Genomic DNA, 57671 nt, shown 5'->3' on the forward strand with positions numbered 1-57671 from the left:
GCCATTTTCAGAATTGGATGAAAAAGCCAAGGATATTGTGTTATACGGGAGCAAAGGCACGTCACTGAAGTTTAAATATATTAATGACCGTGGCGACATTATGGAGCGAAAACATCCATTTGAAGGAATTATTCCCAACATGGAGCGACGCTACAAAGAAACTGAGTCTAATGCTGTAAGGGACGAGCTTTCGAAATATCTCAGCCAACAACCTTGTTCTAGTTGTTCTGGTACTCGTTTGAGATTAGAAGCTAGAAACGTATTTGTAGGCGAAACACCACTCAATATTATTACCGATATGTCCATCGCCGAAGCGTTGGAGTTTTTCGCTAACCTTACGCTAACCGGCAAACGACTCAAAATTGCAGAAAAAATATTCAAAGAAATTAATGACAGATTGTCCTTTTTAGTCAATGTAGGCCTTAATTACCTGTCTCTGTCCCGCAGTGCCGATACATTGTCTGGCGGTGAGGCCCAAAGAATTAGGTTAGCCAGTCAAATAGGAGCTGGCTTAGTTGGCGTGATGTATGTACTCGATGAACCTTCAATTGGGTTGCATCAACGGGATAACGAGAGGTTGCTTGATACACTGATTCATTTGCGAGACTTAGGCAACACAGTCATTGTGGTTGAACACGACGAAGATGCTATCAGAACCGCCGACTTTGTTTTGGATATTGGCCCAGGTGCAGGCGTACACGGTGGTGAAATAGTCGCTCAAGGGACGATTGAAGATATTAAAAATAGTGAGCATTCGCTTACTGGTAAATACCTTTCTGGTAGAGAGAAAATTGCAGTCCCTGCTAAACGAACCGAAATCGACCAAGATAAGTGGGTGGAGTTGACGGGCGCCACTGGCAATAATCTTCAAGACGTCACTTTTAGAGCGCCTATAGGTTTAATGACCTGTGTTACAGGTGTGTCTGGTTCAGGCAAATCTACTTTGATAAACGATACCTTTTATCGAATTGCTCATAGAGAATTGAATGGTGCGACTACCGGAGAGCCAGCACCCTATAAAAGTATTTCTGGTATGGAGTTTATGGACAAGGTCGTGGATATTGACCAAAGCCCTATTGGCAGAACTCCACGATCCAATCCTGCTACTTACGCCGGAATTTTTACACCCGTACGTGAATTATTTGCCGGCACTCAAGAAGCTAGATCTCGAGGTTATAAACCAGGACGCTTTAGTTTTAATGTCAAAGGAGGGCGTTGTGAAGCCTGTCAAGGAGATGGGGTAATCAAAGTTGAGATGCACTTTTTACCAGATGTGTATGTGCCTTGTGATATATGCAAAGGCAAACGTTACAATCGAGAAACCTTGGAAATCCAGTACAAGGGCAAAAATATTCATCAAGTGTTAGATATGACTGTGGAAGAAGCCCGGCCTTTCTTTGATGTTATCCCTGCTATTGCCCGTAAGTTACAAACCTTGATGGACGTAGGTTTGTCTTATGTGCGTTTAGGGCAAGCGGCGACTACCTTATCCGGTGGAGAAGCGCAGCGTGTTAAGTTGGCTAAGGAGTTATCAAAGCGTGATACTGGACAAACATTGTATATCTTAGACGAACCTACCACTGGCTTGCATTTCCACGATATTAAACAGTTGTTGGAAGTGCTACATCGCTTACGTGATCACGGTAATACTGTTGTTGTAATTGAACATAATTTAGATGTGATAAAAACCGCAGATTGGGTAGTCGATCTTGGACCTGAAGGTGGAGCTGGTGGCGGTCAAATCGTGGCACAAGGTACTCCAGAAGATATTTGTAATACACAAATCTCACATACCGCGCGGTTCCTTAAACCTTTGCTGCAAAACTAAGGACCAAACAATATGTTTGTTGAAGAATTTAATGTACGTTTTTATGAGACCGATGCCCTAGCTCATGTGAGTAATACTGCTTTGGTGGGCTGGTTTGAAAGTGGACGCGATCCTATTTTTAAACTCTTTAATCCTGACCTGGATTTGCAAAACTGGCCACTAATTTTAGCGAGTTATAAAGTGGATTTTTTAGAGCAGATTTATTACGGTCACAAAGTACAAGTTAGAACTTACATTAGCCGCATTGGTACGAGTTCTTTTGATGTTTATCAAGAGTTATGGCAGAAGCAAATTAAATGTGCCACTGGTATAACAACATTAGTGCATTTTGATTTTAACACGAAACAGTCAGTCGCGATAAAAGACGAAATAAAAGCCACACTTTTGGCAAATTTTTATGCACTCGATTAAGCCATAAAAACCCGAATGTAGATTTTTATGGCGTAACTTTATACTTTAAATTGTTTAGCTATGCCTTCTAAATGTTGTGCTAGTTTAGCTAGCTCGGAACTTACCGATGCTAATTCTCTGGAACTGCTTGCTGTTTCTTCAGTGCGACTATGAATTTCATCAACACTGCTACTGATGGTTTTGGCTACGTTCTGCTGCTCGCCTGTAGACTGTGCTATTTGATCGTTCATGTTGGTGATACGACTAATAGTATCCGTAATAACCGATAAACTAGCACCAGCTTTATTTGCTGTTTCTACACTATTACTCGCCTGTTCTGTTCCTTTTGCCATAACACTTACTGCAGAACGTGCGGCGTTTTGAAGTTGTTCAATGGTTTCTTGAATTTGCTCAGTCGATTGTTGTGTTCTTGACGCTAAGGTACGTACCTCATCGGCTACTACTGCAAATCCGCGACCTTGCTCGCCAGCTCTAGCGGCTTCAATGGCTGCGTTAAGTGCTAACAGGTTGGTCTGTTCCGCAATGCCTTTAATGACATCAAGTACCACACCAACTTGGTTAGAATCAGCCTCTAATTTTCTGATAACTTCAGATGAATCTTCTACGTTGGCCGCCAACACTTGAATACTATGTACAGTGTCATTAACAACGGCTTGTCCATCGCTTGCAGCACTCGATGCATCACTGGCCGCGTTTGCTGCTTCGGCTGCGCTTTCGGCCACTGCGATCACGCTGTGCCTCATCGCGTCAACCGCATTTTTAGCTTGTCCTGCAGAGCGTTGTTGTACATCAATCGTTTTATTGGTGTCGTCTGTTAATTGATTTAAATTTTGTGCTAATTTTGATAAAGGCAATGAGGCATTAACAATGTCTTTAACCACTCCCTGAAGTTTTTCCATAAACTGATTAAACCAATGTACTAAATCACCAATTTCATCTTTATTTTTTGACTGGATCCTGACAGTCAGATCTCCATCTTCTTGGGCGATATCTTTTAGTGAATTGACCACTTGAACAATACTGCCTTTGATGCCATTGACAATTGGAATAGCCGTGGCAAATAACAAAATGATAGTTAATAATGCCATTACGCCACCAATGACAATAGTAGAGTGACCATTATCACTGGCTTCTTGTATATCGGTTTGAAACGCCTTAATTCGAGCCTCTTTAAAATTACTTAAGTTTGTAAAGGCATTGTCGTAGTTGTTATTCATGGTTGTGGATAATTCACCCAATTTTGAATAGTCCGCGGTACCATCTATCATGGATTTAGATACATCGAAAGCCAAGTTGTAGTAACTATTAAAGGATTGCAAAATGCTATTTATATCGGCACTTAGGTCGGGAGCAATTGACTTAATATTCTGTAGTAAATCTTGAGTTTCTTTGGCGTGGTTAAGGGCATTCTCTAAGGATTCTTCATCGCCCGTGGTAACGGCACTGCTTAGGGTTTCTTTGACCTTTTCCATTTTAACTAGCGCATTTTTGGTAACATCTAGAGCTGGATATTGTACTTCAATGACATTTTCTAATAAGTCGACATTTTTTAAAGCTGTGTAAGTAGTTATTCCTAAATATAATAAAAATCCTACCGTTCCAATAATTGGAATAAGAAACAATTTTTGTGCAATAGAGAGTTTCGCCAAAAAGTTCATCAAATCACCTTTCATCCATTTTTTTAATGTGTACAAGACTCTGCGTATAGAGTTTAACCGTTATCAAATATCAACTTATTCTAAATAACTCTAAAATCAGTATAGACAAAATATGCTTCAACAAAAGTTTCTTATGATTAGCTTCATTAGCAAAATTTTGTTATCCATCATAAGGACTTACGTTAATGCCTACCAGAGAATACCCTACGGTCGCAAGGTCACCTTCCCAGCCTCGAGTACTTAATGTACCTGTCACCCATACTGCATCGCTTAATTTGTCTATCGGCACGGCCTTAGAAAACTTCACATATACGATTTGGTTTGCTGGTGGTGGTGGCACATGAATACAGGCCCCGAAATAAGGCACCAACAAAAATTCACTAGTGTTTTTGTTGGTGCCCTCTAAAGGAACAACAAATCCCGGTATTTTTACCAATTTGCCATCGAGATTTTCGACTATGGGGGCATCAATCCCCAATTGCATCATGCTGCCGTCATGACCTAAAGGAGTGTCAGGGGCTTGATAATTGGGTGGTACCATATCTTCCCAATATAATTCTAGAGGCTCATTTGCAAATGTAGTTTGAATAAATAAAGCTAATATTAAGCAAGTAGCATGAACAATTTTAATCATGTGTTTTTGTTGGCCTGTATTTGATTTGCTCTAAAAAATGGATTTTTCACTACTTCATTACCTTGACTAGGGGTGTTCGGTATATTCAACGCTAACAACAAGGAACAAATGGCAAAACCTGCGCCGATATAGAACACTAAACTGGGTGAACTTAACCATACGATACCTAATAACGCTGGGATCACAACTGCTGCAATGTGATTGATAGTGAAACTGACACCAGCAGTGGAGGCAAAGTCTTTTTGGTCGGCGATCTTTTGGAAGTAAGTTTTCACAGCGATGGCCATCGCAAAAAATAGATGATCGATGATATATAAACCGGCAGCAATACGACCATCTGTCACTAACGCATAACTAATAAACACAATAAGTAATCCTAGATATTCAATTGTTAGTGCGCGGCGCTCTCCAATTTTACTAATCCATTTTCCGATTTTAGGTGCAAAAAGTAGATTGATAACATAGTTGATAATAAACAGTAGGCTAATATCACCAACAGAATAGCCGAATTTTTCAACCATCATAAAGGATGCAAATACCATAAATATTTGCCTTCTAGCGCCACTGAAAAAGACTAAGGCGTAATATAACCAATAACGCCTGCGCAAAAACATATGTTTATGTTGAGCTGTACCATGAGAGAAAGAGTCAAAATTTGCCCACATTAAACAAACAATTATTAGCCCAACTCCCCCAGCCAACATGTACATAGCGTTATACGAAATATCAAACCATTCCATCAATACCCATATTGACGCGTATGCCAACAAAGAAGCGAAGCTCTTAACCGCTAATTGTATACCCATAAAATGCGCCGTTTTGTCTTTGTGTATCCACTGTAATGTTAACGATTGATTGATGGTTTCGAAGTAGTGAAATCCAATCGACATAAGCACAGTAGTGCAATACAACCCTATTTCAAATGGTAACCACCCGGTGATCGCTACACCAATACACATTGCAGCCAGCGCAACTAACGCTAGGGTTTGTTCTTTTATAACTAATAATAAAAAGACAGCAGTAAAAGCTAAAAAACCGGGGACTTCTCGCAAGCTCTGCAATATACCAATTTCCGCACCGCTGAATTGAGCTTTTTCCACTACAAAATTGTTGAGTAATGCATTCCATACAGAAAATACCAGCGGCATTACGAAGGCCATCGCGAGCAATAGAAATTGTGGATTTTTGCGAATGTCAGATAATTGGGGCAAGGAATTAAAATGCAAAATAATGTGACCTAAAGTTTGCTGAGTTTTAATTGTCGCATAATAAATTTTATCCACACAAATAAAAAAGCCGACTAAAAAATCGGCTCAGTAACACTTTTATTTCCGGAGAAAATTAGAATGCTGGTTTTTCTTCGGATGCTTCGTACAACTTAACACTGTTGACTAATTCAGCTTTTGCTGCGGCTGCGTTTTCCCAACCTTCGATTTTTACCCATTTATTTGGCTCTAGGTCTTTGTAATGTTCAAAGAAATGCTGAATTTGGTGTTTAGTTAACTCTGGAATTTGATCGATATCAGTAACGCCCCGATAAATTGTTGATAACTTATCAGCTGGTACCGCTAGAATTTTTGCATCTATGCCTGATTCGTCTGTCATCTTTAATACGCCTACTGGACGACAACGAATAACCGAGCCCGCTAATAATGGGAAAGGAGTTAACACTAATACATCAGCTGGATCACCATCTTCAGACAAAGTATGTGGAACATAACCATAGTTAGTAGGATAGTGCATACAAGTTGCCATAAAGCGGTCAACAAAGATGGCACCTGAATCTTTGTCTACTTCATATTTGACTGGATCAGAGTGGGCAGGGATTTCGATGATTACATTGATTTCTTCTGGTAAATTTTTACCAGCGGGTACAGCGTTAAGGCTCATAGTATTACCTAAAGTGATTGAATTTTAATGGCCAAGATTATAGTGCCTACAGGTACAAGAAGAAACTCATCAAAGTGATTAAAATGCAGTCTAAGTACAATTAATGATTAAAACTTGAACTAAAGGTAAACATATCGTTATATTTGTTAATTAAGTGTAAATAAAACAATAAAATAGCCATTTACTCATGAATGATGTAGGCAATGAGGGATTGGCGTGAAAGTATCGCAAAGTAAAATCGGTTTGGTGGTTTGCTAAGAGCGTTTAACCAAAAACGGCTTGCTTTGTATCATAGCTACATTAACTCTGGGAACTTTTATGACTGAATTATTCTACATGCCACCCGTTCTAGGAATTGCTGGTTTAATCTGTGCCTTTATTATTTATCTGATGATTAAAAAATCACCGGTCTCAGATCCTGCTATATCTAAAATAGGTGATGCTATTCATTCCGGTGCCATGGTGTTTATGCATCGCGAGTATAAAATGTTATTTCTTTTTGCCCTAGTGGTGGGTATTGCTTTGTATTTTTCTTTAGGGCAATACACCACTATCGCTTTTGTTGCGGGCGCGGTGTGTTCTGCCTTTGCAGGTTATATGGGCATGTTTACTGCGACTAAAGCGAATGTGCGTACCACTCAGGCAGCTCATGATAAAGGGCCAGCGGCAGCGCTTACAATTGCTTTTATGGGTGGCTCTGTCATGGGGTTGTGTGTTGCCGCTATGGGGCTTTTAGGTTTAGGTTCACTTTATTGGTTTTTCGGTGGTGACCCAAGCACTGCCCACGTGATCCATGGGTTTGGAATGGGAGCCTCTATAGTCGCGTTGTTTTCTCGCGTAGGTGGAGGAATTTTCACTAAAAGCGCTGATGTGGGGGCTGACTTAGTGGGTAAAATTGAAGCCGGTGTTCCTGAAGACGACCCGCGAAACCCTGGTGTTATTGCAGATAATGTAGGGGATAATGTGGGTGATGTTGCTGGCATGGGGTCGGATATATTTGAATCATATTGTGGTTCTATGATTGCCACAATAGCTATTGCTTCTACTATGGCTTTAGGTGTTTTAGGTAGCAGAGAGTCCTTAATGTTTTTGCCTTTAGTTTTGGCGTCTACTGGTTTGTTATGTTCAGTTGCAGGCATTGTTTTAGTTAAATTTTTATCCGCTAGTAAACCAGAAGTGGCTTTGCGCGCTGGTACTATGTCAGCGGCGGTCATATTTATTATTGCGGCGTACTTTGTGGTTGCTGAGCTGGGAGTGAATGACCATGTATGGTGGGCAGTCGTTGCTGGCGCGGTTGGTGGTATTATTATTGGTCTCGTAACTGAATACTACACCGCATCCACACCGGTACGTAAAATAGCTGAAGCCGGCGAAACCGGCTCGGCTACGGTAATGATTACGGGGTTGGCTGTCGGTATGCAATCAGTGGTGATTCCCGTACTAACTATCTGTGCGATTATTTTTGCGTCAACTCAATTAGCGGGTTTATACGGTGTGGGTATTGCTGCAGTTGGTATGTTAGCGACTGTAGGTATCACTATGGCTATCGATGCTTATGGTCCAGTGGCTGACAACGCGGGCGGAATAGCTGAAATGGCAGGGTTAGGAAAGGAAACTCGCGATATTACCGATTCGTTAGATGAATTGGGTAATACCACTGCAGCTATTGGTAAAGGTTTCGCTATTGGCGCAGCGGCCCTCGCTGCGCTTGCTATTATTGCGGCTTTTATAGAAACCTTGGTGAATAAATACCCTGATTTTACCCTTAATTTGGGTAACCCCATGGTATTGATAGGTCTCTTTATTGGCGGATTATTACCCTTTCTAATCGCCTCAATCACAATGACTGCGGTTGGGGATGCAGCATTTGAAATGATCCATGAGATTCGTCGCCAGTTCAGAGAAATCGACGGTTTGATGGAAGGTACAGCCGAGCCTGATAATGCACGTTGTGTTGATATTGCTACGCAAGCAGCGTTGAAAAAAATGATATTGCCGGGGGTAATAGCAGTCGGCGTGCCTCCACTGGTTGGATTTGGCTTAGGTGCTTATGCGTTAGGCGGAATGTTAGGTGGTGCACTATTAGGTTGTGTGTTACTTGCGTTAATGATGGCCAATGCTGGTGGTGCTTGGGACAATGCTAAAAAGTATGTGGAAAAAGGTAACCTAGGTGGTAAAGGTTCTGATACTCATGCCGCAGTAGTAGTGGGAGATACTGTGGGCGACCCATTTAAAGATACATCAGGCCCATCGATGAATATCCTTATTAATGTAATGGCTATAGTGAGTTTGGTCATCGCCCCGTTATTATAATAAAAATAATAACCGGAAACGTAAAACGCCTCATCTGAGGCGTTTTACGTTTATTTATGATTATTAAAGTTTATTTGTTGTAGCTTAAACATGCCTCAACTTCATCCTTTGAGCCAATTAAAACAGGGACACGTTGATGAATTTCAGTCGGCATGACTTCCATGATTCGCCCTGAACCGGTCTCAGCTAAACCTCCAGCTTGCTCCACGAGGAAGGCCATAGGATTGGCTTCATATAACAAACGTAATTTACCCGCTTTACTGGGATCACGCTTGTCGTAGGGATACATAAAAATGCCACCTCGGCATAAAACTCTGTGGATATCTCCTACCATTGCAGCGACCCAACGCATGTTGTAGTCCTTCTCTCTAGGACCTTCAGTTCCAGCTAACAAATCGCTAACATAGTCTTGAATTGGTCCTTCCCAATGACGTTGATTGGATGCGTTAATTGAGAACTCTGATGTTTGCTCTGGCACTTTGACGTTAGGAGTCGTTAATAAGAAGCCGCCATGGGTTTTATCTAAGGTATATAGGTGTGTACCTCGACCTGTAGTTAAAGCGAGCATTGCTGATGGGCCGTATAATACGTAACCAGCTGCAACTATTTGTGTACCTGGTTGTAAAAAGGCTGATGGGTCATCAGGATCCATCCATTGCGGGGCATGGGTAATTGAAAAAATCGTACCGATAAGGCTATTAATATCGGTGTTGGATGAACCATCAAGGGGATCAAAGCTAACTAAGTAATTACCATTTGGATTGCAGGGTACGACTTCGTCTTCTTCTTCAGAAGAGATAGCTTTAACGTAACCAGACTCACTAAGAATATCTTTGAGAATTTGATTAGAAATAATATCTAACTTCTTTTGGGTTTCACCTTGAACATTTTCACTGAGTGTTGATCCTAATACACCAGCCAATGCCCCTTGACTGACCCTAAATGAAATTTCTTTGCAGCCTGCTAATAATGTTCTTAGTAGCAGTATTAGCTCCATAGGAGCGCCATCTTCTTGAAGTTGCGAGTTAAGTCTTTTCATTACGTGTAAATACCTTTTAGTTGTAGGGTGATGCAGCTAGATTGTTATTATTGTTAATACTGCTTCAATAATTATACCCACAAAAACCTATAAACTCAGTAACCTAAACGTATTCTTTATAACCAATACCGATACGTCACCAAAACCTAGCTGCAGCAACAATGTAAAATTTTTACATTGTTAATTGGGTTACGGATATTTGTTCTGGTAATCTACTCCCCTTAGACTTTTTAAATGGCAATCTATGCATCTACATATTTTAGGTATCTGTGGCACTTTTATGGGGGGAATTGCCGCTATTGCAAAAGAGTTAGGGCACAAAGTGACGGGTTCTGACGCTAATGTCTATCCGCCTATGAGCACACAGTTAGAGTCTTTAGGTATTGAGTTATTTGAAGGTTACGACACAAAACAATTTAAAAATGAACCGGATATAGTGGTAATAGGTAACGCGCTGTCTCGGGGTAATGAGGCCGTGGAGTATGTCTTAGAAAGAAACTTGCCTTACACCAGTGGCCCACAGTGGTTGCTAGAAAACGTACTCAAAGACCGTTGGGTAATAGCCGTTTCTGGTACCCATGGAAAAACCAGTACCTCTAGTATGGTGGCTTGGATATTAGAATACGCAGGGCTCAAACCTGGGTTCTTAATTGGTGGTATTCCACAAAACTTTGATGTTTCGGCGCGTTTGGGCGAAACCCCATTTTTTGTGATTGAAGCGGATGAATACGACAGTGCGTTTTTTGATAAACGTTCCAAATTTGTTCACTATCGCCCCCGTACATTAGTCATGAATAACCTTGAATTCGATCATGCAGATATTTTTTCAGACTTAGGTGATATCCAAAAGCAATTTAACCATTTGTTACGAATGGTACCCAATAACGGACTGGTCCTTTTACCGAAATCAGATAATAACTTACGTAAAGTGTTAGATATGGGATGTTGGACTCCAGTGCAATATACTGGCGGTGATTGGCAGGTACAAAATAATAATCCCGAATGCAGTGAATTTGATGTGTTGTTTAAAGGGCAAGATCAAGGAAAAGTGCATTGGGATTTAATGGGCGAACATAATCTCAATAACGGCTTGATGGCCATTGCCGCTGCTAAACATTGCGGTGTTAAAAGTGAACTGGCAGTCGCGGCTTTAGGTCAATTTGTCAATGTAAAACGCCGTATGGAAGTTAAAGCTAAGGTCAATGACATTACAATATATGATGACTTTGCCCATCATCCTACTGCCATTGCTTTCACTATCGACGGACTAAGGTCAAAAGTGGGAGACGGGCGTATTTTAGCTGTTTTGGAACCTCGCTCGAACACCATGAAAATGGGGATTCACAAAGATACACTTGCTGGGTCATGGTCAAAAGCTAATCAGGTGTTTATTCTTGAGCCTGCTAATTTAAGCTGGTCGATGGATGCTCTGCTGGCGCAGAGTGACGTCACCGCAATGTTATATAAAGACTTGCAACTGTTGGTCAAATCTATTGTTTCTTATGCTAAACCCGGAGATCACATTCTGGTAATGAGTAATGGTAGTTTTGGTGGTATCCATGATTTGTTAAAAGAACAATTAGCAACAATATAATTAATAAATACAAGAGCGTTAGCATGAAGTTTAAAAAATTAGTAATAGGTACCATTGCCGCGGCGATGAGTTTTCAAGCGTTAAGTTGGGGCCAAGTTGGTCATAGGGTAACCGGCGCAATAGCAGAGCAATATTTAACACCACAAGCACAACTAGCGATTAAGCAGTTGTTAGTGAATGAAGATCTAGCAGAAGCTTCGACTTATGCTGACGAAATGCGTGCTGACCCTAGTGAATTTTGGCAAAAAACAGCCAGCCCTTGGCACTATGTAGACGTGTATGATGGGAAAAAGTATTCAGATGTTGCCCCTCCGCCTGAAGGTAATGCGGTAACCGCATTGGAATTGTTTACAAAGCAACTAAAAAGTAAACAAACTAGCCTCGCAAAAAAACAGCTCGCCTTGAGGTTTATCGTGCATATTATTGGGGATTTACACCAACCTTTTCACGCAGGAAACGGACTCGATAGAGGCGGCAATGATGTAAAATTGAAATTCTTTTGGGAAGAGTCTAATTTACATCGAGTCTGGGATTCAGGTTTAATTGATAGGCAACAATTGTCTTATACAGAATGGTCGAACATATTGAGCCGTAAAATTACAAAAAAACAAGCGCAAAATTGGAAGGAACTGGATCCTAAGGTGTGGGTAGCTGAAAGTGCCAAGTTACGAGCTAATCTTTATCCAGACCAAGACGAGTTGTCTTGGGATTATCAATTTCAAAATTTGCCTATTGTGAAGCAACGCTTACAAATGGCCGGCGTTCGAATCGCAGCCTATCTCAATTCTGTGTTTGAATAACCACGCGTTCAAGTATTTTGTCTAAAATTACCGCTGCGTTATTGCCAAAAATACTCGCCGGCCCTATTGTTCGGCGAGCTAATGCTAATCAAGTTTGTTTTTGGCTGATAACTAGTCAAGCATTCGATTTTTCAGTGACCTTGTTCAATCACAAAGAGCAAAGAACTTGGTTTGATGCTCGGCTAAATGCGCAACAGTTGAGTCAAGTGCAAGTGGGTACTCACGCTTTTGTGAATTTAATCACCCTCGAACCGAATACTGAAATTCCATGTGGCAGTAGAGTAAGTTATGACATCAGCTTACAAGATCAGTATGGAGCCAGTAGTTTTTTATGCGAGTTGCTGCCCTCTTTGCTTTACTCAGGTGAGGCGTATCCTAGCTTTTTGGTCCGCAGACAAATCGGGCATATGTTGCATGGCTCTTGTCGTAAACCTCATCATGAAAGTGGAGATGGTTTAGTCATTGTCGACCAACAAATAGAAAAAGGTGTCACCGGACAAAGTGAGTTGCCAGACTTATTAATGATGTCCGGAGATCAGGTTTATACCGATGACGTTGCGGGGCCAACACTACTTGTTATTGAGCAAACAATAGACCTTTTGGGGCTTTTTCACGAAGAGCTTGAAGGTGCAACGATTAAAAACAGCCAAGAGTTATTTAAACACCCCAATTGTTTTTATCAACGGCCAGAACTATTACCTGACGACCCTAGTACTGAGAATACTTATAGCCAGTTTTTTGCTGCCAAACGCAAACCTATTTTTACTTCGGTCAATGCGAGTAACCACTTAATTTCTTTTGCTGAAGTTATGGCTATGTATATTCTTACTTGGTCCCCAGAAATGTGGCAATTGACAAAGATCAGTGACACATCAATCCCTGAACCCTTTAAACAAAAGTTTAGAGAAGAACAAGCCATAATCGAACACTTCGTTGCTGGATTAGATAAAGTCAGACGTGCCTTGGCTCATGTGCGGGTATATATGATTTTTGATGACCATGATATTACCGATGATTGGAATTTAACCCGAGGCTGGGAAGAGGCGGTATACGGTAATTTATTTGCGAAACGTATAGTCGGCAACGCGCTATTAGGGTATTGGTTGTGTCAAGGATGGGGCAATGATCCTACAAAACTGCAGCCCTTATTTGAGTCTTGTAGAGAATATTTTACTGAAAGTGGCATCCAACATCATGACAAACTTGTGCACATCATGCTTGAATGGGAACAATGGCATTATTGCTTGCAAACCTCTCCGAAATTGGTGGTATTAGATACACGCACTCAACGTTGGCGTTCAGAGTCTAGTTTAAGCAAACCATCTGGACTGATGGATTGGGAAGCCCTTTGCGAATTACAGCAGGAACTAATTGGTCAAGAATCTGTGATTATGGTATCTGCAGCACCAATTTTTGGTGTGAAACTCATTGAAACTATACAGCGTATTTTTACCTTTTTTGGCAAGGCACTAACTGTTGACGCTGAAAACTGGATGGCTCACAAAGGCACCGCTAGTGTGATGCTAAATATTTTTCGTAATCGCAAAACACCTCCTAATTTTGTGATTCTGTCGGGTGATGTGCATTATTCTTTTGTGTATGACGTAACCTTAAGATTCAGAAATAACAGTCCCAATATTACGCAAATCACCAGTAGCGGAATCAAAAATGAATTCCCGGATAAGTTGCTAAAGTGGTTCGACAAACTTAACCGTATTTTATACAGCAAATATTCGCCTCTTAATTGGTTTACACAGAGGCGTAATATGTTGGTTAGGCATCGCAAACCCAATGGCCATAAATTAACGACACTATCAAATGGCGCCGGTATAGGTTTACTTAAAATGGATCAAGCCTGCAGTAAAGTTGAGGCTCAGCAGCTTTGTGCTTCAGGTGAGGTAGTCACTTTTACTAAGCAAGAGTAGGCTTATTACCTAGTTCTATTCGAAATTAAAGGGCAGTTGATGAACCGCAGAAACTTTGTAAAAACAGCGTCTTCGCTGGTGGCTATGTCCGTTATGCCGCCTTTGTATGCTTCTCCACAAAAAGCTAACAGATTGTTTGATATAGCCTTAAGCCAATGGTCTTTTCATCGGGCTATTTTTGGTGATGGTCGTGATAATTATGAGTGGTTTATCAAAACATTACATTCAAATCCAGATGCAGTTTTAAAGGGGGATATGGATCCCCGAGACATTGTCATTATCGCTAGGAAGTTAGGCGTCGAAATGGTGGATTTAGCCAATGTACTTTGGTTTGGGCATGCGCAAGATAAACCTTGGCTTAGAAAATTTAAGGCAATGTCCAATGACCAAGATGTTGGCTTTACTTGTTTAATGTGTGACGAATTAGGTTATTTGGGAAGTTCATCAAAAAGTAAACGGGCCTTGGCAATAGAAAAACACAAACCTTGGATAGACGCTGCAACTGAGTTGGGGTGTTCACAACTTAGAGTCAATGCCTATGGAGATGGGACATACCTTGAACAGCTTGAACAAAACGCTGAAAGTTTGACTGAACTGGCGGCTTATACTCAACAGCTAGGTTTGGAATTATTGGTTGAAAATCATGGCCACCCTTCTAGCAACGGTGCTTGGTTGGCGATGTTAATGGAAAAAGTAGACCATCCTAATTTAGGTGTTTACGCTGATTTAGATAATTTTTTTATGGGCGGCTGGAATCACTCACCACAGAGACGTTATGACACTATTCAGGGGTTGGAAGATCTGGCGCCCTATACTCGGGGTGTCAGTGCCAAAACATATGGTTTTGAATCCAATGGTCAAGAGTCAAAAATCAATTATTTGCAATGTATGAAAATTCTCACCGACTCTGGGTTCACTGGATATGCATGTGCAGAATTTGAAGGTGAAGGGATGAGCGAAATGGCCGGCAGTATTGCGACCATTTCTTTACTGAAGAAAACTAGAGATATGCTTTCAAAAGTATAGCGTGCTCGTTTTTGTTATTGATGAAAAGGTTTACTTAATTTGTGAACCGCATCAATGAATATTTTGGCGTTCTCTGGTGGTACATCTAAGTGAATGCCATGGCCGAGGTTAAACACATGGCCATTACCTTTACCAAAACCGTCCAAAATTAGCTGCACTTCTTGTTCAATACGAGTGGCTGGTGCATATAACATAGAAGGGTCCATGTTACCCTGCAGCGCAACTTTGTCGCCAATACGTGCCTTGGCATCGGCCATATCAACCGTCCAGTCCAATCCAACCGCATCGCAACCTGTTGCCGCAATGGATTCTAACCATAACCCGGCATTTTTGGTGAACAAAGTAACAGGCACTTTTCGCCCATCATTTTCCCGTGTTAGGCCATCTACAATTTTATGCATATATTGTAGAGAAAACTCTTGATAGTCACGGCCAGAAAGTACGCCGCCCCAAGTGTCAAATACCATCACCGATTGAGCTCCGGCTGCAATCTGTGCATTAAGATACAAAATTACTGAATCAGCTAACTTATCCAGTAATAAATGCAGAGCTTGTGGATCACTAAAGGCCATTTTTTTGATTTTAGTGAAAGCTTTACTAGAACCACCTTCGATCATGTATGTAGCTAGTGTCCATGGGCTGCCGGAAAAACCAATTAATGGCACACTACCTTGCAGATTTTTGCGAATAGTGCGAACCGCATTCATTACATAACCCAGTTCGACTTCAGGATCTAACAGGGGTAATTTTTGAATATCAGCCATACAAGTCAAAGGATTTTGAAATTTTGGACCTTCACCAGTCTCAAAATATAGACCTAACCCCATGGCGTCTGGAATAGTTAAAATATCGGAGAATAAGATGGCGGCATCTAAGTCAAATCTACGTAACGGTTGAAGCGTTACCTCGCAGGCTAACTCGGCGTTTTTACATAGCGACATAAAATCGCCGGCTTGTGCTCTGGTGGCTTTATACTCTGGCAAATACCGACCTGCTTGGCGCATCATCCATACTGGTGTTGTGTCGACTGGTTGGCGGAGTAATGCTCGTAAATATCGGTCGTTCTGCAATGGCTGCATTGATTTCCTCAAACTGGAATGATTTACCTAAAATTTGGGTGATAGGCTTAAAGGGCTGTATTGTAGCGATTTTAGCCGCTGAAAAAAGGATAAACTGGACTATATTTAACAAAAACTTGCAATCACAGAGATTTGTCTGCTATAACACTGATGCGAAAGCAAACATAAAGCAAGAAGCTCGTTAACGAGACCAAGACGCTAAAATATTTAAACCCCACTTATGTGGGGTTTTTTATGTCTTGCGATAACTCTATCTCCAGTATTAAATCGTTATGCTTGATGTTGTTTAATTTCTTCAATAGTTTTTTGAATAAGTTGTCCCGCAATGGACAATTTGGGTGGGATATTGGGGAGTTCATCTGGGTCAAACCAGTGAGCCTCTAGAATTTCTTTACCATCTACTTTTATTTCCCCTGATTCGAAGTCAGCCAAAAAACCCACCATTAACGAATGAGGAAAAGGCCAAGGTTGGCTTGAAAAATAACGTAAATTTTTAACCTTAATACCAACTTCTTCAAATACTTCTCTGTGCACCGCTTGTTCGAGTTGTTCGCCACTTTCTACAAAGCCGGCTAAAGTTGAAAACATTTGTCGAGAACGTTGCGGTTTGCCTTGAGCTAGTAATATTTTGCCGTTATTACGAATAGATACAATTATGCAAGGCGAAATTCTTGGGTAACAGCGATGATGACAGCGTGAACACTGCATTGCCATTTCCCAATCAATTTGTTGCATCGTGCTACCACATTGTCCACAAAATCTATGAGTACGCATAAATAATGCAATTTGCCATGCTCGTGAAGCTACGCCAAAAAAGCTTGTTTGATTTTGCATTATCAATGCGCGCATACTGATTAGCGATAGCTCATCCTGCTCGATATGCTCATTACCCATATCGATTAAGAAACAAGGTAAATCATCATGACTGCCTATTTTGACGATTTGATCTTGGTAGGCATGGGCAAAGCTGAGTTTTTCCCAAGTGTCTATTATTAACCCTGAATTTTCGGTGAATTGAAAAATTTTTTCTCCGCTAAAAATTAACCAAATGGCTTTCGTATCCGCTTTTACCTGTATACCTTGTTCAATCATATAAATACCAAAATCACTCATTTTTCATAAGTTAACATAGTAAAACAGCTCGCTGAAATATACTTTTAAAATTGAATCGCTATTTATAGACCCGCTCAATTTGCTCATTGTTAACAAACAATAAAGGTTTAAAATACGCAACACATTAGAATTAGTGTTATTATCTAACGGTTTGTTTTGAAGGAATAAATACGAATTATATTGGCGAGTATTTAATTGATACTCGGATGTATAATGGGTGACAGTTTTGGGAAGCAAGGTTGCTAGGTCTACCTTGTTTGGGGGAAATTATGTGCTATTGCTTGAGTAACAACGATCGATAGTCGCTTAAGAATTCTTGATTGCACTCAAACTAACAGTATCTAGCGCGAAGCAAGCTATATTTATAGAACTTTAGATTTTCTCTTATAGATTGTTTTAATACCTAAAATTGAAATGACTAGTGCATTTTTATTTTCTATCACCATCACGATTGCAAACACCCTGATTAATTTTTGATTCCAGTGGTGATTTAAAAGTAACCCAATCAGTAGGTTATGACGTAATAAGCTAAATAATTAAAGCTCTTGGAACTTGTGAAGTTTGTCAATGAGCATACCTTAAGAAGGAAAAGTTAATCTAATGAATGCTGAGTTTATTAACCCTTTTATTGCCGCTTTACTGAATGTGATGAAAACCATGGCACAAATTCAGCTAGTACCAGGTAAACCTAAAAAGAAAAGTGATAATCAAGCCAGAGGAGACATATCTGGTCTGATTGGTATGGTGGGTGAAAATATTCAAGGCTCAATGTCAATTTCCTTAGACGAAGGACTAGTATTAGAAATAATGCAGAAAATGTTGGGAGAAAAGCCTGATAGTTTAGATTCGGACGTACAAGATATGGTGGGTGAAATTACTAACATGATTTGCGGTGGAGCCAAAAATGAACTTGGGGAGAAAGGTTATGATTTTGGTATGGCTACACCAATAGTTGTTTCAGGTGTCAATCATTCGATTAAACACCAAGTTGATGGGAAAAAAATGGTTATGCCGTTTTCTCACGAGTCTGGGAAGCTATATTTAGAAATGTGCTTTAATAAGTAATAGGTCTACAGAGATATGTGGTTGCAACAATCTATTATTTTATCCCCTAAGACCAGAGGATATCACTTAGTCACAGAAGAAGTCAGCGCGCAGCTAGAAGGCTTAAAAAACGTTAAAAAGGGGTTGCTGCACTTATTTATCCAACATACCAGTGCTAGTATAACGATTAATGAGAATGCCGACCCTACAGTACGCCAAGATTTAGAAACGCATATCAATAAGATGGTGCCCGATAATATGGCGTATTACGTGCATAACTATGAAGGTGCAGATGATATGCCTGCTCATATTAAAGCTAGCCTAATGGGTAACAGTTTGACTATTCCCATTGTCGATGGAGTATTAGGTTTGGGGACATGGCAAGGAATAATATTAGGAGAACATCGAGTACGAGCCGCAAATCGTCGCTTAATTGCGACTATTTGTGGGGAATGATCGTCTAATTATAATAAAGTAGTTGCGATAAAGGTATACATCTATATATGATCCTGTAAATAGTGTGCCAATTAAATTTGAAATGAACAATAAGGGACAAGTTAAGATGAAAAAATTATTAGTTGTAAGTGCAATAACTGCTGCGTTAAGTACGGGTGTATTTGCACAAGAGCAGCCAAAAGAAAACGACAAATGGGTTGCTGGGTTCGGCGAATTTTATTCGGGCAATGATGATAGCCCAGATTTCCTAGGAGACGGTTTTGGAGTAGGTGGTGAATTTGGTTTTAAATTTACTCCAGAGTGGGCAGTTAGGATTGAAGCATCTTACTTAGAACTTGACGTATCCAATGAGTTCCTTGACGACGACGGTACTCGCGTAGGTGTTGACCTTTTATACTTCTTCCCAGATAGCAATGATTTTTATCTTTTTGGTGGTCTTAAAAGAACACAAATTGCTGATAATGATTCAATGGTGAATATTGGTTTAGGTAAACACTGGAGTTTAGGTGAAAGCTGGGATTTAGGACAGCATTGGGATACAGCTAAGGACTGGGATTTAGGTAATCGCCTTAAAGTAATTACTGAAGTGGCTGCGTATCAAACTATCGCTAGTGGTAGTAGTGAAACCAGTGACAATGGTGATAAACACTTAAGCTTTAAATTAGGTTTAGCCTACGCTTTCGGTGGCTCAACTACTCCTTCAATGCCTAAAGACAGTGACAATGATGGTGTCGTTGATAGCCAAGACCAGTGTGCAAATACTCCAGCAGGTATTGCAGTAGATAGTATGGGTTGTGTTTTGGATCTAGATGGCGACGGTGTTATTAACCGTTTAGACAACTGTCCAGAAACACCAGCTGGCACTGTGGTAGATAGCTACGGTTGTAAAAACGACCTTGATGATGATGGTATTCCAAATAACATAGATATGTGCCCAAATACTGCACCTGGTACACAGGTTGGTGCTAAAGGCTGTAGTTTAGTATTAGATACTGACCAAGATGGCGTATTAGATGATGTTGATAATTGTGCTGATACACCTCTAACGGATAAAGTTGACGCTAAAGGGTGTAGCGTATTTACTGAAGAAGAAGTGTCTATCAATGTAAAAGTATTGTTCGCTAATAATAGCTCAGTTATTGGAAACTCAAGTGCTGCTCAGTTCCAAGAAGTTGCAGATTTCATGAACCGTTATCCTGCAACCGACGCAGTGATTGAAGGTCATGCTTCAGCTCCAGGTTCTGACGATTACAACCTAATGTTATCTCAAAAGCGTGCAAATGCAGTGAGAACTCTATTAATCCAGAAGTATGGTATTAATTCAGAGCGCTTAACCGCTATCGGTTTTGGTGAAACTCAGTTGTTAGATACGGCAAACACGGCTAAAGCAAATCAAGTTAACCGTCGTATTGTAGTGAAAGTATCGACTAGTACTAGAGTTAAAGTACAAAGATAACCCTAGTTGTTTAAAAAAAAGAGATGCAATTGCATCTCTTTTTTTTACTTTTAATTTAGTGATTTAGCTCAGTTAACTCGTGACATTTTGCAAATTATGAGTATTGATTTGCGTATCAATATTCATCTTCTACTGCAGGACCCGCATAGTTATCAAAGCGAGAAAACTGTCCTTGGAAGGTTAACCTAGAAGTACCAATAGGCCCGTTACGTTGTTTACCTATAATAATTTCAGCCACACCTTGGTCAGTGCTTTGCTCGTTATAAACTTCGTCTCGATAAATAAACATAATTAAATCGGCATCTTGCTCAATAGATCCTGATTCACGTAAATCCGAGTTGATTGGTCTTTTATCACTACGTTGCTCAAGACTACGGTTTAACTGTGATAACGCCACCACTGGGACTTCCAACTCTTTTGCTAACGATTTTAGCGAGCGAGATATTTCAGCGATTTCTAGGGTTCGGTTATCGCTTAAGCCAGGAACTTGCATTAGTTGCAAATAATCTATCATGATCAGGCTAATCCCCCCTTTATCGCGGGCTAACTTTCTAGCTCGAGTACGTACATCCATTGGTGTCAAACCAGACGAATCGTCAATAAACAGGTTATCTTTGTCTTTCAACATTGCCATAGTGTTAGACATTCTCGCCCAATCTTCATCATCAAGTTGTGCGGTACGGATTTTAGTTTGATCTACGCGGCTTAGGGATGCCAACATTCTCATCATAATTTGTTCTGAGGGCATTTCTAAGCTGAATACTAATACCGGTTTTTCTTCTAACAACATGGCATTTTCGCACAAATTCATGGCAAAAGTGGTTTTACCCATTGAAGGCCTGGCGGCAACAATAATCAAATCTGAAGGTTGTAAACCACTAGTTTTTTTATCTAAATCTGTATAACCGGTCGAGACTCCAGTGACTTCTTTATTACTTTTAACTAATACTTCAAGTCGATCGATAGTTTTAGTTAATACTGCCTCGACATCTTTTGGGCCTTCGTCTTTTCCGGTGCGCTTTTCGGCAATTTCAAATACTCTGCTCTCGGCCATATCGAGAATTTCGCCGCTATTACGTCCCTCAGGGTTGTACCCTGTATCTGCAATTTCATGGGCAACGCCAATCAACTCGCGCACTACGGCGCGTTCTTTGATTATTTGCGCGTAAGCTGACACGTTAGCGGAACTTGGGGTGTTCTTCGCTAGTTCTCCTAAGTAAGCGAAACCTCCAGCTGCTTCTAGCTCATCCAAGCCTTCAAGATCTTCAGAAACAGTAATTAAATCAATTGGGTGACTTTTTGAAAGCAGGCGAATAATTGCACGGAAAATGATTTGATGTGAGCGATTGTAAAAATCTTCTTCTACCACAAGTTCAGCGACTTTATCCCAAGATTCAGGGGAAATAAGCATACTACCCAATACCGATTGCTCAGCTTCAATTGAGTGTGGCGGAACCTTCAGCTTTTCAACTTTTTCGTCCGCTTTTTTTTGTGGGATGGCTTTTACAGGCATGGATATTATCAGCTCAAATACGGCCGATAAGTATGCGCTAAATTGGTCTGAAAAGTAAACCTTTTGGACAAAATCTCAAGCATATAGATGGGCATTTTAGGGGCGAGTTAAATGCTTAGAAATAGCAGCGATAAAACGTTCTCCATAACGTTCGAGTTTAGTTTGTCCTACACCGTGGATATCGAGGAAGTCAAATTCAGATTCAGGGCATTTATCGGCCATGTCAGCTAAGGTTGCATCGCTAAATACAACAAAAGGGGGAACATCATCTTGTTCTGCAATTCTTTTGCGTAAATGTTTGAGTTTAGCGAAAAGAGCGCGATCATAATCTTGTACCGCTATTTGAGATTTTTTACCTAAATCTAGACTCAGTCTTGGTACCGCAAGTTGTAGATTTTGAGCTTGTTGTAAAATTGGTCTAGCTTCTTCAGTTAGTTTTAATACCGCATTTTGGGTGATATCTACCCGAAGAAAACCTCTGTGTATCAATTGATTAATAACGTTATGCCAAAAGGCGTCGGATTTTTCTTTGCCAATAGAGAAAGTGCTTAGTTTATCATGGCCATTTTCAAGTATACGTTTTAACTGTTTACCTCTGAGTACATCGATCAAATATTGACTGGCTACAGACTGTTTTAACCTAAACACACAAGATAGTACTTTTTGAGCATCTACCGTACCATCAAATGCCTTAGGTGGATCGAGACAAATATCACAGTTGCCACAGTGGCCAGCTGAATACTCAGCGAAATAGTTGAGTAAAATTTGCCGTCGACAAGTTTGCGCTTCGCCAAAGGCCTCCATGGCTGCAAATTTTTGCAGCTCTACGTTATTTCTTTGTACGTTTTCACCTGTTGAGATCCACTGACGAATTCGAGCTGCATCTTTTTCATCAAATAATAGTAAGGCTTCAGCAGGCATGCCATCTCTGCCGGCCCTACCTATTTCTTGGTAATAGGATTCAATGCTTCTTGGCAGATCGAAGTGCAAAACAAAACGTACATTTGACTTGTCTATGCCCATCCCAAATGCAACGGTAGCTACTATGACGTCTATTTTATCTTGTATAAAGTCACGTTGAATTTTGTCACGGATTTCGCCTTCGAGGCCGGCGTGATAACCCGCGCAATTTACGCCACTTTTGGCCAGTGCGATGCTGAGGTCATCCACTTTTTTACGACTATTACAATAAATAATACCGCTGCCCTCTTGTTGCTTAACAAAAGCAATCGCTTGGTCAGTGGCCTTATATTTAGTCACTTGGTTATAACGGATATTAGGTCTGTCAAAACTGCCCTTGAAAATAAATGGTTGTTGTAAATTAAGCTGTTGAGTGATATCCGCGCGGGTGGCCAGATCCGCTGTTGCGGTTAATCCCATAATTGGAACATATGGAAAGGTCGCCTTTAGTTGCCCTAGAAGCCTATAATCCTTTCTAAAGTCATGACCCCAGTGTGATACGCAGTGGGCTTCGTCAACCGCAATAAGGCTTATTGTGAGACCTTGTAGGCGATGGATAAACTCCAATTGCATAAGCCGTTCAGGTGCAACATATATGAGCCGATATTTACCATCTTGCATGCCTCTGTATACATCCAACATTTCTTGAGCAGATAAATTTGAATTGATATAAGCGGCATTCACACCATAGGTTAGCAGTGCATCGACTTGATCTTTCATCAAGGATATCAGAGGTGATATAACAATTGTCAGACCAGGCAGCAGCATGGCAGGGATTTGATAACACAACGACTTACCGCCGCCAGTGGGCATAAGTACTAACACATCTTTTTGCTGTAATACTTGGGCAATGACTTGAGCTTGACCGTCTCTAAAATGGTCATAACCGAAGGTGTGTTTTAATATTTTCTGCGCGTCGGTGATTGCTAGCGAAGATTGTTCTGGGTGATCTGACAACTGAAACTCAAAAAGCTTAAAATAAAGTCTAAGTTTACTTGTTTTTATCTATAGGTTCACTTGCTTACGGGGATTAAATCAATCTATCGTAAGACGTAAAGTTTAACGGTAGAGGAAGTCGCCTCGAGTTACATAATATCGCGCTTATAATGATCGGAGTGTTTTATTCAATATACGGATACCCCTAGGCATAAAAAAACAATTAATAAAGTGTTAAGTTCGATAGGTCGTTAAATTTAATAATATAGTCGCAAATTTAATACTTTTATTACTCGCAATATTGACAATAAAGTGCTTTATTAGTGGTTAAGGTTTAAACATATTTCAGCTTCTTTTAGGGGCAATTAACCTAAATCATATTTAGTTAGTAGCTAGTAGCAGTATTTTTCAGGGATGTTATGACGGCTTTTCGGCATCAACTTACATTACTCATAATTGACGATGATGTTGTCAGCATATCCACACTCACCTCGCTTTTTGCAAAAAACTTCAACATCGAAATAGCGCAAGACGGCAAATCTGCATTACAAAGTATAATGCTTAAAGATATTGATTTGGTTTTAAGTGTCGTTAATTCACCTATTATTTCGGGGCAAGAGTTGTGTACGTTTGTTAAGAACAGTCAGCTTACTGCCCATATACCTGTTATGTTTTTGGCCGAAGCCCCCAACCTTGATGAAGAAGACGAGTGTTTACAGATGGGCGCTGTGGACTATATAGATAAAAAGATACGGCCAAGTATTCTGGTTTCTCGGGTAACTAATCAAATGACAATGGTAGCGCAACAGAAAAAGCTTGCTCAAGTCTCATGTACCGACGGGTTGACCGGTTTAGCTAACAGAATGCAGTTGGATACTATGTTAAACAAGGAGTGGTATGCCGCCGTAAGAGGCAGTCATTCGATTGCAGCATTAATGATAGATATTGATCACTTTAAGCTATTTAACGATGAATTTGGTCACTTAGAAGGGGATGCATGTTTGAAAATAATAGCCTCAATTATTGCTTCAAGTAAAAGAAGAGAACGAGATCTTGCAGCAAGATATGGTGGCGAAGAATTTGTACTTTTACTGCCCTTCACTGATCTAAAAGGGGCTAAACAGGTGGCACAAGAATTAATCGAAAGTGTCAAAAATTGTAATATTAAATCAGCTAAACAGGCTTCTTTTCCAATAGTAACAGTAAGTATTGGTATTTCTGCTTTTAGCCCTACTCTTAAAAAGAACGCCGCGTCCAACCCTATTGACCTAATTGACAGAGCCGACATCAACTTGTTTAAAGCCAAACAAGCGGGTCGTAATCAATATTCTGCATCCAGCTAATTGTGATTTGCAGCTAATAAGTGCTACTAGAATGTGACACTAGGCAATGAATTTGGTTTAGGTATTACCCGATAATTATCTGTTCGCACAAAAGTGGGTTGTTAGTCAACAAAGCATAGGTCACAACTTATAAAACTCATGCAACTACTCATTAAAAACATCGTAGCTTTGCCCTAGATATTTAGCTTATCCAAATAAGGTATTAGATTGCATTTGAGAATAGCTTCACTCACACTGCAAACCCATTTCAAACGTAGACGGTCTTAGGTTAAATAGTTGAACGATAAATCAGTAAAAGCAGGGGTTATTTTTGCGTTAGCCGCTTACTTTATGTGGGGCATCGCGCCCATGTATTTCAAACTACTGACGAGCGTGCCGGCTCTAGAGATTGTCATGCACAGAATTGTTTGGTCTGTAATAGTACTGTGTTTATTGTTGCTGCTACGAAAAAAGTTTAAGCAAATATACTCGGCAATCCGTGACCCAAAAGTGATGGTTATTTTGGCGGTAAGTGGGGCGTTGTTGGCGCTAAACTGGTTAACTTTTATCTGGGCTATAAACAACAATCATTTGCTTGAAGCTAGTTTGGGGTATTTTATCAATCCGCTCTTTAACGTTTTTCTGGCACGATTCTTCTTCGGAGAAAGGTTGTCTCGATTACAGTTTTTAGCGGTTTTAGTGGCCCTTACAGGGGTAATGTATTTAGTTTTCACTCACGGGCAGATCCCTTGGGTTGCTCTAGCTTTGGCTATTACGTTTAGCGTATATGGGCTATTGCGTAAAAAAGTCAGTGTAGAGTCGATGCCTGGTTTGTTTATCGAAAGCTGTATCATGTTGCCGTTCGCATTACTTTATTGGGTCGTAATGGAACCTTCAAGTGGCAATATGTTTTCAAACACCGCAGATCTAAATATCAAGCTAGTGCTTGCTGGCGTGGTCACTATCGCTCCTTTATTATGTTTTACAGCTGCCGCTAAACGGATACGTTTTACTACGTTAGGATTTTTCCAATATGTGGGCCCAAGTCTAATGTTTCTATTGGCCGTGGTGTATTATCAGGAACCCTTAGACAGCGCTAGAGTTGTTACTTTCATCTTCGTTTGGAGCGGACTGCTTATCTATGTTTATGATTCGTTGAGAATTTATAGAAAATCGAGATTGGGAAATTACAAATAATCTTGGAGGGGGTTCGACTAGTCCGTTACTATCCGATTTCTGCCCTCATTTTTGGCACAATACAAGTGTTCGTCTGCAATGCGCAGCATCGCGTTGATGCCACCTTTACTTTTGTGAGTGAATCCGATACTCACAGTGCATGACAATTGTTGTTTTTCAAAAGTGAGAATTTTGTTCTCAATTGCATTGCGAAAGTTTTCCATTACTTCTAGCACTTTTTCAGGAGAAACATTAGAAAAGAATACACAAAACTCTTCACCGCCAAATCTTGCAGCTGTGAAATCAGCAAAAAATTCTGCCACTAACTTTGCTAATTCTTTCAGGGTGTAATCACCACAATCGTGGCCAAATGTGTCATTTACTGCCTTGAAATGGTCGATATCTATAATCGCTAAACTTTGGTTTTGGGGCGTTGATTTTAGATTAGCTGCGACTCTCTCAAAAAAGTGTCGCCTGTTGGGTAAACCTGTCAAATAGTCCAAGTTTGCAACACGTCTAATTGTGGCAATATTCTCTAGACGTTCAACATTTTGCATAATTCGGCAGAAAAATTCCTCGTGACAAAACGGCGTGTGTAAATAATCGGTTGCACCACTTTTAATAAATCTTGCAGATAAGCCCGTTGTAGTATCTGAAGAGATGCCAATGATACCTAAGTCTTCTTTGGAATAGAGCTTACGAAGCTCTGAAATCATCTTAATTCCCGATATATTATCGTCTATTATCGCTAATTTGATATTCGAATTACTGCGCAAAAACTCCATGCCTTGCTCGGCATCAGATGCTTCAAAAGTGATAAAATTATGGCGTCTAAGCAAAGCCGTCATTGAATGCCTAGTGATACGCGAACCATCCACCACTAACACGGCTATTTTTTTATTTTTATCTAGACGGTTTAATAACCGTGTTAAATATTCATAAACCTGAGCGTTCTCTTTGGGGATATAGTCCACTACATTTTTATTGAGAATGGCTGTTCTAGTTGATTCATCTAGCGTCGCTGTTACAACTATAGTGGGTAAAAATGATTCAATCGCAAAATCTATTGCTTCTCCATTTGGCGCGTCTGGCAAGTCAAAGTCTACTACTGCGCAAAGGTAATCTTCTGGAGCGGAACTGGAAAAAACATGTTTGGCTTCCACTAAACTGGTGGTGCAAACTGGGCGCAACTTAGCCTTTGAAATAAGTCTGCGCATCAGATTCATGCTACTTTTACTGTCTTCGACTATTAATACTTTGCGTTGCATGGTGTCAGTTTTGCCGTTATAAATTTAATTTAGCAGATTAGTAAATTTCAAGCTCTTGAAATCTCAGACTTTTGTTAATTTCGCGAATGACATAACCAACCATTTACTGCCGAACTCGTCAAAATTGACTTGTACTCTAGCGTGTTCACCACTGCCCTCATAATTTAAGACAGTGCCTTCAGCAAATTTTGGATGTGATACTCTTTCTCCCAATTGAAACCCAGTAGATTCGAATGCAGTATGCCCAGTAACTGGAGTGAACCGATTTTGGACCGGACGAGAGATACTGGTACGTAAACGAACTTCTTCAATACAATCACTTGGGATTTCTTTGATGAAGCGTGAAGGCGTATGGTATTTGTCCTGACCGTATACTCGTCTATTTTCGGCATAGGTGATATATAACTTTTGCATGGCGCGCGTCATGCCTACATAACAAAGTCGGCGTTCTTCTTCGATTTTTCCGGGTTCTTCGTTACTCATTTGACTCGGGAACATGCCTTCTTCTACACCCGCCATGAACACCAATGGAAATTCCAGACCTTTTGCGGTGTGGATGGTCATCATTTGTACGGCATCTTGATGACTGTCGGCTTGGTTGTCTCCTGCTTCAAGAGAAGCATGAGCTAAGAATGCAGACATAGGTGTCATATTATCGGCTTCTTCAGGCACCACAAATTGTTTACACGCTGTGACTAATTCTTCTAAGTTTTCTATTCTGGCTTGGGCTTTTTCACCTTTTTCTGCCTTATACATGGCAAATAAGCCTGAGTGTTTAATCACGTGATCGGCTTGCTGCTCTAAAGGAAGTGCCTTAATATCTTGAGCGAGCTGTGTAATAAGCTTGGTAAAAGCCGTCAGTGCATTTGAAGCGCGACCAGTAAGGCGTTTTTCTGCGAGTATTTGTGTGCTGGCATCCCACATGGATAATTCTTTGTCACGAGCTAATTCGCGAATTAGTGATAGAGTTTTATCACCAAGACCTCGAGTGGGCGTATTCACAATTCGCTCAAAGGCAGCGTCATCTATGTTCTGATTAATTAAACGTAAATAACCTAAAGCGTCACGTATCTCTTGGCGTTCAAAAAATCGTAAGCCTCCGTAAATACGATAGGCGATGGATTCTTGCAATAACGCTTCTTCTAACACGCGAGACTGCGCGTTATTTCGGTATAAAATTGTACAATCTGTTAGAGCATTGCCATTGTCGCGCCATTCTTTTATTCGCGAAATGTTGAATCTGGCCTCATCTAACTCATTGAATCCGGCGTACAATGAAATGGGCTCGCCTTGGCTGTCTTCTGTCCACAACTTTTTACCTAATCTACCTTGGTTATTATCAATTACCGCATTCGCCGCTTTTAATATATTTCCAGTGGACCGGTAGTTTTGTTCCAATCTGATGGTTTTTGCACCCTTAAAATCTCTTAAAAAATGTTGAATATTTTCAACATTTGCACCGCGCCAGCCGTAGATAGACTGGTCATCATCGCCGACTATTATCATATTGTTGCTAGGGGCGGCAAGTAAACGTAACCAAGCATATTGGATGTTATTGGTATCTTGAAACTCATCTACAAGAATGGCTCTAAAACGTTTTTGGTAGTGTTGTAATACAGTCGGGTTATTTAGCCAAAGCTCATGAGCTCTAAGTAATAATTCAGCAAAATCGACTAACCCAGCGCGGTCGCATGTTTGTTGGTATGTTTGATAAATCTCGCGCATTTTTTGCTGAGTAGCATCACCATATGTTTCTATATGTTGTGGACGTAACCCTTCGTCTTTATTGCCATTGATATACCATTGCACATGTTTTGGAGCCCAGTGTTTTTCGTCAAGATTAAGACTCTTAAGAACACGTCTAATTAAACGGTATTGATCGTCAGAGTCCAAAATAGTGAAGTTTTCTGGGAGTTTCGCTTCCGCATAGTGTGTGCGTAGCAATCGGTGCGCAATGCCATGAAACGTACCGATCCACATGCTATTGAGTGCACTACCTTGCAATTGTTCTATACGACCGCGCATTTCTTTGGCTGCTTTATTGGTAAAAGTTACAGCTAAAATGCCGTATGGAGCAATACCCTCAACTTCCATCAACCAAGCAATGCGATGCACTAAAACTCGGGTTTTGCCGCTGCCAGCACCCGCTAAAATAAGCATGTCAGATGCAGGGGCCGCTACTGCATCGCGTTGTTCGTCGTTTAACTGGTCAAGAAGTCGAGATACGTCCATTACACAAAGAATACGTTAGAAAAATATTTTATAAGTATATCAGTAACACTGTATTTAAATACACTAAACTACACCCTATATACAACTGATATCGCGTAAACGAGACAGCAGAGAAATTATGAGTATTGAATTCTGGCAACAATTAAAAGATGAAGCAGAACATTTGGTTGAAAAAGAACCACTATTGTCGAGTTATGTGCATACCTGTATTTTGGCGCATCACAACTTCGAAACCGCTTTGAGTTTTATTTTGTCTAATAAATTGGCAGATGACGTGATGAGTACTTTATCTGTGAGAGAAATGTTTGAGCATTGTTACCTATTACACCCAGAAATAGTAGAAGCGGCTATTGCTGATATTCAAGCTGTGTTTAAGCGCGATCCGGCAGTACATTCATTTCTAACTGTATTACTGAATTTTAAGGGGTTTCACGCCATTCAAGTGCATCGATTAGCTCATCAGCTTTGGTTAACCGATCGTAAGGATTTAGCGCTATTTATTCAAAGTCGTAACTCTGAGGCTTTCTCGGTAGACATTCATCCAGCTGCGAAAATCGGCCAGGCAGTCATGTTTGATCATGCAACAGGAATAGTGGTCGGCGAAACGGCTGTTATTGAAAACAATGTTTCTATTATGCAATCAGTGACACTTGGTGGAACGGGTAATGAAGCAGGTGACCGTCATCCTAAGGTTCGTGAAGGAGTGATGATTGGGGCGGGTGCCAAAATCCTAGGTAACATTAATATAGGAAAGGGAGCCAAAGTAGGCGCCGGAAGTGTTGTGCTTAGTCACGTACCCCCACATGTTACCGTGGCTGGTATTCCCGCCAAAATTGTCGGCAAGCCTACCTGCCGAAAACCCTGTGAAACTATGCGTCAAAACATACTGGAAGACTAAGTCTTAGTTCAATTGTTAGATCAAATCTAACAATTGGCTCAACCGACTCAGCTGTATATGGGGTAAAAGCTGTAATTGTTCATTACGAATAAGCATACTCCTATCTTCAGCATACCAAGCCGCTTGGTATCCCGCTTTAAGCGCACCGTAGACGTCTTTAGATAAATTATCTCCTACATGTAAAATGTTCTCATGAGAAATATTCAGATAATTCTGTGCGGCGTCAAACATAGCGATATGTGGTTTCATTGGGAATTCTAAACTGGCCTTAAAACTGTTACAAAAATACTCGCTAATACCTATCTGTTCTAAGTCAACATTACCATTGGTGATCGCCACCAAAGGTACTCTGTTAGCTAAATTTTCTAATAAAGAATGAATGTTTCTATTTAAAGTGAAGTTACTTCGCTGAAAATAAAAATGTTCAAAACTCTTCTGTGTTGCGGCATCCAGCTCATCACCAACTAGACCTAATGCCGAAAACCCAGATGCTAGAGTTAAGCGTCGCAATTCACCTATGTCATTTTTAATGGCCGGATTAGCTAAAATATGTGTTTGTTGTTGAGTTCGCCAAAATGTTTTGTCTAAGGTTTTTGTCGCTGGATATTGCTCATGCATAAATTCAATCAAAGCGCTTTGTGCTTTGACAATTACACTAGTGTTTTCATATAGGGTATCGTCTAAATCGAATGTAATAGCTTGAATTGGTTTAAGTTTTTTATAAAATATCATTTAGGACTATATGTTCTTTTTTAATTAATTAGTTACTTAGACTTCTTAGCTCTAGGATGTGCACTGTCATACACATGAGCCAAATGTTGAAAGTTTAGGTGTGTATATACTTGCGTCGTAGATAAGTTAGCATGCCCCAATAACTCTTGTACCCCTCTTAAGTCAGAACTTGATTCTAAGACGTGGGTAGCAAAACTATGGCGCAGTTTGTGTGGGTTGACTGACTGCTCTAAGTTTTGTCGTTTAGCCCACAATTTCATACGTTTAGCTATTTGACGAGTACCTAGTCTTTTTTGACGCATGCTTACAAACAGTGCGGGTTCATCACTACTTGCTAATTGTGGCCTTATTTTTAGCCATACCGCTAACACCTCTATGGCAATTTTCCCAATTGGAAGCAAACGTTCTTTGTTACCTTTACCTATGACCCTTAGCTGATTGTCTGCTTGAATGCTTTTAATATTAAGGTCAGCTAATTCTGACAACCGTAGGCCACAACTATACATTAACTCCATCATGGTTTTGTCACGTATAGCTAGAAGATCATCTTCTTTTATGTCCAACAATTGGGTCATTTCGTCTACGTTCAATTGTTTAGGCAGTGGTTTGTTTTGTTTGGGGGCTTGGATTGATGATGCTGGATTTTGAGTGAGTTGCTGTTGCTGAACTAGATAACTACAAAACCCGCGAATGGCAGATAAACGTAACGCTATTGAACGAGCACTCAGATGACTTCTTCGTGCTTCGTTAAGAATATTTCGTACATCTGATACTTTGAATTCTGACCAAGAATCAATTTCAAGTTTGTCGAGTGCAACAGACAGCTGTCTTTGATAATTCTCGATTGAGCTACTCGCCAGATTCTTTTCGTACTTAAGATAGGCTAGATATTTTTCTAACCAAGAATATAAGCTTGGCGATAACATTTAGTGACTAGTAGGTAAGCAATTTGGGTAACAATATACCTAAAAATTGCTGCAGTTGAGTGATGAGTAAGGTGTCCATATCTGGATTAAAGTGCCCAGCATCTTTACTTCCAATAGCCAAAATTCCAAGTTCTCCTAAGTCACCGATAAGCAACAAGGCGACTGAGTTAGCTTCTTGATCATTAAATAATAATTTACGCTCATGTTCACTTAGGCGGCCGAAGAAAAACCGGTGTCGTTTAAATCGTTTTTCGATAAGCAAGCGTTGCTGGATCTCTGGTAAAGCATGCGCTCCTTTAAAAGGTTTGAGGGTCACTGATGCTAATTGTAGGTTTTCTTGAATAACTTCTTCTAGGATAAACTTCAGATCATCCATATTAGTGCACTTTAGAATGCGCAAATTTAAATCCGCATAGATCCGATAAATGGCTTCGTTTTGTTTAGCTATGGTAATGAGTTGATTTAACTTATGACTTAAAACTCTGACCTTTTTACGCAATTGCTCACTTTGCAGTTCTACTAAAGAAATACTGCCTTTGTGAGCGTGGGGAATACTCAATTTTTCTACAAGATGTGGAAATTGCGTAAAAAAATTAGGATTTTCAAGTAGAAAAGCAGCTACTTGTTCAGCGTCTATTAGCTCTTCAGATTCATATGCAGTCGTTATATCCATTTTATTTTTGCGACTCTTTACTCATAAGTTTATATATCCATCAAAAATATGCTCTGCAGCGCCAGTCATTTTTAATACATTGTCTTTGCCTTGCCAACGTATTTTTAAACTGCCCCCTGGTAAATCAACTCTAACGTCTTTACTCAACCTGTTTTGCAATTGTCCTACTGCTACCGCTGCGCATGCACCACTACCACAGGCAAGGGTTTCACCCGCGCCTCGTTCATAAACCCGCAGTTTAATATGACTGGGGTTAATAATTTGCATAAAACCCACATTGGCACCTTCAGTAAAACGTTCATGTTTTTCAAGCAAAGGGCCCATAGTTGCTATGTCTGCAGTTTGCACGTCATCTACTAACAAAACACAATGTGGATTTCCCATGGATACAGCACCACAGAAAAACGTCTGTTCTTGCGCTCTTAATATGTAAATTTTTTCACGTTTGTTAGCTTTTATCGGCACTAAGCTTGGCTCAAACTCGGGTACGCCCATATTCACAGTTACTTGCCCATCTTTCTCAAGATAGAGAACCATTCGCCCAGCTTTAGTGCTAACCACAATTTTATTGCGGTTGGTTAAACCTTTCATTTTTACGAAACGAGCAAAACATCGCGCTCCGTTACCGCACTGGGATACCTCGCTACCATCTGCGTTAAATATTCTGTAATGAAAATCTTGGTCAGGATCATAAGGTGGCTCAACCATCAAAAGTTGATCGAATCCTATACCAAAATTTCTGTCTGAGAGTTGTTGTATCTTCTCTTTAGAAAAAAAAACGTTTTGTGTTACGTTATCAATAACTACAAAATCATTTCCCAGACCATGCATCTTTGAAAACTGGATTTGCATTGCGACTACTTAGCTAAAATTTTTGTCAACACGCATAACAAACAGCGTGATTGATATTATGAAATTAGTTATATCATTTCAGAGAAAGACTGACTATGTCTTTAACTAACAACGGGCTAAATAATCGCAAAAATGAATAATATTTTGAACAGTAAGTTATCACTATACTTAAGTTGGTATGTGCTCACTTTCAAATAACTGCTCTAATTTTTCACGTTCTCTCACCAAGTGCATATTACTACCATCAATTAACACTTCAGCAGCTCTACACCGACTGTTGTAGTTTGAGGCCATAACAAAACCATAAGCACCTGCACTGCGCACCGCAAGATAGTCATCAGGTGCAATTGCGAGTTCACGACTTTTACCAAGAAAATCACCGGTTTCACAAATTGGACCAACTACATCATAAATTGCTTTTGGCCTAGTAACAGCGGTGTTAAGTGGAATGATACTTTGCCATGCTGAATAAAGTGCTGGACGAAGCAGGTCATTCATTGCTGCATCAACAATAGCGAAGTTTTTCTCAGCGCCTTGTTTTAAAAATTCCACCTTAGTTAATAATACACCTGCATTGGCCATGATAGCCCGTCCAGGTTCAAAGATAAGTAATAACTCTTCTCGACCAACCAATCGCTCGGCAATGGCTTGTGTATATTGGTCGGGATGTGGCGGTTTTTCATCATCATAGGTCACACCTAATCCGCCACCTACGTCAAGGTGTTGTATGTGAATATTCTGTGTAGCCAACTCATCAATCAAGGCTAACAAAATGTCTAGCGCATCAATAAAAGGCGTTAAATCGGTTAGTTGGGAGCCAATGTGGCAATCAATACCTACCACATTCAAGAAGGGTAAGCTGTTGGCATATTGGTAAATTTCGATAGCTTGTTGGCGTTCGACCCCAAACTTGTTGTCTTTAAGGCCTGTAGAAATATATGGGTGAGTCTTAGCATCTACATCAGGATTGACCCGAATAGAAATAGGCGCTTTTTTGCCTGCTTGCTCAGCTACTTCGTTAATACGTGCTAACTCACTACGGGACTCAACATTAAAACATTTAATATTGTGTTGTAACCCTAAGGCAATTTCTTCATGGGTTTTGCCCACTCCTGAAAACACTATTTTGCTAGGATCACCGCCGGCTTTTAATACCCGCGTAAGCTCGCCACCAGACACAATATCAAAGCCAGACCCCAGTTTGGCTAAAACATTTAAAACCGCCAAATTTGAGTTAGCTTTAACTGCATAACAAACCAAATGTGGCTGACTGCCTGCAGCTTTATTAAAAGCCAGCCAATGTCGTTCAATTGTCGCCTTTGAATAGACATAACAAGGTGTACCGTATTGTTGAGCTACGCTTTCTAGGGATACGTCTTCAGCAAACAGTTGTTGATCTTTGTAGGCAAAGTAGTCCAATCAATCTTCTCCTTTTTCGGTAGACTCAGTTGATGGTTGAGAGTCTTGTGAGCTGTTGTTTGTAGCGGGTTCTTCAGGCAAATATAAAGCACGTTTTTGGCCGCATGCAGTAAGTAACAAAACTACTAATAATGTTACTCCCATCGCTTTAAATTTTACTTTGTTTGTCATCACAACAACTCAATTAATTTTTAGGTCGTAATAATGTCATTACCTAAGGTAAAAACAAAGAGTTCTTGGGCTAGAATCATGTATTTTATGCAATATGACATAACTATCCGTAACTGGTGCCAATACTCGGTACTTGAGTCAATACTATTACCACTAAAACCATGTTTTAGTGGTAATAAAATGTGTTGCAAAACAAAGTGGATTTTTTGGTATTGAACACATTAAGCAATAATTTAGGTAAAATTTTATATCAGAACTAAAGCACGACATAAAATATGTTTAGGCTGGATTTGCTGCACGCTAGCAGTATACTAAAACTTCACTAACCTAAATTTGGAACAAACATGGATTACAATACTTCTACTCTTTGTGATGTTTTTGCCGACAGTGTTGACGTGGTTGAACCCATGTTTGTGAGTTTTGGCGGGCGATCTTCTTATGGTGGCGAAATTACTACCATCAAATGTTTTGAAGACAAGGGATTAGTTCTAAAAGCCTTAGAGCAGCCAGGTTTAGGCAAAGTGTTGTTGATTGATGGTGGTGGCTCTATGCGAAGAGCTTTGATTGATTCTAGTGCCGCGCAACTGGCATTTGATAACGGTTGGGAAGGCATTGTGTGTTATGGCAGTGTGCGTGAAGTAGAGGATCTAGAAGATATCAACATTGGTATTCATGCTATTGCGTCAATTCCGGTTAGTGCTGATGATCAAGAATTTGGTGAAATAGACGTGGCGGTTAATTTTGGTGGTGTGACGTTTTTACCAGAAGATCATTTATACGCGGATACTACGGGGATTATACTTTCGCCAGAGCCTCTTGATCTTGAGTGATTTTTATATTTTTTGATAGGCCTTAAAAAGCTCAAATATCCTAAAGCTTGTAACCGATTTTAAAATAAAAAAAGGCCGCTATCCATAACTAGCGGCCTTCTTAATTTCTAAACTTAGTGCTTTTAGTTAGCCACTAAAACCGAAACGTTTGCTATACCGGCTTTTTTCACTTCGTTGATAACTTCAGTAACATCACCATGCTTAGCTTTTGGATGAGCCTGAACAGCTGCTGAGTCTTGGTTGTTTTCTGCTAAGAAGCTTTGAATATTGGCTTCAACGCGGCGTATGTCTACTTGACGGCCATTAACAACAATAGTGCCATCTTCTTCCACTCGAATCGCCAATGACTTCACATTGGTAGGTGGTGGAGGCGTATTAGAATCTTTAGGACGATTAACTTCAATACCCTTTTCTTTCACAAAGGAAGTGGTAACAATAAAGAAGATAAGCATGATGAACACTATGTCCAACATGGGAGTCATATCAATTGCAGCTTCGTCGTCAGAACTGCCGTGCTTTTTTCTTTTCATCGGTATAAATCGCCAATTGGGTTAAAACGAGACTGCCTAGTATAAAGGCAGATAGACTTTAGAACATCTATTAATTAGCTTCTAATTAACAAAATACTTCTATTTAATGTTTTTCGACTTAGCCATAGCGTGCCCCAAATGATAAAAATAATCCAGTAGGTTTTTAGAAAAAATTATTCTGAGTCCTTTATCAGGGTAGATCCCCATCTTAGCTTCTGGGCTTTGTGTAGTGCCTTGCACCAAAAACGCATTTTTAATGTGATGGTCTTGAATACAGGCCTCAAAGGCACGTGCAACAAGCTCCTGTGGACGAGCATAATAAAATATTTTTAGGATTTTGTCTGCTTGGGCACTGCGGTTTACAAATTCATTTGGTTGGCATTTATTTGTGGAAAGAAAAATACTTTCAAAACACAGACTGAGTTTTTCATTTAATAAATGTGGGATTTGTTGCTTATCTTGTAACCAACACTGCGAAGCAAACTGCATAGAGGTAGTTTTAGCAAACAGCTTGTCACAGATGTAATGATCAAAGGCGTGAAACCACTCATGGGCTAATGCACCTCCTCCGGCGTTTTTCGCAAGGGCTAACTTTTTGGTGGTAGACTCATAATGAGCACTACTATGTTTTCTTCCCCCGCTGCCAAAAGCGAGCGACAAACTGCCATTAAGTGAAATAACTGCTTCTGGAACTTGTAATATGTCCATCAAATCACACAAAGCATCAAAAAATAGATTGGCTGCAATTTGTTGTTCTTGAGTCGTGACCCATTTACCAATGGTGACGGTACGAAAACCAAAGATTTTTACAATATCTTGAAAACTTACATCAGCTCCATCACGGTGAGAAGGGCCGTTTCGATAGTAGGGTTTGTGAAGTCGAGACTCTGAGCTGTGCAAAGTATGCTACTAAAGTAATTTTATTTCAGTGATTAACTGGTTGCACCAATTGTTGATACGTTCATCGGTTAGTTCATATTGGTTCTCGTCGTCAAGGCATAAGCCAACAAAAAAGTTTTTGTCTTCTGTCAGCGCTTTTGAGGCTAAAAATTCATATCCTTGATTGGGCCAATAGCCAATAACGTCGCAATCGAGTACTAGCAGTTCATCGTGCAACATGCCTACTGCGTCTTGAAACCACTCAGCATAGCCAAGTTGATCACCCAAACCAAATATGGCTACGGTTTTGCCTGCCAAGTTTAAGGTTTTTATATCTTGCCAAGTGGCTTCCCAGTCTTCCTGTAGCTCTCCAAAATCCCAAGTGGAAATACCAAGTATAAGAATATCAAACTGCTCGGTCTTGGATAATGTAGTGTCTTTGATATTGAATAATTCAACACAGGCATAACCGGTTAGGTGATGGAGCTGCGTTTGTATTTTCTCGGCGGCCATCTCGGTGTAACAGGTGGTTGAGCCGTAAAATAGGCCAATTTTCAGTTCTTTGTTATTCATTGAATCTTAATCGAAGTTTTAGCAATGTGAAAAATCATGGTTCGCAGGCGGTGGCAGCATAATAGGTGACAGATTGAACTAGGTCTTGTTTCAGTTGATAAATAGACAACGCACATTGAGAGCTCGCCCCGTCGTTAGAAAATGCTTCCTCTACAACCGCAACCGTGTTGCCAAGTGCAAGTGAGCTTTTTATCTGTGAGCGGGCGTTGGGTTGTTGCTTAAAATGCGCAATCATTGCAGTACGTAGCGCATCTTTGTTATCTGTTTCTATCAATATTTTGTCATTTATGTTGTACAACCATTTTACTTCTTGAGCGGTTTTTTCAAGCATTTTTTCTATATCATGCTGGTTGTAAGCAGCGATAAATTCTTGTACTTGTGTTGTCGGCGAAGCTGCGACAGAAAAGGACCAGCTTATTAACACTATGAGCCAAGTGATTTTCATCGAATTAAATACTCCTCAAATGAGTCTTGATACTGAGACATTATACAAAAAATACTTTGTTTCGCGGCTTTTTATATCTAGTCAAAATAGGTAAGGCGCAACAACCCATATAATTAATGACCAAATGGTTAGTTTTATATTTCTTCATGAATTGGGGTAGGGTAAACTAATTTGCTTAATTAATCGTTTGTAACAGTGAGAACAGACCGTATATGAGAGCATATGTGGGTTTTATCATAGGGATTGGCAGTTTATTAATTAGTAGCTGCGGAAAAGGCCCAGAATCGGATCAACCGGTAAAGCACGAATCGGATAAAAAAGCAGAGCAAAATTTGCTAGTTAATGGTCATTGGATCACTGAGCAAAATGGTCAAGTCATGCTTAACCCTCAAACATCAGGTTTAGTTAAATGGCGTGATGGCTTGTTGACTTTAAGCGATCGTAGTGCCGACATCACACAACGTTTGCGATTGCGGTCTATCATAGCCGATAAAGCGTTGTTAAACGGCCCTGATTTTCCAATGGTGCTATCTGAAGGGCTAAAATCGAGCTGCTTCGCCCCTTATATTTCTAATAATCCAGATTTAGAGTCTTTGGTTGTTGATCCTGACGACGATAAAGTATTTTATATCGTGACCGAAGATGGATCATATGCTGAGCCCATGCCGCAGGTATGCCAACAAAAATACCTAAACTCCGGCTCGACGCAATATCCAACTTTGTTGGTTAGGCTCGAATTACAATCCAATAATACCGTTTTGATGACACACGCGCGCCCAATTCAATTTACCGCGGATATGCAGATTGGTGATTTCCCTAACGACGGTGTCGAAGCCCTCGCATTTGGCCAGAATAGAACGTTGTATTTAGGGGTTGAGAAAGATTCCCAGAAACAAGCGAGAATACTTTCGCTAACAATGAATGACGAATTTTGGCAAACGGATGAATTTGCAGAAGTCACTCAGTTTAGCTTGAAGCTCCCAGCTTTTGAGTCTGGGAATCATCCCATCAATGGCATGGATTATTATCAAACACCCGATGGCAGAGAGTTTTTACTTGCAGCCGCCAGAAACGATGAGACCTTATGGGTGGTGGATTTATCGGGCAAAAAAGAGACGGTCATTGTTCCTATGACGTTTTTTGCAGAGGTTCAGGCAGCTAACCAAGAATGTGGAAATTACGAAGCTATGGATAACGCTTCAATTGAGGGAGTGGCAGTTATCGGCGATACACTTTGGTTAATTAACGATCCTTGGAAGGCAATGTACCTAAACAATGTTAAGTGTGAACAAAATCGTCCTCATTACGAAATGTTTGCTCCACTGTTATTCAGTGTGCCCATACAAGCTAAATGGTTCGACTAGTTCGAGCCATCAATTGTAATATCCGTAATTCAGCTTTGCTGTTGTTCAGTGTGCCTAATAGCGCAACTGAATAGCGGTTTGTCATTAAAAATTGATAATCCCCGGTACCGTAAAAGTCTTCGTTTCTTTGGTTCACTGCTTAACTTAATCGTTTTACCAAACATCAGCTTCTATTGTTAGCCTCTATCACTTATGGCGTAAAAATAGTAAGTTTCTTGTAAATTGTGTCTGAATACACTCAGCTGCTTCGACGTTATGATGAGAGACATGTTTTGTTTCTTACTTCTATTCATTTTATAAGGAAAAATTTATGCAATTTTTAGCTTTGATTTATGCTGGTGAAGATCAAGATGATGTGGATATGGAAACTTTGATAGCTCAATATCAGGTATTTGAAGAGCAGCTTGATACGGCGGGTATTATGCATGGTGGCAACGCGTTAGAGCCCATCAGCACTGCCACGTCAGTGAGAGTTCGAAATGGTCAATCTAAAGTGATTGATGGTCCTTTTGCCGAAACCAAAGAGCAACTTGGTGGATATTATTTATTGGAGTGCAAAGATTTAGATGAGGCCCTTGAATGGGCGGCAAAAATCCCTAGCGCACGATATGGGACCATAGAAGTCAGACCGGTGATGGTATTTGATCAGTAAAAGTACGTAAACCGTGATCGCGATTTAAAAGACAGGGTCTTTGGTCAATGAATAATCTAGCGCGAATTTTTCGCGCTGAATCTGGCAAAGTGTTAGCCTCTTTGGCGTATTGGTCTCGGGATTTGCAGCTAGCAGAAGATGCCCTACAGGACGCTTGTGAACAAGCTGCTTCTAAATGGCCTATTCAAGGCGTTCCTTCAAATACTGGCGCTTGGTTACACTTAGTCGCCAAGCGCAAATTAATCGATAAATTGCGGCAACAACAATCCCAGAAAAATGACCAAAAATTACGACTGATAGAAGAGTCACTTTATGTGGACTCGGATACAATTGCTGAAACAGAATATGAAGTACCTGATGAGAGGTTGAGATTAATTTTTACCTGTTGTCATCCTGCGTTAAATGAAGAGGCACAAGTGGCACTAACGCTGCGTACTTTATGCGGTTTGGAAGTGCGCGAAATTGCCCGAGCTTACCTTACATCTGAAGCGGCTATTGGTCAGCGTATTACCCGTGCTAAAAAGAAAATAAGAGATGCTGGAATCAGCTACGAAGTGCCTAAATCAGAACAGCTTTCCGTTAGATTACCATCTGTATTAAAAGTCATCTATTTGATCTATAACGAATCCTATACGGCGTACCAAGGGCAATCCTTAACAAGGCTTGATTTAGCAAGTGAAGCCGTCAGATTGAGCTTGGTAATGGTCAAATTAATACCAAACCCCGAGGTGCTGGGTTTAGCTGCTCTAATGTTATTTCACGACTCGCGCCGATTGTCTCGCTGTTCTGATGTTGAGCCTTACATTCCTTTAGAGCAGCAAGATAGATCATTTTGGGATCAAAAACAGATTGAACAAGCTAATCAGTTTATTCAGCAAGCTTTGCAATTTAAGCAGCGAGGACCTTATCAAATTCAAGCTGCAATCAGTGCGTTGCATGCTAAAGCAAAAAGTTGGGAAACCACTGATTGGCCACAAATACAATTGCTGTACATGAGTTTATTACAGCTGCAGCCTTCTCCTGTCATTGCTTTAAACCTTGGTATCGCAAAAGCAAATGCAGGACAAGTCCAGCAGGCCTATTCAGATGTGTTAGCGCTTAGTGGGGCCTTGCAACACTATCAACCATATCACGCTGCTTGCGCTGAACTAGAAAGCCGTTTGCTGTTATCTGAAAAAGCCTACTGCTCAATCTCTAAGGCTATTGGTCTAACTAAAAATAGTATTGAGAGGGATTTCCTAATTAAAAAACGAGGCCTGTTAGCACAAAAAGGTTGAGACAAAGTAAACCACTCGTCATCTTTTTCCGTATCTGTAATTGAATCCGACTAACTCAATGAACTCAAGCAAAGGTGCAAAGTAATTAAATGCAGCAACACACCTCACTTACTATTTTTTATGATGGATATTGTCCATTGTGTTTACTCGAAATGAAAAAATTGAAGCAGTTGGATAAACAACACACTATCACTTTTGTCGACATACAAGCGCCTTCGTTTTTCGAGGAATATCCACAACTTGACTGGCAGTCGTTAAATGCTCGTATTCACGGCTATTTGCCGAATGGAGAATTAATCAGTGGATTAGATGTCACGTACTTAGCATGGTGCTTAGTAGGGAAGGGTTGGGTATACGCGCCACTGCGCTGGCCAGTGATACGTTGGTTTGCTGATAGGGCATATAATTTATTTGCCAAAAACCGCTATCGAATATCTTATGTATTGACCGGTAAAAAAAGCTGTCAACCTTGCCAGATTAACCGAGGATCACCAGATGTTTAAGGGTAATGCTTTGGTAATCGGTGCCTCAGGGGGCATAGGCAAAACCTTGGTTAAACAACTTATCGAATCAGGATGCTATGAAAATGTCTATGGGGTTTCACGGACCTTTCCTGAAGGACCCGTCAAAGGCGTGAATTACCATACTCTTGATTCTGAAAATGAGACACTAGTATCTGAATATTGCCAACAACTCAAAGATTCTGGGATTCAATTTACGCTGGTGGTCTGTTGCATTGGCGCGTTACAAACTATTGGCCCTAATAATCTTAAAGTCAAACCCGAAAAACGCTTAGAAGATATTCAATCGCAACAACTTAATTACTATTTCACCGTGAATAGCATTTTACCAGCACTGTGGTTAAAACACGTTGAAGCATTACTCAAAGGAGCACAACCTTCTACACTAGTGTTTTTTAGTGCTAGGGTCGCAAGTATTGAAGATAACCAGTTGGGTGGTTGGTATGGATACCGTGCCAGTAAAGCTGCACTAAATATGTTGATAAAATGTGCGCAAATTGAATGTCAAAGGCGGGCAAAAAATATTTGCTTGGTTAGTTATCATCCAGGCACAGTAGCTACGAATTTATCACAACCCTTTCAGTCAAACGTACCTGAAGGCAAGTTATTTACTGCAGATTTTACTGTTACACAATTACTTAGAATCATTCCTAGCCTAAGCCCTGAAAATGGCCCCCATTATATTGATTGGCAAGGCCGAGATATTCCATGGTGAAGCTTCAACCTTAGCTGTAAAGATTTTTTACTACTTTTTATGAGCAATGCATTGGCAACATAAAAGACTTTCTGAAAATCTGCTGTTAATATCTAGCAAAATTATAAAAATAAAAAGGATAGGTTATGAGCGCACCTCGCGAACAGTTTGGTTCACGTTTAGGTTTTATTCTAGCTGCAGCGGGTTCGGCTGTAGGCATTGGTAATATGGTTGGCTTCCCTGTTGCTGCTACCAAAAATGGTGGTGGCGCATTTTTGTTAATTTACGCGATTTTTGTGGCCTTTATTTGTTTACCTGTGATGTTGGCTGAAATGTCTGTAGGTAGAAATAGCCGCAAAGATCCACTAGGCGCTTATTCATCTATGTCGAATGGCCACAAAGGCTGGAAAATAGCTGGTTGGTTGTCGATTATCACCCCTTTTATGATTGCCGTTTTTTACTTAGTTATCACCGTTTGGATATTCGGTTATTTGTTTCATTCGGTAACAGGTAATCTCGAGATGTTAGCGGACCCAAATACTTTTGGCTCCTTTATTAATGGCTTTGATTTGTTTTATTACATGGTTGCAGTATTAGCCATTATTTATCTCATTCTTCAAGGTGGTGTAAAACAAGGTATTGAAAAAGCCGCGAAGTTTATGATGCCTACCTTGTTTATTATGCTGGTTGCCTTAGTTATTTTTGTACTGACCCTAGATAATGCTTTCGAGGGTGTGAAATATTACGTGATACCTGATTTCAGTAAAATCAACGCTGCTGTAGTGAATGGCGCATTATCGCAAGCATTCTTTTCGTTATCATTAGGTATGGGGATCATGATCACTTATGGGTCTTATTTAGACAAAAAGACCGACGTACCGGGTTCAGCAAAGATGGTCGCTCTTTTAGATACTGCCGTTGCTTTTATTGCGGGTTTGCTGATTTTGCCAGCGGTGTTTTCTTTCAACCCCGATATCAACACCAATGACTTAAGTGACTCTTCTGTAGGTATGATATTTACATTTTTACCTAAAATATTTTTAGCACTACAAGCCACTATTGGCTATGCAGGTGCCAGCGCGGTTGCCAGTTTCTTCTTCTTGTTGGTATTGTTCGCTGCTATTACGTCCATTGTTTCAATATTTGAAGTGCCGGTAGCAGCATTAATGGAAGAGAAAAAATTCAGTCGTCACAAGGCACTAGGTTGGATGGGATTACTCTTGGTCGTTTTCTCACTAATGGCTGCCACATCTTTTGGAATGTTAGACTTTTTTACGGGGTTTATTAGTTACGCGGGACAATCCAAATCGTTCTTTGATGTGATAGTTGACGTATTTTACGACACCATTTTGCCACTTAATGGTTTACTGATATGTATTTTCGTTATTTACCGTTGGAAGAAAGCAAATTTCAATAAAGAACTAGATCAAGGTTCGCCTAATTATGAGCATAGTTGGTTTGAACGTTATGTCGATTTCTCGGTAGGAACTTTTATTCCGGTTATTTTACTGTTAGTGCTTATCAACACCATCGCCTTAAAGTATTTCGGTGCGGCCCTCATTGGTTAAGTCCAGAATGAGCTGTAGTTAGAACGAATACCTCATTCTAGAATAAGTAGTCAAGCCAAACCCTAATGGGTTTGGCTTTTTTATAATTGGAATCTGAGTCTAACCGTTTTTATTCGTTAGGTTTAACTGGTTAACACTAAGCGACTTTGCTGTCATTAGCGAAAGTCGCTTTTACTAACTTAAACTGACTCTAACCTAACTCATAAGGTGAGCTTTAATAACTAAACGGTTCCAGTTTTGCATTGTTTTCTTTTCTCAAGAAAATCATATGATATAGGGTGTTTAAGTTCAGCTGATAAAACGTCCGAAACAATTAAACCGGTATCTACTTCTTGGATCCACAGTAACGCTTTACGTTTAACGATTTTTCTATTCAACATATAGCTTTTATCGGCTTGCAAATCTACGTCGAAATTTACGACCGCAGTCTTATAACTAATAGGAATGTCGCGTTGGAAGGTTTCAACCATTACCCACAAGTTATGCTTGCCACTCTCATACTGTTTTGGCTGCTGCCAATGGATGGGCTTTTTGTGAGAACACATTAAATAAACGTACTCTAGATCATCATCCATATCCCTCTTAAAGTTTTCGAATCTAAAATGATTTTCCTTAATCGCTGTTTCGAAAGGAAGTATGCCGCACCCAGATAAACTAAGTACCAACAGAAAAACTAAAGACAAATTAAACTTCAACATTTCTCAACCCCTTTTTAAATTTTTAAAAGTGACTAAATCCCTTATATTGAGTAAACGCCAACTTGCAGGTGTTTTTGAATACACAATGGCGGTAAATAAAATATACCATTAATCAACCAAAAGAAACCCTTTCTATATTCATAAGGTCAGCGTCAATTAGCGTGATTTGCACTGACCAGTTGAACTCACAGCTCAAAATGGTCATATACATTTGTTAGACTAAATACTAAATCAGTTTTAAATGAGCGATTAAACAAGCGGGGCCTTGTGATTCACAACATATCGTAGGGGCTGGGATATTGAAGTGTTATTCCCAATAGACTTAAACTCGCCGTTGCATTGATTATCTTGCCCTCTGATGGTTCGGGTTCGTCGATAAATTGTGGAATCGCTAATTTGAGTTGCTTAGCTGCCCAAGTGTAATACTCTTTTCTGGTAGGGTGTTCAGCTGCACTTAATAGCAATGTTTGTCCCCAAATTTCATTTTTAATGATACTTTCAATGCTTTGGATTACGTCTGCTTGATGCACTAAGTTAACTCGGGATTTGGGCGCTGCTAATTCGGTTTTTCCTGTCAGATAGTTTACAGGATGCCTATCTTTGCCCACTAGGCCAGAAAGTCTTATTGTAGTGGCATTTGAGGTAAAATATTTTTGTAGAAGCTCTTCAATTTGTAAGTTGATGTGGCCAGATTGAGTATTGGGACGGGTTGCGGAATGTTCAGTTACTACTGCTTTTTGGTCGCCATAAACCGAAGTCGTACTGACAAAAACTACCCTCTTAACTTTGCTTGTGACTAGGCGTTTTAATAAGTCGTCGGTATTGGCAACGAAGTTCTCACTTGTATTGCTTCTTCGCCCCACTGGAATATTTAAAATTAATAAATCAGAGTTAAAAATAGGTTCAAGGTAGTTATCTGATAGTTTGTCACCTAAATTGAACTGTAACCCTTTAAATCCCAGTGTCTTGATTTTTTCACAGCCAGTTTCAGAACGACTAGTGGCCACAATATTGTGGCCACTTTTTTGTAAACTTAAACCAAGGGGTTGTCCTAACCAACCACATCCTACAATTGCAATTTGCATGATTACTTCTTGTCTAAGGGTAAGGTAACCCTAAGTTATCACATTGCCTTATAATCATGACTAACTTGAATGACATCAAGGCCAGAAAGTTGTTTGATGTGCATTTGTAACTGGTTTTCTGCAGTGTCAACTTTAGCAAGGGTGGTACATAATTGTTCGGCTTGTTCTTCTAGAGCCTCTGCTTGGTATTCTATTTTTTGTTCCATTTGTTCGCCAAAACGTTCCATTTTTTGTTCGAACCTATCCATATCGCCGCCGTTAAATATAAGTTGTGTACCTATGGCCACCATTATGTGTCCGATTGACTCTGTGACTAAGCTTTCGATTGCATCTTCGAATTGTGCTTCCCATTGGTGCCCAAAAAATTCGCCATTTTCAAATGACTCGGAATGCAATCGAATGTCGCCATTTTCAGAATAAAAGTTGTATTGGATTTGCTGGTCAAGATCCTGCAATTTATCTGACAAGTCAGCCAGTGCAGTATTATCAGTACCCAATAGTTCAGTAAACACTTCGTTCAAAGCGGTACTCGCCAATGCGACAGCTTCTGTAGCGATTGCTGCAGCTTGTGGCGCTGCTTGACTGATACCGTCATAATAATTATCTACCCAAAGTTGTTGTTGCGTATCCAGTGTTAATGCAACACCGTCAACGTATAAGGTTTTATCTTCAGCGATAGTAAGCTGAGTATTGTTGTCTAATGTCACTGCCAACACATTGTTTTCTAATTGCATGTTGCCGCTAAACTCAACGTTACACTGATTTGCCAATGCTGGAACTGAACAGCAAGTTAACGCTACTGCAAGAATCGTGGTACGCATAATATTCTCCTAAGTGGGTCTGATTGACTCGGTAAACAGAGCAAGGCTTAGGCCAAAAGATAAAGTTCATATAAAACAGTGTCTTACAGTGCTTTTAATCCGCAGTCTAACAATTGTTTGAGTTGAATTTAGTGAAAATCACTAATAAATGAGACTTTGTGCCACTAGTCTTGGAACTTTTAACGAGGATATTTAGTTTTTATGTCTTTTGGGATTTGCATGTTTTGGTGCATAATATACGCAGTTTTACATACATAGGAATTAACTAATGAGCAATTGGCATGAACCCATTTTATTTGGCTTTACTTTAATTACCTTTGTTTTAGGTATTAGCAGTCTCATTATGAGCTTTTTACCTACACCAGAAGGTCATAATGTCATGCAGTCTAAAGTTGAATATAGCTTTTTTGGTGTGGCTGCTTTGGCTTTATTCGCGGTGTTCGTATACGCACTAGTCACAGCCTAGGGTTAGATTTAGAAAATTAGGGTCTATCACTCACACGTTGATAGGCTCTTAGTCTAAAAGCTGGCAAAATGGCCAGTAAGTGGTCAAAAATATCGCTTTGAATTCCTTCATAAGCCACCCAATTTTTATTGCTACAAAAACAGTAAATTTCTAGTGGTACTCCAAGTTCAGTTGGAGGTCTTTGACGAACCATAAGTGTCATGTCTTTGTTAATATCGGGGTGATTTTCTAAATACGATTGCATATAGGCGCGCAGCGTACCTATATTGGTAAGCCTGCGGCTATTGACTAAATCAGTGGTGTCAATGTGTTGTTCGCTGTGGAAGCGCTGCAGTTTTTCGAGTTTGGCTTGGATATAACTTTTTATATAACGAATCTTTGCGAATTCATCCAACATATCCTGATCGCAAAAGCGGATACTTTGAATATCAATATTTAATGAACGTTTGATACGGCGCCCGCCACTTTCTGACATGCCTCGCCAGTTTTTCACCGAATCCGTTATCAAAGTATAAGTGGGAATGGTCGAAACTGTTTTATCCCAATTCTGCACTTTTACTGTAGTCAGCCCCACTTGCAATACTTCACCGTCAGCACCGAAGTTCGGCATCTCAATCCAGTCACCGGTGTTGACCATACGGTTTGCTGCTATTTGAATACCCGCTACAAAGCCTAATATCGTATCTCTAAATAATAGTAATAGGATCGCAGTTAATGCCCCTAATCCCGACAGCAGAAGTAATGGGGATTTGTCCATTAAGTTAGAAATTATTAATAATCCAGCAATGATCACTACAAACAATTTACCCACTTGAATAAAACCAGTGATTGGCGCTTTTTTGGCTAAACTTGATGCGTTGTAAGTGTCTTCAACTGTATTCAGTAATGCACTGATAGCCATTACTGTAGAAACAAGTAAATAGATAATCGAGGACTTCTGTAAGAAGGCGAGTAAAGACGGGTTCTCAATTAATAGCTGGCTAAATAGATAAATAACTAAGGCGGGAATAATATGTCCGATACGCCTAAAAAAGCCATGTTCATGAAGTTCATCGTCGAAACCGTTTTTACTCTTACTGACTAATTTTCTGAGACTGCTATTGAGTATGCTTTTAGTGATCCAGCTGCTTAAGCCTGCAAAAATTAATATTCCGGTCAAAGCAATACTTTGGAAAAACCAATCATCAGGTGTTGTTTGTAATCCTAAATGCGCTAAAGCGGAAATCAGGCTGTCAGTAAGGAATTGATTATTTAGCACTTAATTTGTCTCTTTTAATTCAGATATTAGTTTATCTTTGTTATGCCAAACCGAGTTTAACCAACTTTGAAAACCTTGTTTAAAGTTTTCATCGTTAAAATAATCACCCACGATTTCATCTGTTACTGGGTGCACATTGACTCTCACAATCACCCTTTTTAGGCGGCCGCTTAACATTGCATGCATTGGGCTGCCTTTTGTATCGGGATAGATTACCGTAATGTCTAGCACGCTTGTGAATAATTCTCCCATGGTGGCAAGCGTAAATGCAATTCCGCCAGCCTTAGGTGGCAACAAATTTGTGAATGGACCTTGTTTCAGCTTTTGTTTTTCGGGAGTAAAACGATTACCTTCCACAAAGTTGATAACAGTGGTAGGCAGTTGTCGAAATTTTTCGCAAGATTTCTTAGTAGTTGCTATGTCTTTTCCACGCAAATGGGGGTTCTTTTGCAAGAAAGCTTTGTTATACCTCTGCATAAAAGGCATATCCAGTGCCCATGCGCCAAGGCCAACAAAAGGAAGCCAAATTAACTCTTTTTTAAGAAAAAATTTTGGAGCAGGTATTTTCCCTGCAGCAAAATCCGTTAATAGAATAATATCTAGCCAGCTTAGGTGATTTGAGATGATGAGATACCATTCTTTTTGACTAAGTTGTCCGTCAACAACATAGTCAAATTCCACCTTGTTCATCATTTTTATTAGCGTCACGCTGCAAAAACCAAACGCGCACATCATGAAGTTGAGAACAATATTAATCGGTTTAGAAACAAATGAGAAAGGTAGCAAAAACTTAATGAAACCTAGCAAAATAATGTTTATCGCCCAAAACGCTAGGCTTAACATTTGTAATGTTAGATGCAGCGGATAGACGATAAAACTCGGTAACACACTAAACATTTTGAGGTTTTTGTTCAGAAAGCGCCTGTAAGTCCTGGTCTTTTTGTTCCCATAACTCGGTAAGCCAACGCTGAAATTTGACCCTTTGTTTGTGGTCGTCGAAATAGTCAGCTCCAAAGGTATCGTTACTAATTAAGTCTTGAATAGACAATACTTTGACCTGTACCTGAACTTTATTAACTTTTCCGCACACAAAGTCCCAGAAAGTTGGTGTGCCTTCAGGATAGTGAATCGTCACATCTAGAAGTTTATGCAATTGCTCTCCCATGGCGCCTAATACAAACGCCATGCCACCCGCCTTAGGTTTAAGTAAGTGCTGAAACGCAGCGCCTTGGCGAGCTCTTTTATGTTCAGTTAAACGCGTGCCTTCTACAAAATTCATAATACTGACGGGTTTAAAAACAAACTTTTCGCAAGCTTTTCGAGTGTTTTCTAAGTCTTTACCTTTTAGATGAGGTTTTTTGGCTAACAAGGCTTTGCTGTATCTATGCATAAAAGGAAAGTCTAACGCCCACCAAGCCAAACCAAGGAAGGGTACCCAAATCAGTTCTTTTTTGAGGAAAAACTTCAGGAAAGGAATTTTATGATTGAAGACTCGCTGTAGCACTAAAATATCAACCCATGATTGGTGGTTAGATATCACTAAATACCAATCTTTAGGGCTTAACCCTTCTAGTCCTGTTGCTTCAAATTTAGTGCGGCTAAATAAATTCTGATTGGCGCTATTGACTGAAATCCAAAAGGTTGCGCACCCATCTAACAAATAAGACATAAATGTTTGCCATATTTTAATTGGGATTAATTTAAAAAATGAACAAATTAAAATGGGTATCAACCAAAAAAGGGTATTAAAGAAATATCCTAATATTGAAATTGCACCAAACAAAGAGGAAAAAAATGTCGAAAACATACAGCAAATCACCACTACTACTCTAAAACTGCGACAAGTTTAAACTAAAACGCATCATGAAATGTAGTAGTTATTAATTTCAACGCGTACAGAAAAATAGTCGCCCTTGTTAAAACACTCCAACCTTGGCTTAGGGGGCTTCCGCTATTATATCAATACGAGTACAAATAGTGATTCGAGATTTTTGAATCTGTAGTGTGTATTATCTCTGCCCTTCAAGCTATGTAATCATCACATCTAGTAAGCAAAAAACGGGTAAAAGCATTTTTATGAAAAAACAAATTCTATTCATCGCAAGTATTTCGGCTCTTTTTTGCCTGTCTGCTTGCGATGTAAAAAATTCTCAGAAAGAAGTGAGTCAACTTGATACTGAGCAACAACAATCCAAGGTGATACCACAGGGCTTTAAAAAAATTACCAGTGTTGAGAAAAAAGACGCTGAAATTAGTATCCCGTTTTCAAAATACCAGCTCGACAATGGGCTAACCGTTATTTTACATTCTGATAATTCAGACCCACTTGTGCATGTTGATGTGACTTATCATGTCGGCTCTGGGCGTGAGGAACCGGGCAGATCAGGTTTTGCACACTTTTTCGAACACATGATGTTTCAAGGCTCCGAAAATGTAGCTGATGAACAACATTTTGGACTGATCACAGAATCTGGTGGCACCCTAAACGGTTCTACTAACCAAGATCGCACCAATTATTATGAAACCGTTCCTTCTAATCAATTAGAGCGTATGCTGTGGTTAGAAGCAGATCGTATGGGATTTTTTCTTGATGCGGTGACTAAACAAAAATTCGAAAACCAACGGGAAACAGTTAAAAACGAACGTGGTCAAAATTATGATAACCGTCCCTATGGACTGTTACGAGAAAGAGTCAACGAAGCACTATTCCCTGAAGGGCATCCTTATTCTTGGTCTACTATCGGTTATATTGAAGACCTAAATCGCGCCAATCTTAATGACTTAAAAAAATTCTTTCTTCGCTGGTATGGTCCTAACAATGCCACTTTGACCATAGGCGGTGACTTGGATGAAGCGCAAACTTTAGCTTGGGTCAAAAAGTATTTTGGAGGAATACCCCGCGGCCCTGAAGTGGCTGATCCAATATATCACCCCGTTACTTTGGACAAAGATCGTTATATTTCTATGCAAGACAATGTGTCTTTGCCTTTGATGTATATGTCTTATCCCACAGTTCACCTCAATCATCCTGACGAGGCGCCACTTGATGTATTGATGTATATATTAGGAACGGGGAAAACCTCATTGTTGTACAAAAACATGGTTAAGAACGGCAAGGCAGTGCAAGCTAATGCTAGTCATGGCTGTGCTGAACTCAGTTGCCAATTTAGTATTTTTGCTTTGCCTACACCAGGTACTACTTTAGCGGAACTAGAAACTATTACTCGCGCTTCATTGGATGAGTTTGAGAGTCGTGGTGGTGCTAAGTTAGATGATATTCAGCGGGTAAAAGCTGACATCGTATCTGGTCTAATTTATGGTTTAGAAAGTGTTTCGGGCAAAGTGGCTCAATTGGCAAGCTATCAAACCTTTAGAGACAACCCTGACGCTATTGGTGAAGACGTGGCTCGTTATGAAAACGTCAGCCAAGATGATGTGATGCGTGTCTATAAAAAATACATTAAGGGTAATCATGGAGTGATCATGAGCATAGTACCCAATGGTCAAGCACAACAAATAATCAAGCCAGATACATGGCAACGTTATGACAGAAATATCCCCAAAAACATCGAAGATGACTCACTAGTATTGCGTCCTGGTACTTCTGATTTTGACCGTTCGCTGATCCCTGCTTCGGGTCAAAACCCAAGTGTCAGTGTGCCGGATATTTACCAGCTAAGCACTCAGACTGGCATCAAAGTCTTAGGCGCAGTAAATGACGAAGTGCCAACCACCACTATAAGAATTCGGATTCCAGCTGGGCAAACAAGAGAGCCAATAGACAAGCTTGGGCTTGCTTCGCTCACAGCGGCGATGATGGAAGAAGCAACCAAACAATCCACCGCCGAAGACCTGTCCAACCAATTGCAGAAGTTGGGTTCAACTGTGAACTTTTCAGCCGATAATAAGTTCACAACAGTTAATATACGCACACTCACTAAAAACCTAGAGTCAACACTTGCGGTAGCTATCGAGCAATTAACCCAGCCTAAATTCGACTCTGCTGATTTTTTGCGCCTCCAAAAACAACAAATTGAAGCTTTGAAGCGAGCTAAAAAGGACGCGTCAACAACAGCAACAGAAGTCTTCAATAAGTTGGTTTTTGGTGCCAACAATAGTTTTGCCTATGCTAATAACGGCACAATTTCTACTGTCGAAAAATTATCTTTAAAGGACGTAACTGAGTTCTACGAAGCTTATTTCGGCCCTGCGAATGCAGACGTTATTGTAGTCAGCAATTTAGGTGAGAAGGACGTCAGTCAGGCACTTAAAACGTTAGATATTTGGCAAGGCAACAGTAGCCCATTACCAGCAATTAAACCTTTTCCAGAACTGCAAGCTGGTACCCTGTATTTTATAGACAAGCCAGAAGCGGCACAATCAGAAATACGTATAGGCAAACGCGCCCTTAAGTATGACTCGGTTGGTGAGTATTACCGTGCAGATCTGATGAATTACAACCTAGGTGGTGCGTTTAACAGCAGAATTAACCTCAATCTTAGGGAAGACAAAGGGTATACCTACGGTGCCAGATCATTCTTCTACGGAGATGATATTCATGGCTTTTACCGAGCTCAAGCTGGGGTACGTGCCGACACCACTGCTGATTCTATCGTGCAATTTAGAAACGAAATATCAGCCTTTCACGATCAAGGGCTGACAGTGAAAGAGCTGGAATTTGTAAAAAGTGCTATAGGTCAACGCGATGCCCGTAGCTATGAAACCCCACGCCAAAAACTGAATTTTTTATCTGAAATCATCACCTATAATCTGGATAAAGGTTTTGTGGATAAACAGAATAAGATTCTGGCGAATGTAGGTATTGAAGAGCTCAATGGTTTGGCTAAAAAACATCTTAAACTAGACGAGATGATTACTGTTGTTGTGGGTGACAAAGCTGCCATAATGGAAAGTTTGAAACCTATGTTTGAGGAGATTGTTGAAATTGATGAAGAAGGCAAACCCTTATAGGAGTCTTCAAAAGCAATCTTTTTGAATAAACTTAAAAGCCACTGTTGATATCAATAGTGGCGATTTGGTTGCCAATTCAATCCTTCAAGTAGCCTTAGAAGACCACCGTTCTGAGAGAGCAGCAAGGAAGAGCCCTAGTGATTAATCAAGCAAGCATTATTTTAAAAAACGTTTTTGGATTTGATCAGTTTCGCGAATCCCAAGAAGCAATTATTGATAACGTTTTACACCGACGCAATACGCTGGCAATTATGCCAACTGGTGGTGGTAAATCTTTGTGTTATCAGATCCCTGGCAGTGTTTTTGACGGTTTAACTATTGTCATTTCGCCACTTATCTCGCTGATGCAAGATCAAGTCAGACAACTCAACGAACTTGCTATTCCAGCTTGCGTACTAAATAGTTCGCTTTCTGATAGTGATTATCAAAACAACCTAGATGCGCTTAAGCAACAGCAAATTAAACTGTTGTTTCTGGCACCAGAAACCGCGCTACAAACCAATATCTTAGCACTCCTTACAAATTGTGATGTAGCGTGTATCGCCATAGACGAGGCCCACTGTATTTCAGAATGGGGTCATGACTTTCGACCCGAGTATCGGCAGCTCAATCGTCTAATTGAATGTTTCCCTAAAGCGGTATGTATCGCTTTAACCGCTACTGCTACACCTAGAGTACGGGAAGATATAAAGCAACAGCTCAATATCGCTCAGAGTAGTGAATACATTTCTAGCTTTGATCGCCCTAATTTATTTATCAGTGTGCTTCCTAAAGACAATCCCTATCTTCAATGTAAACACTTTGTCGAGCAACACCCTGAGCAATCAGGGATCATCTATTGTCAATCTCGAAAAGGTGTTGACGAGCTCACAGCTAAACTGCAACAAGACGGATTTTCTGTATTGCCGTATCATGCGGGCCTAAGCAGTATTAAACGCAACGATTACCAGGAGCGTTTCATTCGAGACGATGTAAATATCATTGTGGCGACTATCGCCTTTGGCATGGGTATCAATAAACCTGACGTGCGTTATGTATTACATTACGATTTACCCAAAAATATAGAAGGCTACTATCAACAGATTGGCCGTGCAGGCCGTGACGGTTTAGACGCTGAATGTTTACTTTTATTCGGTTATGGAGACACTGGGAAAATTCGCTTTTTTATCGACCAGATGAGTAACGAACAAGAAAAACGTTTGGCCAATATGCATCTCAACCAAATGCTAGCATTAGCAGAGGCTGAAGATTGTAGGCGTACGCCACTGTTAGCGTATTTTGGTGAAAAGTCGGCGAAAGAAAATTGCGCTAATTGTGATAACTGCACTAATCAAGGAAAAGAAAAATCTGATTTAACTGTTGCAGCACAAAAATTTCTATCCTGCGTGCATCGCACGGGGCAGCGATTTGGTTCAAGCCATATAATAGATGTGTTACGTGGCTCAAGCGCCGAGAAAGTACTACAAAACCAACACAATTTGTTGTCGACTTACAATATTGGCAATGAGTTTAATAAAAAACAATGGATGGCGTTAGCACGGCAATTGATCCAAAAAGGCTTTCTCAACCAAGAACCACAATACGGTGGATTAAAACTCACCCAAAAAGCTGGCGAGGTGTTAAAAGGAAAGGTGCCATTTTTCGCCTTGTTGCAGCAACCAGTAGCGACTACTAGCCATACCTCTAAGTCGTTTGTTAACTCGGGTGATCAGCAACTGGTGGCAATATTAAAAGCGGATCGCAAACGTTTAGCCGATGCGGCCAATCTGCCACCTTATGCTATTTTTTCTGACCGCACACTTAACGAAATGGCCTATTATTTCCCACACACCCTAGAAAATTTGTTACGTATTCATGGCGTAGGGCAAGCTAAGTTAGACAAATATGGCGAGCATTTTCTCAAGCTTATTTGTGATTACTGCCTAGAAAACGATATTCAAGAAGTGGCTAACTCCCAAACCGCTAGTAAAACAACTGCGAGTAAAACTAGCAGCAACGCTAATAGCCGCAGCGTAGAAATAGTCGATGCATATCAAAAAGGGCAATCTATTTCGTCATTGGCGACACAATTTAAGGTGAAAGACGGCACTATCATCAATCACCTATACCGTTATGTGTTAGACGGACATAAGTTTGCACAAGCCCAGCTACTTTTGCAGCAAACCGGGTTAAGCCAAAGCAATATTGATTCTGCTTTGGCTGCATTTGCAGAACATTCCCACGAACGTCTTAAGCCGGTTTTCGACAGCCTCAACGAAACGGTCAGTTACGATCAGTTGCATTTACTCAGAATTTACTATGTTAGCCAATTGATTAAATAAGCTGCACTAGTGCTGAATCGTTAAATCAGCTAGAATGCGCGCCCCTAAATTCACGTTGGCAAGGCAAATTATGAGTGAACCCATCAATCGCACCATTTCTGTTGCGCCCATGTTGGATTGGACAGACAAACATTGTCGTTATTTTTTAAGGCAAATTTCGCAACATGCACTTCTGTATACTGAAATGGTGACTACTGGCGCGATCATTTTTGGTAAAGGTGATTACCTTGCATATAACCAAGAAGAACACCCCGTAGCCTTACAGTTAGGTGGTTCAGATCCGACTGATATGACGCGTTGTGCTGCCAAGGCGCAACAATACGGTTACGACGAGGTTAATATTAATGTCGGTTGCCCTTCTGACCGCGTTCAAAATGGTAGGTTTGGTGCCTGTTTAATGGCCGAGCCAGAGACTGTGGCTGCGTGTGTTACGAGTATGCAGGCAGAGGTAGATATTCCAGTAACTGTGAAGTCTCGTATCGGCATTGACGACATGGATGAGTACCATGACTTAACACGCTTCATTGAAGTGGTGGCTGCATCAGGTTGCGACACTTTTGTGGTGCATGCCCGAAAAGCTTGGTTAAAAGGTTTAAGTCCCAAACAAAATCGGGATGTCCCGCCTTTAATGTATGACCGTGTCTATCAGTTAAAACAACAGTTCCCAGATTTACATATCAGTCTAAACGGTGGTGTAAAAACCTTAGATGATGTGGAGCATCACCTGAATCACTTAGATGGCGTGATGATAGGCCGAGAAGTTTACAGTAACCCTTATATTTTAGCCGAAGTCGACCAGCGCTTTTATAACGGTCAGGCTAGTTGCAAAACGCGAGCTGAAGTGGTGATGGCAATGCTGCCATACGTTGAGCAACAAATATCTCAAGGCGCTCGGCCGTGGAGTGTTGCTAGGCATATGTTAGGTCTGTTTCAAGGACAACCTGGCGGGCGTATCTGGCGCAGATATTTGAGTCAAAATGGCACTAAAGCCAATGCTGGTTTAGAGCTACTCAGTGATGCTTTAGAAGTGCTACTAGAGGCACAACATAAAGCGAAACAGTTTCAAAATGAAGTGATTGGCTAATTTGACCAAAGCAATGGTAAAAAAAACCACATTTTAGTTTTGTAGATTATCGCACGCTTGTCAATATCGTAAATACCAAATTAAAAGTCTATATAAATCAACAGCATAAAATTTATTTCAGGATTGGCACAACTATCGCTAAGGATACTGCGACTTATACGGTAACTGCATTAAAACAGTTATTAACACATTAAACTAAAAGGATATATCATGTTTACTAAATTAAAAATTGCTGCCATTGCCCTTACTTCTTCTTTAGCTTTTGCTTCTACTGCACAGGCTGAAAATGT

52 protein-coding genes (2 of these 52 cut by a window edge) are annotated in these 57671 nt (G+C 40.2%); 25 read left to right on the forward strand and 27 right to left on the reverse strand.

The window, feature by feature from the left end:
- A protein-coding gene (gene uvrA / locus KO534_RS17135) for an excinuclease ABC subunit UvrA (RefSeq protein ID WP_215931360.1) crosses the window boundary here: on the forward strand, window positions 1-1828 show its 3' portion. 1001 nt of this gene lie to the left of the window's left edge; the window shows 1828 of its 2829 coding nt (coding positions 1002-2829); the start codon falls outside the window, past its left edge; the stop codon is at window positions 1826-1828.
- Window positions 1829-1840: 12 nt separating this feature from the next.
- The gene (locus tag KO534_RS17140; RefSeq protein ID WP_215931362.1) at window positions 1841-2239 is read left to right on the forward strand and encodes an acyl-CoA thioesterase; all 399 of its coding nucleotides are present in this window, start codon (window positions 1841-1843) and stop codon (window positions 2237-2239) included.
- Between the two features lie 38 nt (window positions 2240-2277).
- Here the strand turns inward: KO534_RS17140 and KO534_RS17145 are convergent, their stop codons facing one another.
- From KO534_RS17145 to ppa, 4 genes are all read right to left on the reverse strand, one after another.
- Window positions 2278-3897, reverse strand: coding sequence for a methyl-accepting chemotaxis protein (locus tag KO534_RS17145; RefSeq protein ID WP_215931364.1), 1620 nt, complete (start codon window positions 3895-3897; stop codon window positions 2278-2280).
- 160 nt (window positions 3898-4057) lie between these two features.
- Entirely contained in the window at window positions 4058-4531 is a 474-nt protein-coding gene (locus tag KO534_RS17150; RefSeq protein ID WP_215931366.1) for a DUF3299 domain-containing protein, read from the reverse strand.
- Entirely contained in the window at window positions 4528-5691 is a 1164-nt protein-coding gene (locus tag KO534_RS17155; RefSeq protein ID WP_215931517.1) for an MFS transporter, read from the reverse strand. Before KO534_RS17155 ends, KO534_RS17150 begins: the two co-directional genes overlap by 4 nt.
- A 181-nt stretch (window positions 5692-5872) precedes the next feature.
- Window positions 5873-6421: an inorganic diphosphatase gene (ppa, locus tag KO534_RS17160; RefSeq protein WP_215931368.1), complete on the reverse strand. Its 549-nt coding sequence runs from the start codon at window positions 6419-6421 to the stop codon at window positions 5873-5875.
- Between the two features lie 318 nt (window positions 6422-6739).
- On the opposite strand from ppa, the gene KO534_RS17165 reads away from it, so the two are divergent.
- Entirely contained in the window at window positions 6740-8734 is a 1995-nt protein-coding gene (locus KO534_RS17165) for a sodium-translocating pyrophosphatase (protein WP_215931370.1), read from the forward strand.
- A gap of 70 nt (window positions 8735-8804) precedes the next feature.
- Here the strand turns inward: KO534_RS17165 and KO534_RS17170 are convergent, their stop codons facing one another.
- Window positions 8805-9773 (reverse strand): class 1 fructose-bisphosphatase, encoded by a 969-nt coding sequence (locus KO534_RS17170; protein ID WP_215931372.1) that lies wholly within the window; start codon window positions 9771-9773, stop codon window positions 8805-8807.
- A 244-nt stretch (window positions 9774-10017) separates the two neighbouring features.
- Between KO534_RS17170 and mpl the strand changes: the two genes are divergently transcribed.
- Genes mpl through KO534_RS17190 form a run of 4 tightly spaced genes read left to right on the forward strand, consistent with a single transcriptional unit; the run spans window position 10018 to window position 15118 of the window.
- Window positions 10018-11367 carry a UDP-N-acetylmuramate:L-alanyl-gamma-D-glutamyl-meso-diaminopimelate ligase gene (gene mpl, locus KO534_RS17175; protein WP_215931374.1) on the forward strand — a complete coding sequence of 450 codons (1350 nt, stop codon included), beginning with the start codon at window positions 10018-10020 and terminating at the stop codon, window positions 11365-11367.
- Window positions 11368-11390: 23 nt separating this feature from the next.
- Window positions 11391-12167, forward strand: a complete 777-nt coding sequence (locus KO534_RS17180; RefSeq protein ID WP_215931376.1) for a S1/P1 nuclease — start codon at window positions 11391-11393, stop codon at window positions 12165-12167.
- A 14-nt stretch (window positions 12168-12181) separates the two neighbouring features.
- Entirely contained in the window at window positions 12182-14092 is a 1911-nt protein-coding gene (locus KO534_RS17185) for an alkaline phosphatase family protein (RefSeq protein WP_215931520.1), read from the forward strand.
- Between the two features lie 39 nt (window positions 14093-14131).
- On the forward strand, window positions 14132-15118 hold the full coding sequence (locus KO534_RS17190; protein ID WP_215931378.1) for a sugar phosphate isomerase/epimerase family protein: 987 nt from the start codon (window positions 14132-14134) through the stop codon (window positions 15116-15118).
- A 14-nt stretch (window positions 15119-15132) separates the two neighbouring features.
- Here the strand turns inward: KO534_RS17190 and hemE are convergent, their stop codons facing one another.
- On the reverse strand, window positions 15133-16197 hold the full coding sequence (hemE, locus tag KO534_RS17195; protein WP_215931381.1) for a uroporphyrinogen decarboxylase: 1065 nt from the start codon (window positions 16195-16197) through the stop codon (window positions 15133-15135).
- A gap of 270 nt (window positions 16198-16467) precedes the next feature.
- Window positions 16468-17289, reverse strand: a complete 822-nt coding sequence (gene nudC, locus KO534_RS17200) for an NAD(+) diphosphatase (RefSeq protein WP_215931383.1) — start codon at window positions 17287-17289, stop codon at window positions 16468-16470.
- A gap of 621 nt (window positions 17290-17910) precedes the next feature.
- On the opposite strand from nudC, the gene KO534_RS17205 reads away from it, so the two are divergent.
- From KO534_RS17205 to KO534_RS17215, 3 genes are all read left to right on the forward strand, one after another.
- Entirely contained in the window at window positions 17911-18375 is a 465-nt protein-coding gene (locus tag KO534_RS17205; RefSeq protein WP_215931385.1) for a chemotaxis protein CheX, read from the forward strand.
- A gap of 15 nt (window positions 18376-18390) precedes the next feature.
- Window positions 18391-18810, forward strand: a complete 420-nt coding sequence (locus KO534_RS17210; RefSeq protein WP_215931387.1) for a secondary thiamine-phosphate synthase enzyme YjbQ — start codon at window positions 18391-18393, stop codon at window positions 18808-18810.
- 106 nt (window positions 18811-18916) lie between these two features.
- Entirely contained in the window at window positions 18917-20266 is a 1350-nt protein-coding gene (locus KO534_RS17215; RefSeq protein ID WP_215931389.1) for an OmpA family protein, read from the forward strand.
- 115 nt (window positions 20267-20381) lie between these two features.
- Here KO534_RS17215 and dnaB read toward each other — a convergent pair whose 3' ends face one another.
- Both dnaB and recQ (KO534_RS17225) read right to left on the reverse strand, forming a co-directional pair.
- Window positions 20382-21779, reverse strand: coding sequence for a replicative DNA helicase (dnaB, locus tag KO534_RS17220; protein ID WP_215931391.1), 1398 nt, complete (start codon window positions 21777-21779; stop codon window positions 20382-20384).
- Window positions 21780-21875: 96 nt separating this feature from the next.
- Window positions 21876-23696 (reverse strand): DNA helicase RecQ, encoded by a 1821-nt coding sequence (gene recQ, locus KO534_RS17225; protein WP_215931393.1) that lies wholly within the window; start codon window positions 23694-23696, stop codon window positions 21876-21878.
- Between the two features lie 398 nt (window positions 23697-24094).
- On the opposite strand from recQ (KO534_RS17225), the gene KO534_RS17230 reads away from it, so the two are divergent.
- Window positions 24095-25018 (forward strand): GGDEF domain-containing response regulator, encoded by a 924-nt coding sequence (locus tag KO534_RS17230; protein WP_215931395.1) that lies wholly within the window; start codon window positions 24095-24097, stop codon window positions 25016-25018.
- A 276-nt stretch (window positions 25019-25294) separates the two neighbouring features.
- Window positions 25295-26194: an EamA family transporter RarD gene (rarD, locus tag KO534_RS17235; RefSeq protein WP_215931397.1), complete on the forward strand. Its 900-nt coding sequence runs from the start codon at window positions 25295-25297 to the stop codon at window positions 26192-26194.
- 17 nt (window positions 26195-26211) lie between these two features.
- On the opposite strand, the gene KO534_RS17240 is transcribed toward rarD, so the two are convergent.
- Both KO534_RS17240 and uvrD read right to left on the reverse strand, forming a co-directional pair.
- Window positions 26212-27441: a GGDEF domain-containing response regulator gene (locus KO534_RS17240; protein WP_215931399.1), complete on the reverse strand. Its 1230-nt coding sequence runs from the start codon at window positions 27439-27441 to the stop codon at window positions 26212-26214.
- Between the two features lie 63 nt (window positions 27442-27504).
- Window positions 27505-29673, reverse strand: coding sequence for a DNA helicase II (gene uvrD, locus KO534_RS17245; RefSeq protein WP_215931402.1), 2169 nt, complete (start codon window positions 29671-29673; stop codon window positions 27505-27507).
- 118 nt (window positions 29674-29791) lie between these two features.
- Between uvrD and cysE the strand changes: the two genes are divergently transcribed.
- On the forward strand, window positions 29792-30571 hold the full coding sequence (gene cysE / locus KO534_RS17250; protein WP_215931404.1) for a serine O-acetyltransferase: 780 nt from the start codon (window positions 29792-29794) through the stop codon (window positions 30569-30571).
- Window positions 30572-30586: 15 nt separating this feature from the next.
- Here the strand turns inward: cysE and KO534_RS17255 are convergent, their stop codons facing one another.
- The 6 genes from KO534_RS17255 to lptM all read right to left on the reverse strand — a co-directional run bounded on the left by KO534_RS17255 (window position 30587) and on the right by lptM (window position 35344).
- A complete protein-coding gene (locus KO534_RS17255) occupies window positions 30587-31303 on the reverse strand; it encodes an HAD-IA family hydrolase (RefSeq protein WP_215931406.1) in 717 nt (238 codons plus the stop codon).
- A gap of 32 nt (window positions 31304-31335) precedes the next feature.
- Entirely contained in the window at window positions 31336-32229 is an 894-nt protein-coding gene (gene xerC, locus KO534_RS17260) for a tyrosine recombinase XerC (RefSeq protein WP_215931408.1), read from the reverse strand.
- A 7-nt stretch (window positions 32230-32236) separates the two neighbouring features.
- On the reverse strand, window positions 32237-32902 hold the full coding sequence (locus KO534_RS17265; RefSeq protein WP_215931410.1) for a DUF484 family protein: 666 nt from the start codon (window positions 32900-32902) through the stop codon (window positions 32237-32239).
- A 21-nt stretch (window positions 32903-32923) separates the two neighbouring features.
- On the reverse strand, window positions 32924-33754 hold the full coding sequence (gene dapF, locus KO534_RS17270; protein WP_215931412.1) for a diaminopimelate epimerase: 831 nt from the start codon (window positions 33752-33754) through the stop codon (window positions 32924-32926).
- A 168-nt stretch (window positions 33755-33922) separates the two neighbouring features.
- On the reverse strand, window positions 33923-35173 hold the full coding sequence (lysA, locus tag KO534_RS17275; RefSeq protein WP_215931414.1) for a diaminopimelate decarboxylase: 1251 nt from the start codon (window positions 35171-35173) through the stop codon (window positions 33923-33925).
- Entirely contained in the window at window positions 35174-35344 is a 171-nt protein-coding gene (gene lptM, locus KO534_RS17280; RefSeq protein WP_215931416.1) for an LPS translocon maturation chaperone LptM, read from the reverse strand. It abuts the gene before it with no gap.
- Window positions 35345-35688: 344 nt separating this feature from the next.
- Between lptM and rraA the strand changes: the two genes are divergently transcribed.
- Window positions 35689-36174: a ribonuclease E activity regulator RraA gene (rraA, locus tag KO534_RS17285; RefSeq protein WP_215931418.1), complete on the forward strand. Its 486-nt coding sequence runs from the start codon at window positions 35689-35691 to the stop codon at window positions 36172-36174.
- A gap of 122 nt (window positions 36175-36296) precedes the next feature.
- Here rraA and KO534_RS17290 read toward each other — a convergent pair whose 3' ends face one another.
- The 4 genes from KO534_RS17290 to KO534_RS17305 form a co-directional block, all read right to left on the reverse strand.
- A complete protein-coding gene (locus tag KO534_RS17290) occupies window positions 36297-36704 on the reverse strand; it encodes an ExbD/TolR family protein (protein ID WP_215931420.1) in 408 nt (135 codons plus the stop codon).
- Window positions 36705-36803: 99 nt separating this feature from the next.
- On the reverse strand, window positions 36804-37604 hold the full coding sequence (locus KO534_RS17295; protein ID WP_215931423.1) for a CLCA_X family protein: 801 nt from the start codon (window positions 37602-37604) through the stop codon (window positions 36804-36806).
- Between the two features lie 9 nt (window positions 37605-37613).
- Entirely contained in the window at window positions 37614-38156 is a 543-nt protein-coding gene (fldB, locus tag KO534_RS17300) for a flavodoxin FldB (RefSeq protein WP_215931426.1), read from the reverse strand.
- Between the two features lie 34 nt (window positions 38157-38190).
- Window positions 38191-38601, reverse strand: coding sequence for a nuclear transport factor 2 family protein (locus tag KO534_RS17305; protein ID WP_215931429.1), 411 nt, complete (start codon window positions 38599-38601; stop codon window positions 38191-38193).
- A gap of 224 nt (window positions 38602-38825) precedes the next feature.
- On the opposite strand from KO534_RS17305, the gene KO534_RS17310 reads away from it, so the two are divergent.
- From KO534_RS17310 to KO534_RS17335, 6 genes are all read left to right on the forward strand, one after another.
- Entirely contained in the window at window positions 38826-39965 is a 1140-nt protein-coding gene (locus tag KO534_RS17310; protein ID WP_354667957.1) for a hypothetical protein, read from the forward strand.
- Window positions 39966-40275: 310 nt separating this feature from the next.
- Window positions 40276-40617, forward strand: a complete 342-nt coding sequence (locus KO534_RS17315) for a YciI family protein (RefSeq protein WP_215931433.1) — start codon at window positions 40276-40278, stop codon at window positions 40615-40617.
- Window positions 40618-40664: 47 nt separating this feature from the next.
- The gene (locus KO534_RS17320) at window positions 40665-41894 is read left to right on the forward strand and encodes an RNA polymerase sigma factor (protein WP_215931435.1); all 1230 of its coding nucleotides are present in this window, start codon (window positions 40665-40667) and stop codon (window positions 41892-41894) included.
- A gap of 89 nt (window positions 41895-41983) precedes the next feature.
- Window positions 41984-42397, forward strand: a complete 414-nt coding sequence (locus KO534_RS17325) for a thiol-disulfide oxidoreductase DCC family protein (protein ID WP_215931437.1) — start codon at window positions 41984-41986, stop codon at window positions 42395-42397.
- A complete protein-coding gene (locus KO534_RS17330; RefSeq protein WP_215931439.1) occupies window positions 42390-43130 on the forward strand; it encodes an SDR family NAD(P)-dependent oxidoreductase in 741 nt (246 codons plus the stop codon). The genes KO534_RS17325 and KO534_RS17330 overlap by 8 nt, the downstream gene beginning before the upstream one ends.
- A 125-nt stretch (window positions 43131-43255) precedes the next feature.
- Complete coding sequence (locus KO534_RS17335; protein ID WP_215931441.1) at window positions 43256-44677, forward strand: sodium-dependent transporter; 1422 nt, start codon at window positions 43256-43258, stop codon at window positions 44675-44677.
- A gap of 221 nt (window positions 44678-44898) precedes the next feature.
- Here KO534_RS17335 and KO534_RS17340 read toward each other — a convergent pair whose 3' ends face one another.
- The 3 genes from KO534_RS17340 to KO534_RS17350 all read right to left on the reverse strand — a co-directional run bounded on the left by KO534_RS17340 (window position 44899) and on the right by KO534_RS17350 (window position 47281).
- A complete protein-coding gene (locus KO534_RS17340; protein ID WP_215931443.1) occupies window positions 44899-45375 on the reverse strand; it encodes a hypothetical protein in 477 nt (158 codons plus the stop codon).
- 272 nt (window positions 45376-45647) lie between these two features.
- On the reverse strand, window positions 45648-46460 hold the full coding sequence (locus KO534_RS17345; RefSeq protein ID WP_215931445.1) for an NAD-dependent epimerase/dehydratase family protein: 813 nt from the start codon (window positions 46458-46460) through the stop codon (window positions 45648-45650).
- A gap of 38 nt (window positions 46461-46498) precedes the next feature.
- The gene (locus tag KO534_RS17350) at window positions 46499-47281 is read right to left on the reverse strand and encodes a YggN family protein (RefSeq protein ID WP_215931447.1); all 783 of its coding nucleotides are present in this window, start codon (window positions 47279-47281) and stop codon (window positions 46499-46501) included.
- A 268-nt stretch (window positions 47282-47549) separates the two neighbouring features.
- Between KO534_RS17350 and KO534_RS17355 the strand changes: the two genes are divergently transcribed.
- Window positions 47550-47747: a hypothetical protein gene (locus KO534_RS17355; protein WP_215931449.1), complete on the forward strand. Its 198-nt coding sequence runs from the start codon at window positions 47550-47552 to the stop codon at window positions 47745-47747.
- A 16-nt stretch (window positions 47748-47763) separates the two neighbouring features.
- On the opposite strand, the gene KO534_RS17360 is transcribed toward KO534_RS17355, so the two are convergent.
- The 3 genes from KO534_RS17360 to KO534_RS17370 are packed head-to-tail and all read right to left on the reverse strand — an operon-like array spanning window position 47764 to window position 50812.
- The gene (locus KO534_RS17360) at window positions 47764-49005 is read right to left on the reverse strand and encodes a mechanosensitive ion channel family protein (RefSeq protein WP_215931451.1); all 1242 of its coding nucleotides are present in this window, start codon (window positions 49003-49005) and stop codon (window positions 47764-47766) included.
- The gene (locus KO534_RS17365; protein ID WP_215931453.1) at window positions 49006-49902 is read right to left on the reverse strand and encodes an acyltransferase; all 897 of its coding nucleotides are present in this window, start codon (window positions 49900-49902) and stop codon (window positions 49006-49008) included. It abuts the gene before it with no gap.
- Window positions 49895-50812 (reverse strand): acyltransferase, encoded by a 918-nt coding sequence (locus tag KO534_RS17370; protein WP_215931456.1) that lies wholly within the window; start codon window positions 50810-50812, stop codon window positions 49895-49897. The genes KO534_RS17365 and KO534_RS17370 overlap by 8 nt, the downstream gene beginning before the upstream one ends.
- A 269-nt stretch (window positions 50813-51081) precedes the next feature.
- Between KO534_RS17370 and KO534_RS17375 the strand changes: the two genes are divergently transcribed.
- The 4 genes from KO534_RS17375 to KO534_RS17390 form a co-directional block, all read left to right on the forward strand.
- Window positions 51082-53976, forward strand: coding sequence for a M16 family metallopeptidase (locus KO534_RS17375; protein WP_215931458.1), 2895 nt, complete (start codon window positions 51082-51084; stop codon window positions 53974-53976).
- A gap of 137 nt (window positions 53977-54113) precedes the next feature.
- On the forward strand, window positions 54114-56297 hold the full coding sequence (recQ, locus tag KO534_RS17380) for a DNA helicase RecQ (protein WP_215931461.1): 2184 nt from the start codon (window positions 54114-54116) through the stop codon (window positions 56295-56297).
- Between the two features lie 70 nt (window positions 56298-56367).
- The gene (gene dusA / locus KO534_RS17385; RefSeq protein WP_215931463.1) at window positions 56368-57381 is read left to right on the forward strand and encodes a tRNA dihydrouridine(20/20a) synthase DusA; all 1014 of its coding nucleotides are present in this window, start codon (window positions 56368-56370) and stop codon (window positions 57379-57381) included.
- Between the two features lie 210 nt (window positions 57382-57591).
- A protein-coding gene (locus KO534_RS17390) for a hypothetical protein (RefSeq protein WP_215931465.1) crosses the window boundary here: on the forward strand, window positions 57592-57671 show its 5' end (the start). 196 nt of this gene lie beyond the right edge of the window; the window shows 80 of its 276 coding nt (coding positions 1-80); its start codon is at window positions 57592-57594; the stop codon falls past the right edge of the window.

The sequence above is a fragment of the Paraglaciecola arctica genome (genome assembly GCF_018861065.1).
GTDB lineage: Bacteria > Pseudomonadota > Gammaproteobacteria > Enterobacterales > Alteromonadaceae > Paraglaciecola > Paraglaciecola arctica_B.

Bases quoted from the DNA above. Each gene is read 5' to 3' on its own strand.
- KO534_RS17365 (WP_215931453.1), bottom strand. From the start codon at position 49,902: ATGTTTAGTGTGTTACCGAGTTTTATCGTCTATCCGCTGCATCTAACA.
- hemE (WP_215931381.1), bottom strand. From the start codon at position 16,197: ATGCAGCCATTGCAGAACGACCGATATTTACGAGCATTACTCCGCCAA.
- KO534_RS17375 (WP_215931458.1), top strand. From the start codon at position 51,082: ATGAAAAAACAAATTCTATTCATCGCAAGTATTTCGGCTCTTTTTTGC.
- KO534_RS17340 (WP_215931443.1), bottom strand. From the start codon at position 45,375: ATGTTGAAGTTTAATTTGTCTTTAGTTTTTCTGTTGGTACTTAGTTTA.
- KO534_RS17350 (WP_215931447.1), bottom strand. From the start codon at position 47,281: ATGCGTACCACGATTCTTGCAGTAGCGTTAACTTGCTGTTCAGTTCCA.
- KO534_RS17240 (WP_215931399.1), bottom strand. From the start codon at position 27,441: ATGCAACGCAAAGTATTAATAGTCGAAGACAGTAAAAGTAGCATGAAT.
- xerC (WP_215931408.1), bottom strand. From the start codon at position 32,229: ATGTTATCGCCAAGCTTATATTCTTGGTTAGAAAAATATCTAGCCTAT.
- KO534_RS17330 (WP_215931439.1), top strand. From the start codon at position 42,390: ATGTTTAAGGGTAATGCTTTGGTAATCGGTGCCTCAGGGGGCATAGGC.
- dapF (WP_215931412.1), bottom strand. From the start codon at position 33,754: ATGCAAATCCAGTTTTCAAAGATGCATGGTCTGGGAAATGATTTTGTA.
- cysE (WP_215931404.1), top strand. From the start codon at position 29,792: ATGAGTATTGAATTCTGGCAACAATTAAAAGATGAAGCAGAACATTTG.
- KO534_RS17205 (WP_215931385.1), top strand. From the start codon at position 17,911: ATGAATGCTGAGTTTATTAACCCTTTTATTGCCGCTTTACTGAATGTG.
- dnaB (WP_215931391.1), bottom strand. From the start codon at position 21,779: ATGCCTGTAAAAGCCATCCCACAAAAAAAAGCGGACGAAAAAGTTGAA.
- KO534_RS17255 (WP_215931406.1), bottom strand. From the start codon at position 31,303: ATGATATTTTATAAAAAACTTAAACCAATTCAAGCTATTACATTCGAT.
- KO534_RS17315 (WP_215931433.1), top strand. From the start codon at position 40,276: ATGCAATTTTTAGCTTTGATTTATGCTGGTGAAGATCAAGATGATGTG.
- KO534_RS17325 (WP_215931437.1), top strand. From the start codon at position 41,984: ATGCAGCAACACACCTCACTTACTATTTTTTATGATGGATATTGTCCA.
- KO534_RS17265 (WP_215931410.1), bottom strand. From the start codon at position 32,902: ATGGATATAACGACTGCATATGAATCTGAAGAGCTAATAGACGCTGAA.
- KO534_RS17165 (WP_215931370.1), top strand. From the start codon at position 6,740: ATGACTGAATTATTCTACATGCCACCCGTTCTAGGAATTGCTGGTTTA.
- KO534_RS17305 (WP_215931429.1), bottom strand. From the start codon at position 38,601: ATGAAAATCACTTGGCTCATAGTGTTAATAAGCTGGTCCTTTTCTGTC.
- KO534_RS17355 (WP_215931449.1), top strand. From the start codon at position 47,550: ATGAGCAATTGGCATGAACCCATTTTATTTGGCTTTACTTTAATTACC.
- KO534_RS17290 (WP_215931420.1), bottom strand. From the start codon at position 36,704: ATGAAAAGAAAAAAGCACGGCAGTTCTGACGACGAAGCTGCAATTGAT.
- KO534_RS17155 (WP_215931517.1), bottom strand. From the start codon at position 5,691: ATGGCCTTCGTAATGCCGCTGGTATTTTCTGTATGGAATGCATTACTC.
- KO534_RS17150 (WP_215931366.1), bottom strand. From the start codon at position 4,531: ATGATTAAAATTGTTCATGCTACTTGCTTAATATTAGCTTTATTTATT.
- KO534_RS17345 (WP_215931445.1), bottom strand. From the start codon at position 46,460: ATGCAAATTGCAATTGTAGGATGTGGTTGGTTAGGACAACCCCTTGGT.
- mpl (WP_215931374.1), top strand. From the start codon at position 10,018: ATGCATCTACATATTTTAGGTATCTGTGGCACTTTTATGGGGGGAATT.
- fldB (WP_215931426.1), bottom strand. From the start codon at position 38,156: ATGAATAACAAAGAACTGAAAATTGGCCTATTTTACGGCTCAACCACC.
- KO534_RS17320 (WP_215931435.1), top strand. From the start codon at position 40,665: ATGAATAATCTAGCGCGAATTTTTCGCGCTGAATCTGGCAAAGTGTTA.
- KO534_RS17145 (WP_215931364.1), bottom strand. From the start codon at position 3,897: ATGAACTTTTTGGCGAAACTCTCTATTGCACAAAAATTGTTTCTTATT.
- KO534_RS17170 (WP_215931372.1), bottom strand. From the start codon at position 9,773: ATGAAAAGACTTAACTCGCAACTTCAAGAAGATGGCGCTCCTATGGAG.
- KO534_RS17215 (WP_215931389.1), top strand. From the start codon at position 18,917: ATGAAAAAATTATTAGTTGTAAGTGCAATAACTGCTGCGTTAAGTACG.
- nudC (WP_215931383.1), bottom strand. From the start codon at position 17,289: ATGATTGAACAAGGTATACAGGTAAAAGCGGATACGAAAGCCATTTGG.
- dusA (WP_215931463.1), top strand. From the start codon at position 56,368: ATGAGTGAACCCATCAATCGCACCATTTCTGTTGCGCCCATGTTGGAT.
- lptM (WP_215931416.1), bottom strand. From the start codon at position 35,344: ATGACAAACAAAGTAAAATTTAAAGCGATGGGAGTAACATTATTAGTA.
- KO534_RS17370 (WP_215931456.1), bottom strand. From the start codon at position 50,812: ATGTTTTCGACATTTTTTTCCTCTTTGTTTGGTGCAATTTCAATATTA.
- KO534_RS17180 (WP_215931376.1), top strand. From the start codon at position 11,391: ATGAAGTTTAAAAAATTAGTAATAGGTACCATTGCCGCGGCGATGAGT.
- KO534_RS17140 (WP_215931362.1), top strand. From the start codon at position 1,841: ATGTTTGTTGAAGAATTTAATGTACGTTTTTATGAGACCGATGCCCTA.
- KO534_RS17210 (WP_215931387.1), top strand. From the start codon at position 18,391: ATGTGGTTGCAACAATCTATTATTTTATCCCCTAAGACCAGAGGATAT.
- KO534_RS17190 (WP_215931378.1), top strand. From the start codon at position 14,132: ATGAACCGCAGAAACTTTGTAAAAACAGCGTCTTCGCTGGTGGCTATG.
- rraA (WP_215931418.1), top strand. From the start codon at position 35,689: ATGGATTACAATACTTCTACTCTTTGTGATGTTTTTGCCGACAGTGTT.
- uvrD (WP_215931402.1), bottom strand. From the start codon at position 29,673: ATGGACGTATCTCGACTTCTTGACCAGTTAAACGACGAACAACGCGAT.
- KO534_RS17230 (WP_215931395.1), top strand. From the start codon at position 24,095: ATGACGGCTTTTCGGCATCAACTTACATTACTCATAATTGACGATGAT.
- KO534_RS17335 (WP_215931441.1), top strand. From the start codon at position 43,256: ATGAGCGCACCTCGCGAACAGTTTGGTTCACGTTTAGGTTTTATTCTA.
- ppa (WP_215931368.1), bottom strand. From the start codon at position 6,421: ATGAGCCTTAACGCTGTACCCGCTGGTAAAAATTTACCAGAAGAAATC.